The organism is Actinoplanes siamensis, from assembly GCF_016862395.1.
GTDB lineage: Bacteria > Actinomycetota > Actinomycetes > Mycobacteriales > Micromonosporaceae > Actinoplanes > Actinoplanes siamensis.
In genome coordinates this window covers 1-40,992 of sequence record NZ_BOMW01000078.1, presented here as the reverse complement: position 1 = coordinate 40,992, position 40,992 = coordinate 1, and the positions used below count along the sequence as shown (strand labels likewise).

42 protein-coding genes are annotated in these 40,992 nt (G+C 70.3%); 13 read left to right on the top strand and 29 right to left on the bottom strand.

The window, feature by feature from the left end; translation table 11 throughout:
- The first annotated feature begins 302 nt into the window (after positions 1-302).
- Positions 303-917, top strand: coding sequence for a hypothetical protein (locus Asi03nite_RS33680; protein WP_203684559.1), 615 nt, complete (start codon positions 303-305; stop codon positions 915-917).
- Here the strand turns inward: Asi03nite_RS33680 and Asi03nite_RS33675 are convergent.
- The 8 genes from Asi03nite_RS33675 to Asi03nite_RS33640 all read right to left on the bottom strand — a co-directional run bounded on the left by Asi03nite_RS33675 (position 914) and on the right by Asi03nite_RS33640 (position 9,076).
- Positions 914-2,239, bottom strand: a complete 1,326-nt coding sequence (locus Asi03nite_RS33675) for an LLM class flavin-dependent oxidoreductase (protein ID WP_203684558.1) — start codon at positions 2,237-2,239, stop codon at positions 914-916. The genes Asi03nite_RS33680 and Asi03nite_RS33675 overlap by 4 nt on opposite strands.
- On the bottom strand, positions 2,239-3,135 hold the full coding sequence (locus Asi03nite_RS33670; RefSeq protein ID WP_203684557.1) for a TauD/TfdA dioxygenase family protein: 897 nt from the start codon (positions 3,133-3,135) through the stop codon (positions 2,239-2,241). Before Asi03nite_RS33670 ends, Asi03nite_RS33675 begins: the two co-directional genes overlap by 1 nt.
- A gap of 13 nt (positions 3,136-3,148) precedes the next feature.
- A complete protein-coding gene (locus Asi03nite_RS33665) occupies positions 3,149-3,946 on the bottom strand; it encodes an ABC transporter permease (protein WP_239103110.1) in 798 nt (265 codons plus the stop codon).
- The gene (locus Asi03nite_RS33660; protein WP_203684555.1) at positions 3,939-4,721 is read right to left on the bottom strand and encodes an ABC transporter ATP-binding protein; all 783 of its coding nucleotides are present in this window, start codon (positions 4,719-4,721) and stop codon (positions 3,939-3,941) included. Before Asi03nite_RS33660 ends, Asi03nite_RS33665 begins: the two co-directional genes overlap by 8 nt.
- Entirely contained in the window at positions 4,718-5,743 is a 1,026-nt protein-coding gene (locus Asi03nite_RS33655; RefSeq protein ID WP_203684554.1) for an ABC transporter substrate-binding protein, read from the bottom strand. The genes Asi03nite_RS33660 and Asi03nite_RS33655 overlap by 4 nt, the downstream gene beginning before the upstream one ends.
- Before the next feature lie 217 nt (positions 5,744-5,960).
- The gene (locus tag Asi03nite_RS33650) at positions 5,961-6,986 is read right to left on the bottom strand and encodes a sporulation protein (protein WP_203684553.1); all 1,026 of its coding nucleotides are present in this window, start codon (positions 6,984-6,986) and stop codon (positions 5,961-5,963) included.
- Between the two features lie 212 nt (positions 6,987-7,198).
- The gene (locus Asi03nite_RS33645) at positions 7,199-8,188 is read right to left on the bottom strand and encodes a malate dehydrogenase (protein ID WP_203684552.1); all 990 of its coding nucleotides are present in this window, start codon (positions 8,186-8,188) and stop codon (positions 7,199-7,201) included.
- Between the two features lie 102 nt (positions 8,189-8,290).
- Complete coding sequence (locus Asi03nite_RS33640) at positions 8,291-9,076, bottom strand: SAM-dependent methyltransferase (protein WP_203684551.1); 786 nt, start codon at positions 9,074-9,076, stop codon at positions 8,291-8,293.
- Between the two features lie 115 nt (positions 9,077-9,191).
- On the opposite strand from Asi03nite_RS33640, the gene Asi03nite_RS33635 reads away from it, so the two are divergent.
- Together Asi03nite_RS33635 and Asi03nite_RS33630 are read left to right on the top strand one after the other, a co-directional pair.
- A complete protein-coding gene (locus tag Asi03nite_RS33635; RefSeq protein WP_203684550.1) occupies positions 9,192-9,653 on the top strand; it encodes a hypothetical protein in 462 nt (153 codons plus the stop codon).
- A gap of 45 nt (positions 9,654-9,698) precedes the next feature.
- A complete protein-coding gene (locus Asi03nite_RS33630) occupies positions 9,699-10,292 on the top strand; it encodes an excalibur calcium-binding domain-containing protein (protein ID WP_203684549.1) in 594 nt (197 codons plus the stop codon).
- On the opposite strand, the gene Asi03nite_RS33625 is transcribed toward Asi03nite_RS33630, so the two are convergent.
- On the bottom strand, positions 10,256-12,175 hold the full coding sequence (locus tag Asi03nite_RS33625) for a glycoside hydrolase family 15 protein (RefSeq protein ID WP_239103109.1): 1,920 nt from the start codon (positions 12,173-12,175) through the stop codon (positions 10,256-10,258). The genes Asi03nite_RS33630 and Asi03nite_RS33625 overlap by 37 nt on opposite strands.
- 68 nt (positions 12,176-12,243) lie before the next feature.
- Positions 12,244-14,550, bottom strand: coding sequence for a PAS domain S-box protein (locus Asi03nite_RS33620; protein ID WP_203684547.1), 2,307 nt, complete (start codon positions 14,548-14,550; stop codon positions 12,244-12,246).
- A gap of 81 nt (positions 14,551-14,631) precedes the next feature.
- Here Asi03nite_RS33620 and Asi03nite_RS33615 point away from each other — a divergent pair, with 81 nt between their 5' ends.
- A complete protein-coding gene (locus Asi03nite_RS33615; protein WP_239103108.1) occupies positions 14,632-15,414 on the top strand; it encodes an SAM-dependent methyltransferase in 783 nt (260 codons plus the stop codon).
- A gap of 180 nt (positions 15,415-15,594) precedes the next feature.
- Here the strand turns inward: Asi03nite_RS33615 and Asi03nite_RS33610 are convergent, their stop codons facing one another.
- Genes Asi03nite_RS33610 through Asi03nite_RS33600 form a run of 3 tightly spaced genes read right to left on the bottom strand, consistent with a single transcriptional unit; the run spans position 15,595 to position 17,226 of the window.
- Positions 15,595-15,858 (bottom strand): hypothetical protein, encoded by a 264-nt coding sequence (locus Asi03nite_RS33610; protein ID WP_239103107.1) that lies wholly within the window; start codon positions 15,856-15,858, stop codon positions 15,595-15,597.
- A 7-nt stretch (positions 15,859-15,865) separates the two neighbouring features.
- Positions 15,866-16,567: a helix-turn-helix domain-containing protein gene (locus tag Asi03nite_RS38230; protein ID WP_275409514.1), complete on the bottom strand. Its 702-nt coding sequence runs from the start codon at positions 16,565-16,567 to the stop codon at positions 15,866-15,868.
- 56 nt (positions 16,568-16,623) lie between these two features.
- The gene (locus Asi03nite_RS33600) at positions 16,624-17,226 is read right to left on the bottom strand and encodes a hemerythrin domain-containing protein (protein ID WP_203684545.1); all 603 of its coding nucleotides are present in this window, start codon (positions 17,224-17,226) and stop codon (positions 16,624-16,626) included.
- A gap of 151 nt (positions 17,227-17,377) precedes the next feature.
- Here Asi03nite_RS33600 and Asi03nite_RS33595 point away from each other — a divergent pair, with 151 nt between their 5' ends.
- Complete coding sequence (locus tag Asi03nite_RS33595; RefSeq protein WP_203684544.1) at positions 17,378-17,692, top strand: DUF3817 domain-containing protein; 315 nt, start codon at positions 17,378-17,380, stop codon at positions 17,690-17,692.
- A 121-nt stretch (positions 17,693-17,813) separates the two neighbouring features.
- Here the strand turns inward: Asi03nite_RS33595 and Asi03nite_RS33590 are convergent, their stop codons facing one another.
- Positions 17,814-18,371, bottom strand: a complete 558-nt coding sequence (locus tag Asi03nite_RS33590) for a DUF2087 domain-containing protein (RefSeq protein ID WP_203684543.1) — start codon at positions 18,369-18,371, stop codon at positions 17,814-17,816.
- A gap of 231 nt (positions 18,372-18,602) precedes the next feature.
- On the opposite strand from Asi03nite_RS33590, the gene Asi03nite_RS33585 reads away from it, so the two are divergent.
- Positions 18,603-19,643: a lytic polysaccharide monooxygenase auxiliary activity family 9 protein gene (locus Asi03nite_RS33585; protein ID WP_307834051.1), complete on the top strand. Its 1,041-nt coding sequence runs from the start codon at positions 18,603-18,605 to the stop codon at positions 19,641-19,643.
- A 358-nt stretch (positions 19,644-20,001) separates the two neighbouring features.
- Entirely contained in the window at positions 20,002-20,694 is a 693-nt protein-coding gene (locus Asi03nite_RS33580; protein WP_203684561.1) for a DUF3159 domain-containing protein, read from the top strand.
- A 59-nt stretch (positions 20,695-20,753) separates the two neighbouring features.
- On the opposite strand, the gene Asi03nite_RS33575 is transcribed toward Asi03nite_RS33580, so the two are convergent.
- The 5 genes from Asi03nite_RS33575 to pcaH all read right to left on the bottom strand — a co-directional run bounded on the left by Asi03nite_RS33575 (position 20,754) and on the right by pcaH (position 24,955).
- On the bottom strand, positions 20,754-20,987 hold the full coding sequence (locus Asi03nite_RS33575) for a hypothetical protein (protein WP_203684541.1): 234 nt from the start codon (positions 20,985-20,987) through the stop codon (positions 20,754-20,756).
- A gap of 218 nt (positions 20,988-21,205) precedes the next feature.
- A complete protein-coding gene (gene pcaDC, locus Asi03nite_RS39110; RefSeq protein WP_203684540.1) occupies positions 21,206-22,342 on the bottom strand; it encodes a bifunctional 3-oxoadipate enol-lactonase/4-carboxymuconolactone decarboxylase PcaDC in 1,137 nt (378 codons plus the stop codon).
- A 39-nt stretch (positions 22,343-22,381) separates the two neighbouring features.
- Entirely contained in the window at positions 22,382-23,590 is a 1,209-nt protein-coding gene (locus Asi03nite_RS33565; RefSeq protein WP_203684539.1) for a lyase family protein, read from the bottom strand.
- Between the two features lie 67 nt (positions 23,591-23,657).
- Positions 23,658-24,221, bottom strand: a complete 564-nt coding sequence (pcaG, locus tag Asi03nite_RS33560) for a protocatechuate 3,4-dioxygenase subunit alpha (protein ID WP_203684538.1) — start codon at positions 24,219-24,221, stop codon at positions 23,658-23,660.
- Positions 24,218-24,955: a protocatechuate 3,4-dioxygenase subunit beta gene (pcaH, locus tag Asi03nite_RS33555; RefSeq protein WP_203684537.1), complete on the bottom strand. Its 738-nt coding sequence runs from the start codon at positions 24,953-24,955 to the stop codon at positions 24,218-24,220. The genes pcaG and pcaH overlap by 4 nt, the downstream gene beginning before the upstream one ends.
- A 135-nt stretch (positions 24,956-25,090) precedes the next feature.
- On the opposite strand from pcaH, the gene Asi03nite_RS33550 reads away from it, so the two are divergent.
- Positions 25,091-26,260, top strand: coding sequence for a 4-hydroxybenzoate 3-monooxygenase (locus Asi03nite_RS33550; protein ID WP_203684536.1), 1,170 nt, complete (start codon positions 25,091-25,093; stop codon positions 26,258-26,260).
- Between the two features lie 127 nt (positions 26,261-26,387).
- Here the strand turns inward: Asi03nite_RS33550 and Asi03nite_RS33545 are convergent, their stop codons facing one another.
- Entirely contained in the window at positions 26,388-27,707 is a 1,320-nt protein-coding gene (locus Asi03nite_RS33545) for a TIGR04013 family B12-binding domain/radical SAM domain-containing protein (protein ID WP_203684535.1), read from the bottom strand.
- A 90-nt stretch (positions 27,708-27,797) separates the two neighbouring features.
- Between Asi03nite_RS33545 and Asi03nite_RS33540 the strand changes: the two genes are divergently transcribed.
- Both Asi03nite_RS33540 and Asi03nite_RS33535 read left to right on the top strand, forming a co-directional pair.
- Positions 27,798-28,169 carry a type II toxin-antitoxin system RelE/ParE family toxin gene (locus Asi03nite_RS33540; RefSeq protein WP_203684534.1) on the top strand — a complete coding sequence of 124 codons (372 nt, stop codon included), beginning with the start codon at positions 27,798-27,800 and terminating at the stop codon, positions 28,167-28,169.
- Positions 28,166-28,498 (top strand): helix-turn-helix domain-containing protein, encoded by a 333-nt coding sequence (locus Asi03nite_RS33535; RefSeq protein ID WP_203684533.1) that lies wholly within the window; start codon positions 28,166-28,168, stop codon positions 28,496-28,498. Before Asi03nite_RS33540 ends, Asi03nite_RS33535 begins: the two co-directional genes overlap by 4 nt.
- Before the next feature lie 266 nt (positions 28,499-28,764).
- Here Asi03nite_RS33535 and Asi03nite_RS33530 read toward each other — a convergent pair whose 3' ends face one another.
- The 4 genes from Asi03nite_RS33530 to Asi03nite_RS33515 all read right to left on the bottom strand — a co-directional run bounded on the left by Asi03nite_RS33530 (position 28,765) and on the right by Asi03nite_RS33515 (position 30,749).
- Positions 28,765-28,947, bottom strand: coding sequence for a hypothetical protein (locus Asi03nite_RS33530; protein ID WP_203684532.1), 183 nt, complete (start codon positions 28,945-28,947; stop codon positions 28,765-28,767).
- A gap of 78 nt (positions 28,948-29,025) precedes the next feature.
- On the bottom strand, positions 29,026-29,934 hold the full coding sequence (locus Asi03nite_RS33525) for a JmjC domain-containing protein (protein WP_203684531.1): 909 nt from the start codon (positions 29,932-29,934) through the stop codon (positions 29,026-29,028).
- A 25-nt stretch (positions 29,935-29,959) separates the two neighbouring features.
- A complete protein-coding gene (locus Asi03nite_RS33520) occupies positions 29,960-30,433 on the bottom strand; it encodes a hypothetical protein (RefSeq protein WP_203684530.1) in 474 nt (157 codons plus the stop codon).
- A gap of 76 nt (positions 30,434-30,509) precedes the next feature.
- A complete protein-coding gene (locus Asi03nite_RS33515; protein ID WP_203684529.1) occupies positions 30,510-30,749 on the bottom strand; it encodes a DUF397 domain-containing protein in 240 nt (79 codons plus the stop codon).
- 708 nt (positions 30,750-31,457) lie between these two features.
- Between Asi03nite_RS33515 and Asi03nite_RS33510 the strand changes: the two genes are divergently transcribed.
- The 3 genes from Asi03nite_RS33510 (at position 31,458) to Asi03nite_RS33500 (ending at position 34,704) form a co-directional block, all read left to right on the top strand.
- Positions 31,458-32,024: an NUDIX hydrolase gene (locus Asi03nite_RS33510; RefSeq protein ID WP_373872203.1), complete on the top strand. Its 567-nt coding sequence runs from the start codon at positions 31,458-31,460 to the stop codon at positions 32,022-32,024.
- Between the two features lie 346 nt (positions 32,025-32,370).
- Positions 32,371-33,510 (top strand): hypothetical protein, encoded by a 1,140-nt coding sequence (locus Asi03nite_RS33505; RefSeq protein ID WP_203684527.1) that lies wholly within the window; start codon positions 32,371-32,373, stop codon positions 33,508-33,510.
- A gap of 231 nt (positions 33,511-33,741) precedes the next feature.
- The gene (locus tag Asi03nite_RS33500; RefSeq protein WP_203684526.1) at positions 33,742-34,704 is read left to right on the top strand and encodes a hypothetical protein; all 963 of its coding nucleotides are present in this window, start codon (positions 33,742-33,744) and stop codon (positions 34,702-34,704) included.
- 21 nt (positions 34,705-34,725) lie between these two features.
- On the opposite strand, the gene Asi03nite_RS33495 is transcribed toward Asi03nite_RS33500, so the two are convergent.
- From Asi03nite_RS33495 to Asi03nite_RS33475, 5 genes are all read right to left on the bottom strand, one after another.
- The gene (locus Asi03nite_RS33495) at positions 34,726-34,986 is read right to left on the bottom strand and encodes a Txe/YoeB family addiction module toxin (protein ID WP_203684525.1); all 261 of its coding nucleotides are present in this window, start codon (positions 34,984-34,986) and stop codon (positions 34,726-34,728) included.
- A complete protein-coding gene (locus tag Asi03nite_RS33490; RefSeq protein WP_203684524.1) occupies positions 34,983-35,240 on the bottom strand; it encodes a type II toxin-antitoxin system Phd/YefM family antitoxin in 258 nt (85 codons plus the stop codon). The genes Asi03nite_RS33495 and Asi03nite_RS33490 overlap by 4 nt, the downstream gene beginning before the upstream one ends.
- Before the next feature lie 307 nt (positions 35,241-35,547).
- Positions 35,548-36,594 carry a LacI family DNA-binding transcriptional regulator gene (locus Asi03nite_RS33485; RefSeq protein ID WP_203684523.1) on the bottom strand — a complete coding sequence of 349 codons (1,047 nt, stop codon included), beginning with the start codon at positions 36,592-36,594 and terminating at the stop codon, positions 35,548-35,550.
- Between the two features lie 117 nt (positions 36,595-36,711).
- Positions 36,712-39,054 carry an alpha/beta hydrolase-fold protein gene (locus Asi03nite_RS33480; protein ID WP_203684522.1) on the bottom strand — a complete coding sequence of 781 codons (2,343 nt, stop codon included), beginning with the start codon at positions 39,052-39,054 and terminating at the stop codon, positions 36,712-36,714.
- Positions 39,055-39,685: 631 nt separating this feature from the next.
- A complete protein-coding gene (locus tag Asi03nite_RS33475) occupies positions 39,686-40,705 on the bottom strand; it encodes an aldo/keto reductase (protein WP_239103105.1) in 1,020 nt (339 codons plus the stop codon).
- Between the last annotated feature and the right edge of the window lie 287 nt (positions 40,706-40,992).

Below are 40,992 nucleotides of genomic sequence, written 5' to 3'. Positions count from 1 at the left end.
AAAACATTACAGCCCCACCGCCGCAACGCCAAATCGGGGTGGGCGCGACGACCATCACACCGAAATATCGTTTGAAATCCTCAGATTCCATGCGCTCCGACCGACGGCGGCCGGAGTACCCCGGCTGGGGACCACCCGCATGCCGGCTGCCCACCAGCACTTCCGATCCGGCGACAGCAGCGGGCGAGCAGGCGGAACCACGCGGATCCCGGCTCACCGTCACCACCACCGACTCCGGCGGCAACGGCAGGCGGCCAGGACGGGGGCCGCGCGACGTGCGGCGCTGGCGTATAACGAGCAGCATGCGCACTGACGACCTGGCCGAGATGTTGCGGGAGGTGCCCGGCACCGAGGTGACCGCCGCACCCGGGCTCGTCACGGTGCACCTCCCCGCGATCGGGGACACCGTCCGCATCCCGTTCCGCAACGTCCTGGACGCCGACTGGGTGCACGTCCCCACCGGGGCGCCCGCGGTCCAGGTCGACATCAAGGTCGGGCGCGAGTCCCTGCCGCTCATCGTGACAGTCGACGACGTGGTGTTCACCCCGGCGTACGCCCATGATCTGATCGATCCGGAGGACGAGCTGCTGGTCCCGGCGATGCCCGGCCTGATCGCGTATTCCGAGATGCACCGGGACGTCCGCGCCCTGGGCAAGGCGTTCGACGACCCGGGGTTCCAGCTGGCGCCCGAGGTGCTGGCCGCCACCCTGACCGCGCACCGGTGCTTCCTGGCCGGGGCGGTGCGGGTCGGGATGTGGCCGGTGCGGGTGGCGGCCTGGTGGGAGTACACCTCGGCGCGCTCGGCGGAGCAGGTCACGACGGCCCGGTTCCGCCCGGACCCGGAGTGGGACGAATTGATGGCGGGCGTCCAGGAGGCCCGCCAGCAGTCCGCCGGCAACCCGGTGCGGGCGGTCTAGACGAGGACGGCGTTCCGGTTGGCCGGCCGCGGCAGCCCGTAGTGCTCCCGCAGGGTCCGTCCGGCGTACTCGGTCCGGAACAGCCCGCGGCCCTGCAGAATCGGCACCACCTGGTCGACGAAGTCGGTGAGCGACGACGGCAGCACCGGCGGCATGATGTTGAATCCGTCGGCCGCCCCGGCCTCGAACCACTCCTGAATCGCGTCGGCCACCTGTCCGGCGGTCCCGGCGAAGGTGAGGTGACCGCGCCCGCCGCCGAGCCGCGCGATGATCTCGCGGACCGTCAGGTTCTCCCGGCGTCCGAGGTTGACCACCAGCGTCCGCCGGCTCCTGGCGCCCTCGAGCACATCCTCGGCGGGCAGGTCGGCGGGCAGCGGCCGGTCCAGCAGGAGATCGTCGACGGACACCCCGAGGAGCCCGGCCAGCTGCGGCAGGGCGTACTCCGGCTTGATCAGCGCGTCCAGCTCGGCGGCCTTCGCCCGGGCCTCGGCGGGTGAGGACCCGATCACCGGCACGATCCCGGGCAGGATCTTGAGGTGTTCCGGGTCCCGGCCGTACGCGGCGGTGCGCCGTTTCAGGTCGGCGTAGAACTCCTGCGCGTCGGCGAGCGTCTGGTGGGCCGTGAACACCGCCTCCGCGTACCGGGCGGCGAAGTCCCTGCCGTTCTCCGAGGATCCGGCCTGCACCAGGACCGGGTGTCCCTGAGCCGACCGCGGGACGTTGAGCGCCCCGGCGACCTTGTAGAAGCGCCCCTCGTGCGCCGGTGGATAGATCTTGGAGTCGTCGCCCCACACCCCGTTCTCCTTGTCGGCGAGCACGGCGTCGTCGCCCCAGGAGTCCCAGAGCTTGAGCGACACGTCGACGAACTCGGCGGCGCGCTCGTACCGCTCCTTGTGGGCCGGCAGGTGGTCGAGGTTGAAGTTGCGCGCCGCGTCCAGGCCGGCCGTGGTGACGATGTTCCAGCCGGCCCGCCCGCCGCTGACGATGTCCAGCGACGCGAAGCGCCGGGCCAGGTTGTACGGCTCGTTGTAGGTGGTGGACGCGGTGGCGATCAGGCCGATGCGCGTGGTGGCGCCGGCCAGCGCGGTGAGCAGCACGGTCGGTTCGAGCGCGCCGGACGGCCGGCGCCCGACCTGGTCCCAGAGCACCGGGCCGTCGGCGAGGAATACCGAGTCGAGCTTGCCGCGCTCGGCGATCCGGGCCAGGTTCTTGAAGTGCTCGACATCGAGATCGGCGTACGGGTCGGTCTCCGGCAGCCGCCACGCGGCCTCGTGGTGACCGACACTCATCAGGAAGGCGTTCAGGTGCAGCAGGCGGGACATCACTGCACCTGCGGCGTGTAGTGGGTGGCCTCGTCGCCTTCGAGGATGTAGCTCTTGGCGCCGTCGGTGCCGACCGGCACGTCCCCGGCCACGGTCACCCGGTGCAGCTTGCGGGGCAGGTCGCCGTAGTCGTCGGCGGCGTAGTGCTGGGTGCTCCGGTTGTCCCACACGACGAGGTCGCCGACCTGCCATTTGTGGCGCAGGGTGTTCTCCGGCCGGGTCACGTAGTGCTGCAGCAGCCGCAGGATGTCCCGGGACTCGGTGCGCGACAGTCCGATCAGGCCGGTGACGAAGTTGCCGATGAACAGGTTGGGGACGCCGGAGTCCGGGTTGATCCGGACCACCGGGTGCGCGGTGCGGTAACGGGTGGAGACGAACACCTTGTGGTACTCGTCGACCTCGGCGGAGCGGAACTGCGGGTGCTCGGCGTAGTCGTACTCGTTGGAGTGCTCGGCCCACAGCCGGTCGGCCAGCACGCGCAGGTGTTCGGGCAGGTCGGCGTAGGCGGCGGCGGTGTTGGAGAAGAGCGTGTCGCCGCCGTACGGCGGGATGACCAGGCTCCGCAGCGTGGTGGCCTTGGGCGGGGCGACCACGAAGGTGACGTCGGTGTGCCAGGCGTTCGCCCGGGCGCCCTCGCCGCCGGCCACCTCGAGCACGTTGGCCTGGCCGTCGACGGACGGGACGGTCGGGTGCGCGAGGGTCAGCGCGCCGAAGATCGACGCGAAGCGCTGGTGCTGCTCGTCGTCGAGATGCTGGCCGCGGAAGACCAGCACCTTGTGCTGGACGAGCGCTTCGTGGAGGTCGCGGGCGTCCGCCTCGCCGACCGGGGCGGTCAGGTCGACGCCTGTCACGAACGCTCCGATGCGGCCGCCGATGCGCTGGATCTCGATGCCCATGGGAATTCCCCTTCTAGTTGGTGCGCCAGGTCGAGAAACGGCGCTCGGTGAGGATCAGAAGCTGATTGACGATCAGGCCGATGCCGGAGATCGTGATGATTCCGGCGTACATCTCGGGCACCGCGAAGTTGTACTGCGCGTAATTGATGAGATAGCCGAGGCCGGCTTTCGCGCCGACCATCTCGGCGGCGATCAGGATCAGGATGGAGTACGCCCCGGCCAGGCGGATCCCGGTGAAGATGGTGGGCACCGCGGCCGGCAGCACGACCTTCTGGAACAGGCGCAACGGGTTCAGTCCGAGCGAGCGGGCCGCTTTGATCAGCAGCGGATCGACGGTGCGGACCCCGCTCACCGTGTTGAGCAGAATGGGCCACGCGCAGGCGTAGAGAATAATCGCGATCTTGGAGGTTTCGCCGAGTCCCAGGATCAGCACGAAGACCGGCAGGATCGCGAGTGCGGCGGTGTTACGGAAGACTTCGAGCAATGGGGTGAGCAGATCGGCGATCGGCTGGTACCAGCCGATCAGCAGGCCCAGCGGGATCGAGACGACGATCGCGAGAGCGAAGCCGGCGAGCGAGCGGGACAGGCTGGCCCGGGTGTGTTCGAGCAGTTCGCCCGACTTGACCAGGTCCCACCAGGCGGCCAGGACCTCGGAAAGCGGTGGCAGGAAGGTCGCGTCGACCACCCCGAGCCGGGGCAGGAACTCCCAGGCGGCGGCCAGCAGCAGGATTCCTGCCGACTTGGTGATCGCCGAGCGGAAGAAGCGGCCGATCCGGACCGCCGGCACGACCGGCAGCGAGACGCTAACCACGGGAGGCCTCCAGCTCCTGGCTGCGAGCGCGGCTGACCTCGTCGCGCAGCAGTGTCCAGATCTCATGCCGGTAGTGCGCGAACCGCGGGTCGGAGCGCAGGTCGTCGGTAGCGGAGCGGCTGTCGATCGGAACCTCGACGACCTGCTTGATCCGGCCCGGCCGCGACGTCATGACTGCCACTCGTTGTCCGAGATAGACCGCTTCCTCGATGCCGTGGGTAATGAAGACGACGGTCTTGCCGGTCATCTCCTGGATCCGCAGCAGCTCGTCCTGCAGGCCGTCCCGGGTCTGCGCGTCGAGCGCCGCGAAGGGCTCGTCCATGAGCAGCACGTCGGGGTCGAAGGCGAGGCTGCGGGCGATCGCGACGCGCTGCTTCATGCCGCCGGAGAGCTCGTGCGGGTACCTGTCGTGGAAGCCGGCCAGGCCGACCAGGTCGAGGTACTCGCGGGCCCGCCCGGCGCGTTCCTTCCTCGGTACGTGCTTGGCTTCGAGACCGAATTCGACATTGCCCTGCGCGGTGCGCCACGGCAGCAGCGCGTACTGCTGGAAGACCACGCCCCGGTCCAGGCCGGGTCCGGTGACCGGGGCGCCGTCGATCAGGATCCGGCCGCCGGTCGGCTCGGCGAGGCCGCCGAGCAGGTCGAGCAGGGTGGACTTGCCGCAGCCGCTGGGGCCGACGATGACCAGGAACTCGCCGCGCCCGATCTCCAGGTCGACGTTCTGCAGGGCGGTGACGCCGCGGAACTTCTTGGTGACGCTCTCGAAGCGGATCACGCGGCACCGCCGTTGGCGTACGCGTTGTACTTGTTGCTGAAGATGTCGCCGGCCCTGACGTCCTTCTTGAGCTCGCCGGCCCGGCGCAGCCAGTCGATCCAGGTCTGGAACTCCTGCTCGGCGATCACGCCGCCCCGGCCGGCCACGCCGAAGCTCTTGAAGTACCGCAGCGCCGAGTTGTCCTCGCTGCGGCCACGCTTCCTCACGATCTCCTGGAACCGTGCGATGACCTGGTCGCGGGGCGTGGTCCGGGACCATTCGATGGCCTTGCCGACGCCGGAGACGAAGGTCTTCACGGTGTCCGGGTTCTTCTTCAGGAAGTCGTCGCGGAAGATGTAGCTGCCCGCGGTGAATGTGCCGAGCAGGTCGAAGTCGGTGAACAGCGGGTGGATGCCGCCGCGTTCCAGGGCCTTGTCGCGCAGGGTGCCGCCGAGCGCGCCGGCCTCGATCTGGCGCTGGCGCACCGACTGCTCGGTGTTGACCGGCGGCACCACGATCAGTTCGACCTGCTTGATCTGGGCGTCGGTGAGGTGGTTCCGGGCCAGGTAGGTCTTGATCACCGCTTCGTGGTGCGCGCCCAACGTGTTCACGCCGACCTTCTTGCCGATCAGGTCGCGGGCGGTCCTCACCGGGCTGCCGTCGAGCACGTAGTAACCGGTCCAGGTGTCCTTGTCGACGCCGTAGTAACCGATCACCGCGGTGATCGGCGCACCGTTCGCGGCGAGCTTCACGATGGCGCCGTTGAATGCGCCGCCGAAGTCGACGTCGCCGGTGGTGGCGGCCTGGATGTCCTGCGGGCCGCTGATCGTGTTGCCGATCCACTTGAGCGTCACGTCGCCCAGGTAACCGAGGTCGGCGGCGAGTTCGGGTGGCGTCACGGCGCCGACGTTGCCCTGATATCGAAGTTCCTTGACCTGTTTTCCGGACGCGGCGGCCTCGCCGTCACCGCATGCGCAGAGTCCGGTGGCGGTCAGGAAAGCGCCGCCCAGCAGGCCGGCTATCGCGTTTCGGCGGGTGGTCATGATGGCTCCTCGAAGCTTTTCGGGCGGCATGCACCGGACGGCCGCCGATGACAGCCGTCGTAGGGAAGAAGGTGTTGCCAGCAACGTAAACGCCCGGCGACGCGGCGTCAGCCTCTTTGTGACCCAGAGCACATATATTTCCCATAGGCTAAGTGGGATATACGGCAAAGAAAAGGGCGGGAGCGCCGCTGCGCTCCCGCCCCCTGGCTGTGGACGATCAGTCCTCGTCGCCGAAGTCCTCGAAGACCTCCTCGACGGCCTCACCGACCACGTAGCCGGCCGCCAGACCGCCGACCGCGCCGAGCACCGCGCCGCCCATGCCGCCGCCGTGGCCGCCGTGCCGGTAGTGGCCGTGGTGACCGTGGTGGCCGTAGCCGCCGCCGTGCCCGTAACCGGGCGGCGGAGGCGGCGGGTAGCCCGGCGCGCCGTAGGCGCCATGGCCGGGAGCGCCGTAACCCGGACGGGACCTGTGCTGGTCGACCGCCTGACGGACCCAGCCGTCGACGACCGTGCGCCAGTCGGTGGTCTCCGCGTCCTGGTGCGAGACCGTGTACCGCCCGTAGGTGTCCTGGCCGCTGTGGAACAGCCCGCCGCGCTTGTCGAACTCCAGCACCACCTCGACCGCGTGCGGGCTGGTCACGAACGTCAGCTCGACCTCGTTCACCGCGTGCGCGTACTGCGCGGCGGGCCAGTACTCGATCTCCTGGTAGAACGGCAGCGTCTGGTGGACCCCGTAGATCTGCCCGTGCTCCAGGTCGGCCGACTTGAAGCGGAAGCCGAGCTCGCCGAACGCGTCCAGGATCTTCTGCTGGATCGGCAGCGGGTGCACGTAGACCGGGTCGAGGTCGCCCTTGTCCACCGCCCGGGCGATCGACACCTCGGTGCGCACGCCCATCACCATGCCGCGCAGCGGCTGCCCGTACGCCGTGGTGATCGGGGTCTCCCAGGGCATGTCGATCCGGAACGGGATGGACATCTGCTGGCCCGCCTGCAGCCGGGTCGGGCCAGCCACGGTCAGGCGGTAGAAATCGCCGGTGGCCGAGTAGTCACCGCCGCCCCCCTCCACCTCCATCCGGGTGACCAGGGAGAGGGTGATGTGCTCGATGTGCGCTTCCTGCGTGCCGCCGGTCAGGTTGACCTGCCCGGTCAGGGGCGCACCCGGATAGGTGCTCGGGTTGGCCAGCACGGTGTCGACGCTCGGCCCACCCACTCCCATGGCGCCCAGCAACTTCTTGAAGACCACGATGCCTCTCCTGGTAGGTCGGCTGACCCTTGGAAAATTAACAAGGCCGGCTGTACGAAGGCTGAGAGCTCCTCCACCAGCCGATCTTGCATAGCAGCGTACGGCGGGCGTGCAACCTGGTGGGCCAACGTCACCCGGACGGGACCATGCCACAAGTCGGGGGCGGATCGTCCCGTACGAGACGATCCGCCCCCGATCTTGCAAGCGACGGGTCAGGAGATGAGGCCCAGGCTCTGCACGGCCGCCCGCTCCTCCTGCAGCTCGGCCACCGACGCGTCGATGCGGCCGCGGGAGAACTCGCTGATCTCCAGACCCTGGACGATCTCCCACTTGCCGTCCCTGGCGGTGACCGGGAACGAGGAGATCAGGCCGGCCGGAACGCCGTAGGAGCCGTCGGAGACGATCGCGGCGGAGGTCCAGTCGCCCTCGGCCGTGCCGTTGACCCAGGTGTGCACGTGGTCGATCGCGGCCGACGCGGCGGAGGCGGCCGACGACGCGCCGCGCACCTCGATGATCTCGGCGCCGCGCTTGGCGACCCGCGGGATGAACTCGTCGGCGAGCCAGGCCTGGTCGACCAGGTCCACGACCTGCCGGCCGGCGGCCTCGGCGTGGAAGACGTCCGGGTACTGCGTGGCGGAGTGGTTGCCCCAGATCGTCACCTTGCGCAGCTCGGCGACCGGCACGTCCAGCTTCTTGGACAGCTGGGCCAGCGCGCGGTTGTGGTCGAGCCGGGTCATCGCGGTGAACCGGTCGGCCGGCACGTCGGGGGCGTGCTGCTGGGCGATCAGGGCGTTGGTGTTGGCCGGGTTGCCGACGACCAGGACGCGCACGTCGGAGGCGGCGCCCGCGTTGATCGCGGCGCCCTGCGGGCCGAAGATGCCACCGTTGGCCTCGAGCAGGTCGCCACGCTCCATGCCCTTGGTCCGCGGGCGGGCGCCGACCAGCAGCGCCACGTTGACACCGTCGAACGCGGCCTTCGGGTCGTCGAACACGTCGACGCCGGCGAGCAGCGGGAACGCGCAGTCGTCGAGCTCGAGCGCGGTGCCCTGGGCAGCCTTGGTGGCGGCCGGGATCTCCAGCAGGCGCAGGCGGACCGGCACGTCGGCGCCGAGCAGCTGGCCGGAGGCGATGCGGAACAGCAGCGCGTAGCCGATCTGGCCGGCTGCGCCCGTCACGGTGACGGTGACCGGTGTCTTAGTCATGAGTTTGTCTCCCGAGGTTGAGGCATTTCGGCACCCGAACCGGACTCTATCCCCCGCGTTACGGGACGATGACGCGGATGCCCATGCATGTGACCGCACGCGTTACTTGCGGCCTACCGCGCCGTAGGAGGAGACCTCGACGGGTTTGGGGCGATCCACCCGGTCCGGGCGCCAGTCACACACCGCGGTGATACCCGGCTCGACGAGTTCCAGACCCTCGAAGAAGCGGGCGAACCCGGCCCGGTCCCGCGGCCACAGCTCGGCCGGCCCGGTGTCCTGCGCGGCCAGGATCCGCGCGGAGATCTCCGGCGGCACGAAGTCGCGCGTCCCGCAGGTGGCCACCAGGTAGCTGCCCGCCGCGGCGGCGTCGAGCAGGGTGCGGACCGCGGACCGGGCCTGCCCGTCGTCGGCGATGAAGTGCAGCACGTTGATCAACAGGAAGGCGACCGGCCGGGACAGGTCGATCACGGTGGTCAGCTCGGCCGCCCGCAGGATCTTCTCCGGCTCGCGCAGATCGGCGTCGACGTAGGTGGTGGAGCCGCCGATCATCAGCGCCCGGGCGTGCGCCAGCACCATGGGATCGTTGTCGACATACGCCACCTTGGCGTCCGGGGCGATCCCCTGGGCCACCTCGTGCGTGTTGTCCGGCGCGGGCAGGCCGGTGCCGATGTCCACGAACTGGCGGATCCCGGCCTCGCCGGTCAGGTACCGGATCGCCCGCTTGTGGAACGCGCGGCCCTCGCGGGCGGCCGTCCAGACGGCCGGGTACACCGCGGCGATCCGGTCGCCGGAGTCCCTGTCGACCTGGAAGTGGTCCTTGCCGCCGAGCCAGTAGTTCCAACGGCGTGCCGGTGACACGATGTGCGGGTCCACCTGGTCGCTCGTCATGCCCCATGCTAACCCGGTAGCGACGCCCGCCGATCTCCATTGTGGACACCGAGAGCTTTCCCGGCCGGGCTGCCGGGCATATCCTGCATCGGCGGACTTCGAGGAAAGGTGCAGCGTGGCCATCCTGGCGCCGCCCCATCGGCCCTTCTCCCCCGGCTTCCCGCCGCTCGGCCCGGCGCGCGGGGACGGCGGCGCCACCATCGCGGTCACCCTGCGGTACGCGCCGATCGCCTTCCTGCTCCGGCTCTTCACCCCGGTGCTGGAGGTCGACGGCCGCGCCGTGCCGGCCGCCTGGGGCCGGGTGACCACGCCGGTCGCCCTCGGCGAGCACCACGTCCACGTCTACGTGCCGTATCTCTTCCCGTCCCGCATCGGCGCCGCCGACACCACGGTGGTCGCCCTCCCCGGGCGGGTCGCCGAGCTGGAGTACCGGGCTCCGCTGCTGGCGTTCCTGCGCGGGGCGCTCGGGCCGCCGCCGCAGCGGTACCCGGGGCTGGCCCTCACCGTGGCCCTGCTGACGGTGGCCGCCACGCTCGGCGCCTGCAGCTGCCTCGCGCTGCTCGGCCCGGGTGTCTGACCCGGCGGCATTGACGTCCCGATCACCGGGCACCAGGCTCTCCCCGTGACGTTGCCACCGCCGCAGGATCCGTGGGCCGACCCCGCCGAACCGCCACCACCGCCGTCCCCCGCCCGGCCGACGACCCCCGTCGCCCGCCGGTGGACCTGGCCCGCGGCGACGCTCGGCGTGGCCGCGACGCTGATCGCCGGACTCGGCGCGGTAGCGCTCCTCGCGCCCGGCGAGGACGAGCCGGGACCGGCCGCGGCGTCCGCGCCGGTGGTGGCCTCGGCGCCCGCCCCGGCCGGGACCACCGGGGCGACGGCGGCCACGACGGCGCCCACCGGACCGGCCGCCACCTCGGCCCGGGCCACCACCGGCGCCGCGGACCCCTACGCCGACTGCGCCGGCGCCGGCCAGATCCGGCCGGGCCAGGCCGGGTACCGCGAGGACCTGGACCATGACGAGGACGGGATCGCCTGCGAGGCGGACGACCGGGCCGCCGACGAGGACGCCACCGAGGACCACAGCGACCCCGACCCGCGGTTCTCCACCTGCGCCGAGGCGAAGGCCGAGGGGTTCGGGCCGTACACCGGCGGCGTCGACCCGGAGTACGACTGGTATCAGGATCGCGACGACGACGGCGAGGTGTGCGAATAGCGTCCGGCCACGGCCGCCGGCCGTTCCAGCACGCGCCCGGCGGCCAGGTTCGCGGCGAGCCGCAGGTACTGGGCGTGCGTCCAGGCCAGCGGTGTCGCCGAGGTGCTCGGGGTACCCAGCGGCCGGTTCGGCGGGTACTGGTCCCACACCTGCTCGGGCAGCATCCGGCTGGGGCTCGAGGCGCTCGCCAGGATCCGCAGCTGCGCCCGGGCCCCGGCGCGGTCGCCGGCCGCCAGCAGGTACTCGCCGCGCTCGCCGTTGAGCAGCGGCCACGCCCGGCCCCGGGTGATCAGCGAATCCGCCGGCAGCGGGTAGTCCCACTCGCTGCCGTCGGCCTTCTCGCCGTAGCCGTCGAACGACGCCCGGTGCCAGAACGGCCCGGCGCCCAGCTGCGCGTCGATCACCGGCAGCGACCCTCGTACATCCGGATCGGAGGCCGGCAGCACCCCGAGCCGGACCAGCTCCAGGAAGCCCGGGTCGACGACCCGGCGCTGGTCGACGCCGGACGGCCCGCTGTCGCCGATGTCGTAGGCGGTCCCGGCATCCGGTTCGCCGTCCTTGGTGAGCCGCAGGAAATACCGCCCCGGCGAGTACGGCCCGGTGCTGGTCACCGTCCACTGCTTGACCCGGGCCCGCCAGGAGTCGGCGATCCGCAGATAGCGGTCGGCCGCCGGGAGGTCCCCGTTGGCGCGGGCGATCGAGGCCGCGCAGACCAGCCCGGCGATCTGAGCCGCGATGGTGGCCGGTGAGTACCCGGACTGGTTCTCCCACCGGTCCTGCGGGCTCCACGGCGCCCGGTTGCCGTCCTGCTCGAAGCCGGCCAGGAAGTCCGCGGCCTTGCGCACGTGCCCCCAGGTCGCCGCGTCGGTGCGGCCCAGCTGGTAGGCCAGCACGACGGGCAGCGCCACCTCGTCGAGCTGCAGCCCGCCCCAGACCGGGGTGCCGTCGACCCGCGAGTTCTGCGGGAACGAGCCGTCCGCCCGCTGCTGCACGGTGAACAGGTAGTCCAGGGCCCGGGTGGCTCCGGCCCGGTCACCGGCGGCGAGCAGTCCGGTGGCGATCTGATAAAGATCACGAGACCAGACCAGGTGGTACGGACCGGACGGGTCGTCCCGCCCGAACGCCCACGGCGACCCCGGTGCGGCGACGTAGGCACCCCGGTGCGTCTTGTCCTCCAGCGCGGCCAGCACCATCGCGGACACCCGCCAGAGCGTCCGGTCGGCGACCGCCGGTGGTTCCCGCAACCCGCCGAGGTAACCGCGCCAGCCGGCGGCGTACTCCCGGGCAGCCGTGCCGAAGCCGCGGCGCAGCGAGGCCAGCCCGGTGTCGCGAGCCCGGCCGGCCGTGGAGCCGAAGCCGAGCGCGAGCGTGGTGTGCCGGCCCCTGATCAACCCGGTCCGCGCGTCGAACCCGGGCGATCCGACGAGCGCCGCGTCCCCGTCGAGGACGGCGCGGAGCCGGTAACCGGGCGGGGCGGTGAAGCCCACGTCCACGAGGACGGTGTCGCGGCGGGGATCCGTGGCGTACGACAGGGCGAGCCGCCACCGGCCGGCCGACCCGGACAACCGCTGCCGGAAGCTCAGGCCGCGGTCCTCGGCCAGCGCGGTGGCGACGGAGGCGGCGGTCTCGTCCCCCGCGGGTCCGGCCACGACGAAGCTCAGCGACCGGACCCGCGGCGTGTTCAGGTCGGGATGGAAGATCTCGCCGAGACCGCCGGCGCGTTGCACTGTCGCCCAGACCTTGCTCGCGACGCCGGCCGACGTGACCAGACCGGTCTTGTCCGCGGGCAGGAGCTGCCGGGCGGTCCCCACCGAGGTGACCGGCCCGGCCTTTTCCGCGGGAAGGGACTGCCGGGCGGTTCCGGGCTCGGGAACCGCCGGCACGACAACGAGGATGGCCGCCGCCAAGGTGCGACCCGTTCGCCGGTACGCCATATCGACGAACTTAACAGTCACGGCTTGGCCTGCAACTCGTCGTGCAGGGCGCGCAACAGCTCGGCGCTGGTGAACGGCTTCTCCAGCAGATGCACGTCGACGGCCAGCGTGCCGTGATTGGTCAGCACCGGCTGCGCGTACCCGGACATGAACAGCACCTTCGTCCGCGGGTACCGGGTGGTCACCGTGTCGGCCAGGTCCTTGCCCAGCATGCCCGGCATGATGACGTCGGTGAGCAGCACGTCCACGTGGTTCTCGGCGGCCAGCCGCAGCGCCTCCTCGCCCCCGTTCGCGGCCAGCACCGTGTAGCCCCCGCGCCGCAGGATCCGGGAGGTCACCTCGCGCAGCGCCTCCTCGTCCTCGACCACCAGCACGGTCGCCCCGTGCCCGACCAGCCGCGAGTCGGCCTCCTCGGTGGCGACCTCCTGCGCCTGCACGTCGGTGACCGGCAGCAGGATCGTGAAGGTGGTGCCGATGCCCGGCTCGGAGTAGATCTGCACGGTCCCGCCGGCCTGCGTGATGATGCCGTACACGGTGGCCAGGCCGAGCCCGGTGCCCTGGCCGCTGGGCTTGGTGGTGAAGAACGGCTCGAACGCCTTGTCGATCACCTCCTTCGGCATGCCGGTGCCGGTGTCCGAGATGCGCAGCCGCAGGTAGCGGCCGGGGCTGAGCTCGGCGCGCACACCCGGGTACTCGTCGTCGACGCGCACCTCGGCGGTGTCGATGGTCAGCCGGCCACCGGTGGGCATCGCGTCCCGGGCGTTCACCGCGAGATTGACCAGGACCTGCTCCAGCTGTCCCGGGTCGGCCATCACGGCGGGGAGGCCGGCGGTGGTCCGTACCGTCAGATCGATGTGCTCCCCCAGCGACCGCTCGAGCATCTGATGGACCTCGGTGACCACCGCGTTGAGGTCCAGCGGCCGCGGCCGGATCACCTCCCGGCGGGCGAAGGCCAGCAGCTGGTGGGTGAGGTCGCTGCCGCGCCGGGCGGCCCGGGCGATCTGCTCGGCGTCGGCCGCCGGTGGGCTGCCGGCCGCGTCCTCGATGATGAACGCCGCGTAGTTGAGGATCACCGCGAGCAGGTTGTTGAAGTCGTGGGCGATGCCGCCGGCCAGCTGCCCGAGGCTCTCCAGGCGCTGTGCCTGCTGCATCCGGGCCTCCAGCTTCTGCCGGTCGGCCTCCTGGCGCAGCCGGCGCCGCTCGGCCTCGGCGGCCAGCCGGTCGGTGATGTCCCGGACCGCCGCCACGGTGATCACGCCGGTGTCCGTGTGCAGCGCGCTGACCGCGATGTCGACCGGCAGCTCGGCGCCGTCGCTGCGGATCGCCCGGCGCTTGGCCCAGCGCTGCTCGCCGTCCTGGGCGCGCTCGGCGTCCGGCGGGGTGGGGTCGCCGCCCGTGTTCAGCACCGCGGAGACCGGCGGCAGGCCGTCCGGCAGCAGACGGTCCACGCCCATGTGGATCAGATCGTGCCGGAGGTGCCCGAACAGCCGCTCGGCCTTCGCGTTGACCAGCACTACGTGGCCGGACTCGGCGACGCCGAGCAGCGCGTCCGGGGCGGCGTCGAGAATCGCCTGGACCCGGGCCTCGGTGCGCTCGCGCTCGCTGATGTCCCGGGCGGCGCTGGTGGTGCCGACCAGCACGCCGTTCTCGTCGAGCAGCGGCGAGATCAGCATGGCGACCGCGACGGGCGTGCCGGAGGCGGTGAGCCGGACTGATCGATAACGGTCCACCCGGCCGCCCATCCGGACCAGTTCGCGGATCTGCTCCTCGTCGGCCCGCCGGTCCGGCGGGATGATCTCGTCGATCGACGCGCCGATCATCTCGTCGGCCTTGAAGCCGTAGAGCAGTTCGGCGCCCGGATTCCAGGACAGCACCCGGTTGCGCAGGTCGATGGTGACGATCGCGTCGTGCGAGGACTGGACGACCGAGGCGAGCAGGGCGCGGTTGACAGCTGCCTGGCGTTGCGTGGTGTCGTCGCGCAGGACCGCTGTCACGTAGGTCTCGCCGGTCCCGGTGGTGACACCGGACAGGGAGACCTCCACCGGGAAGATCGAGCCGTCCCGGCGCAGGCCGCGCAACGGCAGGCGGCGCAGCGGCGGATGCTCCGAACCGAGGTAGTCGGCCCGCTGGGCCGGGTGCCGCGGGCGGGCGTCCTCCGGCACCAGGTCGTCGACGTGGACGCCGGCCAGCCGGCCGGGCGGGTAGCCGAACATGTCGTGCGCGCGGCGGTTGGCGATGGTGATGACGCCGTCCGAGCCGCTGACGATGATGGCGTCCGGGGCGGCGTCGATGAGGAGCCCCGGCAACTCTCTACGTGACTCCACGCCCGTACCCCCCCCTCAGCAAATTACCAATTCTCCGAAATTTCGGGCATGGGAACGTGGGATCCGGGCATCCTCGGAAGGGTGCGCATCGATCCGAACCGGCCCAGCCCCGCCCGCGTCTACGACGCCTTCCTCGGCGGCACGCACAACTTCGCGGTGGACCGGTCGGTGGCTTCCCGGATCGTGGAGCTGGTGCCGGAGATGGGCGCGCTGGCCCGCGCCAACCGGGCGTTCCTGCGCCGGGTGGTGCGCTGGGCGGTGGCGCGCGGGGTACGGCAGTTCATCGACCTGGGCTCGGGCATCCCGGCCGAGGGCAACGTGCACGAGGTCGCGCTGGCCGCCGACCCGGCGGTACGGGTGGCGTACGTGGACGTCGACCCGACCGCTGTGCTCTACGCCCGGCACCTGCTCACCGACGAGCCGCACACCGTGGTGGTGCAGGGCGACCTGCGCGATGCGCGGTCGGTGCTCAACGACCCGGATCTGCTCACGCTGATCGATCTCGGACGCCCGGTCGGGATTCTGATGTTCGCGGTGCTGCACTTCATCCCGGACGGGCCGGTGCTCGACGCGCTGCTGCGGGACTATCGGGAGGCCGTCGCGCCGGGCAGCGTGATGGCGGTGTCGCATGCCAGCGGCGGTCTGCACCCGGACGCCATGGCCCGGGTGGCCGATCTCTACAGCCGGACCGGGACGCCGTTCGTACCGCGGGACCAGGCGCGGCTCGCGGCGCTGTTCGACGGGTGGGAGCTGGTGGAGCCGGGGGTGGTGCACGGGGCGGACTGGCATCCGGAACCGGCCGACGAGCCGCTCGACGTTGCCGCCGCGTCGCTCATGCTGGCCGGGGTCGGCCTGCGGCCGTGACTTTCCGGTTCTCGCCGCTTACGGCCGAGGCGCTCACTTCCCGCTCACGGGCGGTCTCTCCGCGGTCCCGGGCCGTCTCCGCACCCCCTGGGCCGTTCCTACATCCCGGGCCGTTCCTACACCCTGGGCCGTTCCTACAACCCTTGCGCCGCCCTTGCCGCGGGCCGCTTGCCGTTACCCTCAGCTCTCGTACAAGCCCAGCCGGCGGCGGCCGCCGGTGAAGTCGTTGTCGGCGGGCCGGTCGAAGCCGTCGCAGGAGTCCTCCGGCTCCACGTCCAGCAGATCGAGCAGGTCGGGACCGGCGTGGCCGGTGTCCACCGAGCCCCCGATCAGGCCGAGCAGAGCGGCGCAGTTGCGCCCGTACCCCTGAACCATCCGGTCCACCCGGGTCGGGTGACCGCAGCGGCGGCACGGCCGCATCCGCTCCACCGGACGGTCACCCACCAGTTCATTATCGTCCGGACTCCGCCTCGGCGCCCGGAACATTCACGCCGAGTCCGTACTCGGCCCCGTCTTTCCGGGCCCGAGCCTGCTCGCCGGGCAGTTCCCCGGCCTGAGCAGCCACGCCCGGCCCGGCCCCGGTCCCCGCAGCCCCGTTCGGGCCAGCCTCGTTCTCCGCGGCCCCGTTCGGGCCGGGCGCGGCCCCGGCCTCACCGTCCACGCCGAATCCGGCTTCGGCGGCTATCTCCGCGATCCGGGCCAGCGCGCCCTCCGGGTCGTCGTGCGGTCGGCTGGCCAGTTCTCCCACTTGGCGAAGCAGCTCCGGAAGGTGCCCGCCGTCCAGTTGCCGGACTCTCTCCACGATCCGCAGCAGCGCGGTGAGCTCGGCGATCGTGTCCCGGAGGCTGTCCGGATCGAGGGTACCGATCATCACCGGCTGCCGGCCGGGGCCGGGATCGGCCTCGCCGGGTGGCCGGAGCACGCCGATCCGGAAGCCGATGGCGACGGCATGCGCCTGGTCACGGGCACCGAGCTGCTGGTACAGCGTCTTCAGCCGAGACTTGACGGTGTTGGGCGAGATGTACAGGCGGGCGGCCATCTCGCGCGCCGTCTCGCCAGCGGCAAGAGACTCGATGGTCTCCTGTAGGTGTGGTGCCAGCACCGGCCGTTGCGCAACGGCCCCGGTGTGGCTTCGATGCGTTTGCAGCGACATGCCCGAGAATGTAGATCTTGCCATGGAGCATGTGATCCACATCCCCCTGACCGTTTTCACCCGTCGGCGACCGCCTTGGCCAGCTCGTCCTTCGACATCTTCGACCGTCCGGGAATGTGCTGCTCCTTCGCCTTCTCGTACAGTTCCCGCCGGGTCTCCCCGCCGTTCTCGTCCTGCGCTCCTCCGTTCCTGCCGCGCCCGCCGGCCCCGGCCGGGTGCAGCTCCTCCGGCAGCGACCCGGTCGTCTGCTCGACGAATCGCCGCCCCATCTCCTCGCGCTCGTCGTCACTGAGCCGGTCGGCCAGGATCGGCAGCAGATCCCGCTCTTCCTGCTGTACGTGATGCCGCAGCTCACCGGTGATCGCCGCGAGCGTCCCGTCGTACCCCGGGTCGTCCGGGCTCCCGTCCAGCAGGTCCGTCAGCATCTCCTCGATCTGGTGGTGCTCCTCGACCCCGTCGCGCACCTCCTCGCCGTTCTCGGCCGCCTTGTCACGGATGGTGGGATAGACGAAGTCCTCTTCCGCCTCCGAGTGCGGCAGCAGCATCTGCGCCACTTCCCGGAGCAGTGCCGCCTTGTCCGCGTCATCCTCCTCCGCCTGGACGAGCAACTCCTCGACCTGGCGATGCTGCTCCTTGATGATCTCCACGATGTCCGGCACGGATCCTCCTAGCTCGAAGTCGCCGGAGCCGGATGCACCGGCGTGAGCCCGGGATACCCGGGTTTGCCGGAGAAATCCCCTGGCTGCCAGGAAACACTCAACTTCACGGCCGTAACCTCCGAGCTCTATCGATCTTGGAAAGGGGTTACCGGTGGAAGCGTTCCGGGTGTTCCGCGTGACCGCGGTCGCCGAGGCCTTCTCGTGGACCGGCCTGCTGGTGGGCATGTACCTCAAGCACGTCTCGCACACCACGGAGGCCGGCGTCTGGCTGTTCGGCCGAATCCACGGCGCCCTCTTCGTCGCCTATCTGGTCGCCACCCTCTGGGTCGCCCGAGCGGAACGCTGGTCCCTCTGGCGCACCGCCTTCGCCCTGCTGGCCTCCATTCCGCCGCTCACCACCCTGATCTTCGAACGCTGGGTCTCCAAGCGCCGCTCGACACCCGACCCGGAGCCGGCCGCCGCGTGACCCGGCCGGGCGCGCCGGGTCACCCGGCCGCCTCCGCCCTCGATCCCCGCCGCTTGCCGGGCCGACGGGTATTACGGAAGCTTCACTTCCCGGCACCCACCATCGACCCGGCTTTACGCGGTCAGGCGGCGTAGGAACGACCGGCGCCGTACGAGGTGCCGGCACGGTCGCGTGCCAGCCAGCCGGTGTCCACCAGCATCCGGCGGGCGGCGGCCACGTCGTCGGTGACCTCGGCGAGGCGCTTGTTGACCTGGTCCTCGGTGAGCACGCCCTCGACTGCCAGGAAACGCGCGAGAAGTTCCGCGGCCTGCTGGTAGCGGTCGCTCGTCGTGGGCGGCAGGGCGGTCAGCCGGCCGTACGCGAAGAAGCTCTTGAGCCGCGGATACTCCTTGAGCAGCGGGGCGATCGGGAGGGTGGCGGTGAGCGCCTGGGCGGCCTCGCGCAGCGCCTGCGGCTTGGCGCGGTAGTAGCCGTCGCCGCTGCCGTCGGCCAGCCCGAGCGCGGCCAGCCGGCCGAGCGCCTCGCCCGCCTCGGGCCTGGTCATGTCCATCAGCAGCGACATCTCGGCGATCGAGAACCCTTCCGTGCCACGGTTCGCCAGCGCGGCGAAGGCGCGCAGCCGGGCGGGGTGGGACAGCTGCGTGAGGAGTTCGGCGGCGCGGGCTGCTTCTGCGGACATCCCCACAACCTAGGACCGGATCACGAACACGACACCCGATTTTCCCGTACGCATTGACTTAACTCGATCAATTGGGCACGCTGTCGCCACAGCACTGCCGCGGCGAAGTCACGTGGCACCCGGGAGCCGGGCAGCTCCCGCCGTCCTCACCGCCAGGCCGCCGTCACGCACGCGCGGCCCTGAGCTCAGGAGTGCTGAGTTCGCATGCAGAACGTCGTACACAAAAGGCTTTTGATCTCCGCAATCGTGGCGGCCCTGGCCGCCGCCCTCGCCGTCCTCGTCGCGCCCGGTTCCCCGGCCTCGGCGCACGGCAACGTCCTCAACCCGGCGTCGCGCAACTACGGCTGCTTCGAGCGCTGGGGCGACAAGTTCCAGGCGCCCGAGATGGCCACCCAGGACCCGATGTGTTACCAGGCCTGGCAGGCCGATCCGCAGGCGATGTGGAACTGGAACGGGCTGTTCCGCGAGGGGGTGGCCGGCAACCACCAGGCCGCCATCCCGGACGGGCAGCTGTGCAGCGCCGGCAAGACGCAGAACGGCCGGTACGCGGCGATGGACGCGATCGGCGACTGGAAGGCCACCAACCTGGCCAACTCGTTCACGCTGGGCCTGTTCGACGGGGCGCGGCACGGCGCCGACTACATCCGGGTGTACGTGTCCAAGCCGTCCTACAACCCGGTCACGCAGGCGCTGAAGTGGTCCGACCTGGACCTGGTCAAGGAGGTGCCGAACACGCCCGCGGCGCAGTGGACCCGGCAGCTGAGCAACGGCGTGCAGATGGACATCCCGGTCAGCGTGAGCGGGCGGTCCGGGCGGGCCGTCGTCTACACCATCTGGCAGGCCAGCCACCTGGACCAGTCGTACTACTTCTGCAGCGACGTGAACTTCGGCGGTGTCACCCCGCCCACGTCGTCACCCACCCCGGCGCCACCGTCGTCGCCCGCCACCTCCCCGTCGGCCTCCACCTCGCCGGCCACCGGGGCGTGCCGCGCGACGGTCGCCGTGTCGTCGCAGTGGTCCGGGGCCTACCAGGCGAACGTGACGGTCACCGCGGGCAGCGCGCCGGTCAAGGGCTGGGCGGTGACGCTGCGGTACGGCGCGGCCCAGACGCTCCAGCAGTCGTGGGGCGCCACGGTCCTGACCAGCGGTAACGAGATCCAGGCGTCGAACGCGGCGTACAACGGGGCGCTGTCCGCGGGCGGGTCCACCAGTTTCGGCTTCATCGCGGCCGGGACACCCAGCACACCGGCGGTGACCTGTTCCGCGGTCTGAGCACTCGCCGAGAGGCGCAACAGTTGCTACAGTCCGTCTAATTGGGAGCGCTCCCAGCGCTCCTGGGACGCCGTCCCCTTCATAGACCGAACGGAGGCGCAGCCAATCCCCGCGTGACACCACGCAGTGCTGCCGAACCACGAGCCGGGAACGAGGCCGCCCCACCTCCCGTCCCGGCTCATCCCGCGGGCCCGCCGGCCATCCCCTTCCACGCCGGCGGGTCCGCCACCTCCACCGTGCCGATCCGCCCCGCGTGGGCCGGCCGGCCCACGCGCGTCCGGTCACACCTCGGCGGGCCGGTGGCTCCGCGCGCCCGCGACGGGTTAGGCTGCCCTAACTAAGATACGGGCGGGTGGAGATGGCGCAGCCGGAATCGCTGTCGGAATTGCTCAACGGGCGGCGTGCCGCCATCGACGCGTCCTGGCCGGCCGTCGGCTTCCTGGCCGGCTGGCTGCTGTTCCACTCGGTCGGGGCCGGTACGGCCGGCGCGCTGATCTGCGCCCTGGGCGTCGTCGGCTGGCGCCTGCGCCGCGGCGACAAGCCCCGCGCGGTCCTGATCGGCCTGCTCGGCGTGTGCGTCGCGGCGCTGATCGCCCTGCGCACCGGCAAGGCGGAGAACTTCTTCCTGCTCCAGCTCCTCAGCAACGGCGCGAGCGTCCTGGTCTGGGCGATCAGCATCGTCATCCGCCGGCCGCTGCTCGGCCTGATCGTCGGCGCGGTCCTCGGCCAGCGGACCCGCTGGCGCCGCGACCCGGACCTGCTCAGGGCCTACTCCCGGGCCAGCTGGGTGTGGGTCCTGCAGTACGTCGTCCGGGTCGCCGTGTTCCTGCCGCTCTACGCCGCGGAGCAGACCGGCGCCCTGGCCGCCGCCCGGATCGTCCTGAGCTGGCCGCTGGTGGCCGCCTGCCTCGCGGCCAGCTGGTGGGTCATCCGGCGCACGCTGCCGGCCGGCCATCCCGGCCTGCGGCACCCCCGCACCGGCGAGCCCACCGGCCCGGCCACCCCCGCCGACGGTCCCACCCACCCGGCCACCACCGACCGGCCGGCCTGACCGGAAGAGCCGGGCTCGACAGCACCAGGGGCGAAGGACGCCGCCGCCAAGCGCCACGGTCAGCCGCCCGGGCGCCAGGCGGCGAGGAGATCCTCCGGCCCGTAGACGGCCCGCAGCCCAGCCGCCTGAACCCCGCTCCTGCTGATCGCCACCAGCGGCACCGGCTCATCGGTCACCGCCGCGCGATGCCGTTGCAGGGCCAGCAGATCGCGCTCGTCGAACGGCGACCGCTCCAGCCATTTGATCGACCCCAGGAAGAACAGCTCCCGCGCGACCGGCGCCCGCGGGCACACCGGCGCGGTCGACGAACGCCTCGACCAGGCTCGACTTGCCGATCCGGCGGCGGCCCCGGATGAGCAGGCATTGAGCGGGCTTGGCGTCGCGGGCGGTGGACCGGACCTCGCTCAGCAGGCCGTCGAGAACCTTCAGTTCCCGCTCACGGCCAACGAAAGCCACCATGCCGCAACCCCACTTACTATCGCTGGCGATACTAACTTTGCAGATACTAACTTCAGCGATACAAACTTTCGTGCGCGGCCAGGTCGTCGAGGACCTGCTGGGCGATGCGGAAGGCCGCGTTCGCCGCCGGGACGCCGCAGTAGACCGCGCTCTGCAGCAGCACCTCCTTGATCTCGTCCACCGACAAGCCGTTCGTGCGGGCCGCCCGCACGTGCAGGGCCAGCTCCTCGTGATGGCCGAGAGCGATCAGCGCGGTCAACGTGATCATCGAGCGGCTGCGGCGGTCCAGGCCGGGGCGGGTCCAGATATCGCCCCAGGCGTAGCGGGTGATCAGGTCCTGGAAGTCGCGGGTGAACGAAGTGGTCGCGGCGGTGGCCCGGTCGACATGGGCCGGGCCGAGCACCTCGCGGCGGACCGCGAGGCCGGCCGCCCGGGACTCGTCGAAGTGCTGGTCCAGCAGGAACGCGACGACCTCGGGGGCCTCGGCCGGGGCCAGATGCGCGATCTCGTCGAGCACCACCAGCCGGCCGTTGAGCACGCTGTCCGCGATCAGCCGCAGGCCCTCGGGCGGCGTCGGCCTGTCCTGGCCGCCGGCCACCGCGAGCACCGGCGTGGCGATCTCGGCGAGCCGATCCCGTACGTCGAAATCGGCAAGCGCCTCGCAGCAGCGCGCATAGCTCTCGTCGTCCGTCGCGCGCAGCGCGTCGAGCAGCGGCTCCCGGCCGGGCGCCGGGAAGCCGGCGCCGAACCAGCGCTCGGCCGACCCGGGCACCACCGCCTCGGTGCCCTCCGCCCGGACCAGCGCGGCCCGCTCGGCCCACATCGCCGCGTCGCCGATCTTCGCGCCGGTGCAGAGCAGCGCCGCGGCGGTGACCCGCTCCGGCGCGTCGAGCATCAGCTGCAGGCCGATCGCTCCGCCGATCGAGTCGCCGGCGTACCTGAAGCTTTCGCCCGGCCGCAGCCGGTCGGCGAGCGCCAGTACCCCGCCCGCCAGGCCGGCGATCGTGCACGGACCGTCCGCCGGCGCGCTGCGCCCGTGGCCGGGCAGGTCGAAGCCGACCACGTGGTACCGGCCGGACAGCCGGGACGCGCACCGCGCCCACAGGCTCTCGGCCGAGGTGCCGACGGACGTTCCGAGCAGCAGCAGCGGGCGGCCCGGGGCGTCGGTGAAGACGGTCGCGGTGAGCACGAGAAAAATCCTTTCCACTACCGATTGCGGGGTACGGCGTCAGCGCGGTTCCGCCTCGGCACGGGCCAGCACCGCGTCGATGATCTCCTCGGTGGCCCCGGGGTAGGGCCGGTCCGGCGCGCCGCCCGGGTCGATCGACTGCTGCTCGGCGTCGATCCCGGGGCGCGCCTCATGAAGGGTGGCCAGCATCTTCCCGGCGTCCACGCGCAGCCCGGCGAGCAGCTCCGCGGTCTGCGCCCCGGCCACCACGGTACGGCGTGCCAGCGTCCGCAGGGTCGCCCACTCCACGTGCCAGCCGCCGTCCGGGCGCTCGTCGACCGCGGCGGCCGCGCCCGCGTGCACCAGCGCGGCGAGCGGCGGACCGGCGAGCGCGGCGCGCTTGATCAGGACGGCGTGGACCGGGTTCTGCTTGTTCGGCATGGCGGACGAGCCGCCCTTGCCCCGGGCCGCGCCCTCGATCAGCTCGTGCACCTCGGGCCGGGCGCCGACCAGCACGTCGTTGGCGATCTTCCCCCACGCGTCGGTGCAGGTCACGAACGCGTCGGCGATCCGGGTCAGCGGCGCCCGGCTGGTGTGCCAGGGTTCGCGCGGCGGCAGGCCGAGGTGCCGGGCGGTGGCCGCGACCAACTCGCGGGCGCGGCCCGGGTCCCCGGTGAGCGCGGCCGGCGCGGCCAGGCTGCCGGCCGCGCCGCCGACCTGGACCGGCAGCCGCGCGGCGGCCGCCAGCTGGTCCCGCGCGTCCAGCACGCCGGTCAGCCAGCCGGCCGCCTTCAGGCCGAAGGTGATCGGGATGGCGTGCTGGGTGAGCGTGCGCCCGGCCATCCGGGTCTCGCGGTGCTCGTCGGTGAGCCGGCTGAGCAGGCCGATCTGGGTGACCAGGTCGGCGCGGATCCGGTCGCCGGCCTCGCGCAGGCACAGCACGATCGCCGTGTCGACGACGTCCTGGCTGGTCAGGCCCTTGTGCAGCCAGCCGGCGGCGGCCGTGTGGCGGCCGCGCAGCCGGGCCCGCAGCAGCGTGAGCAGCGGGATCAGCGGGTTGCCGCCGGACTCCGCGCCGGCCGCCAGCGCCGGCAGGTCCTCCGGGCTGACCAGCGCGCCCAGGTCGTCCGGCACGGTGAGGCCGGCGACCCCGAGCTCGGCGAGCGCGGTGAGCCAGGCGTGCTCGACACGGATCATGGCCGCCACCACCGCCGCGTCCGTGAACAGATCCCCGGCGCGGTGATCCCCGGGCCACAGCAGGTCGCTCACCGCGTACCCCCGGTCGTGTCGTGGCAGCCGCCGGAAAGCCGGCGGCGCACCGCCGGGCCCGGACCGCTCATGTCCAGGCGTCCCGCAGGCGCGGGTAGGCCAGGAACACCGTCTCGTCCGCGCCCTGCAGCCGGATGTCGAAGACCAGGCCGTGGCCGGCGCGCCGGGTGATCAGGGTGGCCCGTCGGTCCGGCTCCAGCGCGGCGAGCAGCGGGTCCGCCGCGAGCGCTTCCGCGTCGTCCGGGAGATAGGCCCGGGTGAAGAGGCGGTCCAGGAGACCACGGGCGAGAACGGTCACGGCGAAGAAGCCCGGACGCCCTTCCACGGTGCTCCCGGGCTCCAGCGTGGCGAACGAGTAGAGGCCGTCCGGGTCGGTGGCGGCCCGGCCCCAGCCGGTGAACGTCCAGCCGTCGCGCCGCAGCGAGCCGGGCCGGCGCACGATGTGGCCCCGCGGGTCGGCCTGCCAGATCTCGATCACCGCGTCCGGCACCGGCGCGCCGGCGCCGTCGGTGACCCGCCCGTGCAGTCGCACCGCCCGCGGATGGGCCGGCGGCACCAGCTCGTTCATCTGCGGACAGGCCAGGCCGAGGTGGAAGAAGGGGCCCACGGTCTGGCCCGGAACCGCGCTCATGAAGGATCCCCGGTGTCGAGCGGAGTGCGGTGGGTCCCGGTGAGCACGACGTCCCAGCGGTATCCGGTGTTCCACTCCGGAGTGGTCAGGTCGTGGTCGTATTGCGCGACCAGCAGCTCCCGCGCCTTCGGATCGGTGATCGACTGGTAGATCGGGTCGTAGCGGAAGAGCGGGTCGCCGGGGAAGTACATCTGGGTCACCAGGCGCTGGGTGAACTCGGTTCCGAAGACCGAGAAGTGGATGTGCGCGGGGCGCCACGCGTTGAGGTGGTTGCGCCACGGGTACGGGCCCGGCTTGATCGTCTGGAACCGGTAGGTCCCGTCCGGCCCGGTGAGGCAACGGCCGACCCCGGTGAAGTTCGGGTCGTGCGGCGCCGGGTGCTGGTCGCGCTGGTGGCGGTAGCGCCCGGCGGCGTTCGCCTGCCACACCTCGACCAGCTGGCCGGCCACCGGGCGGCCGTCGCCGTCGAGCACCCGGCCGGTCACCACGATCCGCTCGCCGAGCGGGGTGCCGGCGTGCTGGATGGTGAGGTCGGCCTCGTCGTCGGCGACGTCCCGGTGGCCGAAGGCGGGCGCCCACAGCTCGACCGACTCCGGGTCGACCAGGTGAAGTGGCTGCTTGGGGTGGCGTAGGACACTGCTGCGGTACGGAGCGTAGTCGATCCTCGGCTGCGGTCCGCCCGGCTGCTGCGCCGCCGCCTCGATCTCCTGGTCGATCTCGGCCTGGGTGTTCACCTCTGGGACGCTAGCGGTCCGGCACGCCGCTGGCCACACCCGCCGGCCCGGCGCCGGGCCGCGCGGCGTGCCGCGGCTGGGGTCCGGCGCGAACGGGCCCTTGCCGCGGGGCCGTCCGCCACGGAAGGTGGGGGCATGCGTACCCAGGTCGCCATCGTCGGCGCGGGCCCGGCCGGCCTGCTGCTCTCCCATCTGCTCGCCCGGGGCGGCGTCGACTCCGTGGTCCTGGAGACCCGCTCGGAGCAGTACGTGGCCGCCCGGATCCGGGCCGGCATCCTGGAACACTCCAGCGTGGAGCTGCTGGAGTCGGCGGGGCTGGGGGCGCGGCTGCGCGCCGAGGGCGACGAGCACCGCGGGATTCATCTGCAATGGCCGCGGGAGCGGCATCACCTGGACTTCGTCGAGCTCACCGGGCGCAGCGTCTGGGTCTACGGGCAGACCGAGGTGCAGAAGGACCTGGTCGCCGCGCGGCGGGCGGGTGGTCAGGAGATCATCTATGAGGTCTCGGACGTCGCCCTGCACGACGTGGACTCCGACCGGCCCTCGGTGACCTACGCGGACCGGTCCGGCGCCGTCCAACGGCTGGACGCCGACGTCATCGCCGGCTGCGACGGCTCCTTCGGGCCGTCCAGAGCGGCGGTGCCGGCGGCGCGGACGTTCGAGCGGGTCTACCCGTACTCCTGGCTCGGCATTCTCGCCGACGTAGCGCCGTCGACCGACGAGCTGATCTACGCCTGGCACCCGGACGGCTTCGCCCTGCACTCCATGCGCTCGGCCACGGTCAGCCGCCTCTACCTGCAGGTTCCCAACGGCACCGACCCGGCCTCCTGGTCCGACGACCGGATCTGGGACGCGCTGGCCACCCGCCTGGGCCACGGCCAGAACGGCTGGAAGCTCACCCCCGGCCCGATCACCGACAAGAGCGTGCTGCCGATGCGCAGCCGCGTACAAACCCCGATGCGACACGGCAACCTCTTCCTGGCCGGCGACGCCGCGCACATCGTCCCGCCGACCGGCGCGAAGGGCCTGAACCTGGCGATCGCCGACGTGGCGCTGCTCAGCCGGGCCCTGATCGCCCGGATCAGGGAGAACGACCCGCGGCTCGCCGACACGTACTCCGAGACCGCGCAGCGGCGGGTCTGGCGGTGCACGCACTTCTCCTGGTGGATGACGACGATGCTGCACACCTCCGGCGACCCGTTCGACGCCGAGCTGCAGCTCTCCCAGCTGCGCTGGGTGGCGTCGAGCCGGGCCGGGGCGACCGGCCTGGCGGAGAACTACGCCGGCCTGCCGATCTTCATCTAGCCCGCGCGACGTCCTGGCCGCCCGCGCCGCCGGCGCGCTGGCCGCCTCCCCTGACGTTCGCGGTCCGGTCACGGTTGCATCCGGCCCTGGGCCGCAAACGATGCAGGGGTACGCCGTGGTCAGGCCCTCAGCAGCTGCCGCCGCCCGGGATGGTCGGGAGGATGGTGCGGCTGCGGCCCGGTCGCGGGTAGGCCTCGGCCGCCGCGGCGAGCCGGGCGGCGTGGTCTCGCTGCTTCTGCCAGTGGCCGTAGAGCGCACCGCGCCGCGACAACCGGTCCACCTCGCGGCTGGTCGCCGGGTCCACGTCGCCGGGCGGCGCGTCCCGCCACGGGGTGCCGGGCAGTGGCATGAACGTGTGCGCGTGGATGCGCGCGCCCAGATCGGCCAGCTCCCGGGCGAGATCGAGGGAGTCGTTCACGTCGTCCTGGTTCTCCCCCGGCATCCCGAAGATCATGTCGACGTTGATCCGGAAGCCCTCCTCGATCCCGAGCCGCGCGGCGCGTTTCACCTCCTCCACCCCGTGCCCCCGCTTGGCCGCGTCCAGCACCCGGTCGGAACCGGACTGCGCGCCCACGATGATGTTGTTGTTGTCGCAGTACTTCCGTACCAGCCGCAGGGTGTCCCGGGTGACGTGCTCGGGCCGGATCTCGCTGGGGAACGACCCGAAGAACACCCGCCCGTTCGGCCCGATCCCCTCCCGGCAGGTGGCCAGCAACTCCTCGACGGCGGCGAGGTTCGGCTCCTCGGTCTGGCTGCCGTAGCTCAGCGCGGTCGGCGTGATGAACCGGACGTCCCGTAGCCCGCGCGCTCGCATCTGGTCGACGTGCCAGCGCACGTTCTCGACGCTCCGGTGGCGGAACTTCGCGGAGAACATGAACGGCGTCTGGCAGAACCGGCACGCGTAGACGCAGCCCCTCGTGATCTCCAGGGCGTTGAACCTGTCCCACTTGAGGGCGAAGCCGGGGAAGTCGTCGAGGGGCCGCTGCTTCGCCTTCCCGGTCCTGATCAGCTTGCCGGCCGCGTCACGATAGGCCAGCCCGGTGATGCCGGCCGGGTCACCCTTCGCGTCCACCAGGCTCAACAGAGTGGACTCGCCCTCGCCGATCGCCGCCATGTCCCACCCGGCGTCCAGCGTCTGCACCGGCTCGGCGGTGGCGTGCACTCCCCCGGCCAGATGCGTGACGTTCGGACCGTCGGCCAGTGCCCGGATCTGCTTCAGCTCCTCGGCCAGCGCCGCCGCGTCCGGCGAGTAGAACGACCAGAGCACCAGCACCCGGGTGGCACCGGCCTCCCGGATGTGCCGGGCCGCCTCCTCGGCGCTCTCCCCGAACCGGACCTCGAACCGGGTCGCGGTCTCGTGCTCACCGAGCGCGCCGAGCAGCGCGTGGAAGCCGTAGGTCACCGCCTTGCGGTAACGCAGCACCAGAACCAAGTCCAGACCAGCCATGCGGCGATTTTGCCAGCACCTGCCGGTGCGACCGTCGCCGCACCGAGATTACGTGGCGACGGAAAATAAGTTTTCCTTATACTCGAAGCCATGTGGGAGGTAGTGCTCCATCCCGAGGTCGAAGCATGGTTTCTCGATCTGTGCCGCACCGACTCGGAGACCGCGGATCTCATCTCCGAGGCAATCGACGTGCTTGTCGCCCAGGGGCCGGCTCTGGGCCGTCCGTTGGTCGACCGGTTGAGGGGCAGCGACTTCCACAACATGAAGGAATTGCGTCCGGGCTCCACAGGGACTACCGAGGTTAGGATGATCTTCGCGTTCGATCCGGCACGCGAAGCGGTGTTCCTCGTCGCCCGCGACAAGTCGGGCCGATGGCAAGCCTGGTACCGCGAGGCGATCCCACTGGCCGACGCCCGGTTCGCCGAGCATCTGGCGGCGCTGAAAGAGGAGGAGCAGTCATGACTGAGGAAGCCAACTGGCGCGAGGTCAAGGCCAAGGCCCGCGCCATCGACCCGACCTGGGACAGCAACGACCGAGTGGCCCGGCGTCAGCGCATGCGCGAGCAGATGCTCGCCGCTGTCAGCGGCTCCCAGCTAGCCGAGATCCGCCAACAACTCGGCATGACTCAAGCGCAGCTCGCTGAGGCCGCCGGTCTCTCACAGGCGCGCATCAGCCAGATTGAGAATGGTGACGCGGTGCGGCTGGACACTCTGCGCGCCTACGTCATCGGACTGGGCGGACACCTCGACATCGTCGCCCGAATTGGCAACATTCAGCTCAACGTGGCCTAGGAAACAGCGACTCTCCCTCGCCGCTACGTGGCCCCAACTGCTACTGCGCGACGGCGACCAACGCCATCCAGGCCTGATCTCTGCGATTCGCAACCGCACTACGCCCACATCTCCACAATGAGGGCTATCCGGAAGCGAGCATTACCACCGTCTCGCCGGCGCCTGATCCGATGGGATGCGGCCGAGTAATCTGCCCAGCCACAGCCCGGGTTTCTGCCGTTGCAAGCAGGTTGCGATCTGCCCCGACTTCGTCAGATCGCGAAAGCTCAGCGACGTGCCCTGGCAAGCACCTCCTCCGCGCTCAGGGCGCTCGGCGGGTGGTGACTCGAACTCATCGGCACCGAGATCTTGCGGAACGCGGCGCTCTCGTCGGACAGGTAGAAGGCCCCCGGCTTCAGGCCTGACACATCGATGGGCTCGCTGAAGCGGCCTTGAGCCAACTGACGCACCGCAGCTATCTGCGCCGGGGCCTTGATCAGTCCCGAACCACGGGGAAGTCCCGCCGAGCCGGGCGGTCTGGTTGGTCGTCAGTTGTAGTCGGGTTCGAGTTCGCTTCGTGCGGTGTCGAGCAGTTCGGCGCCGAACGACTCGGTGTCGACCTTGCCGAGCCAGTCGACGAGGATGCTCCGAGCCCGATCGATCTGCGCGGCGAGCGCGGTTTCGCTGACGATGTCGGCCGGGGCGATCACGCGTCGCAGCGGGGTCGACTCGATAGCTGCCTTGGCCAGCTTCTCGCCGATCCAGAAGCCGGTGCGTTCGCGAATGACGAAGGTCAGGTGGACGCTGTCGTCGGTCTGGTCGAGGGCGTGGGGGTTGTGGACCCAGCCGCGCGGGAGCACCAGGATCTGGCCCGGTTCGAGCTCGATCTCCAGGTCCGGGCCATCCGCCTTGAGCTGCTCGACCAGTTCGGCCAGCGGCTGGGTGTTGGACGCCTGGTAACCGCGATGGGGTTCTTCGACGACCGGCCGCCAGATCTGCCAAGTCTTGACGCCTGCGACTTGGTAGACGATGCCGATGTTCTGGTCCCAGTGGTAGTCGAGGCCCTGGGCGCCGGCGGGCGTGATGAACGCGGTGACGTAGCAACCGAAGCCGGTCTCTTGCTGGATGGCTCGGCACATGGCGTGCAGCGGCGGGTACCAGCGGTCCAGGTTGCGGATCTGGAAGCTGTAGCCGCGCTCGCGCCACATCGCGATCCGTGCGGGGTCGAGCTTGCCTGCGGTCGCGTACGCGCGGGGGTGGCGGGCGGCACCGTCCTTGACGACGTTGATCTCGTCGGCGGGCGCGCAGCCGGTGTCGAGGTAGGTGTTGAGCAGTTTCGCGTTGACGATGGCCGGCAGGTGGCTGCCTTCAGGCAGGTCGTGGACTGCGGGTTCGGTCGGCCAACTGGTCATCATGTCCTGGTACGTCTCTTGATCGAACAGCATCCTGAGGGACACGGCGTCCTCCGCGGGCTGGGAGTGGTCAGGGTCGGGGCGGGAGCGGGCACGGGATGTCGGGCAGGTGGGTGTGCGGGCAGCAGATGGCCGCGTAGGCGACGACTCCGCCGTTCGGGTTGGTGTAGTACTGCCAGTAGGCGTCCACACCGTTGATCAGCCCGTCACGGGAGGTCGCTCTACGCGCGTCCAGTCCGACATCGCCGGCCAGTGGCGGGGCACCGTTTGCGGCGGGGAATCCGACGTCGCCGTCCATGGGCGGGTGACTTTTGTAGGTGGCGGCCATCCAGTCGATGGCTTCGTCTACGTCGGTCCAGGTGAGGTCTGCGGAGGCGGCGCTGCGGCGTAACAGGTAGTGACCGAGGCGCATCGGTGGCAGTGACGACCGGAGGAATTCCTGGGTCGCGGGTGTGCCGGGTGCACCGGGCCGGCGCAGCGATTCGTCCTTCAGGTCCTTGCTCGATCCGGTCCAGAGGTAGCCGTGCCAGTGCCCGAGGGTCATCCCGCTTCCTCAATCTGTTGTCAGCTGCGGTGGGCCGCCGGAGGGCGGCCCACCCGGTGTGAACTGGGCTTGCGGATCAGGCGTTGTCGCCCTGGCCGGTGATGGCGGTGACGAAGTCGGTCATCTCCGCCGCGCTGAAGCGCAGGGTCGGGCTGGCCGCGCCGAGCTTGGTGTCGCGGATGGCGTAGGCGCCGGGCTCGCCGGGGATGTCCGCGAACGAGACGCAGGACTCCAGGCTGCCGCCGATGTTGCCGCCGCACGGCGTGCGGAACGCCGTTTCCGGGACCTCGACCAGGTACAGGTCGTCGGTGTCCATGGCATGCTCTCCTTTGCGTGTGCGCCACGAGGTCCGTCCTCGCGGGTGGTGCATTCGCCCCGGTCTGGTCGTCGTCTTTCGCAGGAAAAGGCGACCGGACCGGGCGTCTGAAAGGCCGAAAAGTCGATCGCCGTTCGCGCGGCGCCGCTGAGCCGGGGTGAGTGCTCCGGCTCGCCCAACCTGGTTGTAGGACTGCGTCGGCAGCGCCGACCAACTCGGTGCCCTCGGCGTGGGCGGCGGGGCGGTCGCCGCGGGCAGGTCGGCGGTGGTCATCGCGCCGCAGTGCGGGCACCACCGGCTCTTGACCTTGAAGCTGATCAGGCCCGCGAGGAACCCCACCAGGAGCGCGCTCGTCGCCGCTATCGTTACCACTGGGGTCCACCTCCGCGAACGCGGTGGTTCGTGGTCGTCGCCGTGTCTGCCTTCCGTGATGTCGAGGGCACGCCGACCAGCGACGTACTGTCACGGTGATCCCGCCGGCCCGCAGGTTCGTTGTAGTGCGGCCGGGACCGCGTGCCCGGTCTCGATTCCAGGGGTGGCGGCCGGCGTGATGCGGTGGCCGCCGCGGGCTTCGCTGTTGTTCACCAGGTGTTTCGGTCACAGCGTGGCGGTCCGGCGACCCGGAAATAAAGGCGACAGGCGTCAGCCGCTGTCAGCCGACGCGGCAGGTGTCGGAGTACAACTCGGAAGGCGTACGGCTACTGTGCGCTGATGAGCGTTGAGCCGAAGCGGGCGAGTGAATGGACCATCCACGGCGAGCGCGTCGTCGATGACACCCGCCGGGCGGTGCTGAGCATCGCGGACGTGGAGCTACCCGACGGCGTCCGCTTCGAGCAGTACGTCCTGCGGATCCCGGCCGCCGCGATGGTCATCGTGCTCGACGACGACGAACGGGTGCTGATGATGTGGCGGCACCGGTTCATCGTCGACCGCTGGGTCTGGGAACTGCCCGGCGGCTACCTCGACCCGGCCGAAGACTCCATGACCTGCGCCGCCCGCGAAGTCGAGGAAGAGACCGGCTGGCGGCCACGCAGCATCGAGAAGCTGATCAGCTTCCAGCCGATGGTCGGCACCATCGACCAGGAGAACATCGTCTACCTCGCCCGCGGCGCCGACTTCACCGGCGCGGCCCCGGACATCAACGAAGCCGAACGCCTCGCCTGGATCCCCCTCGACGAGATCCAGCAGCACATCCACAACGGCACCATCGTCGGTGCCGGCTCCGTCTCCGGGCTGCTCGCCCTGCTGCTGCGCAAGGCGACCGGAAAGCTTTAGGCGCTCGTCAGAACCGGTCGTACCGTGCAGCAGAGATCATTTCGGTGAACATGTCTGATTCGGCACGACTACTTGCCACGTGAGCTGGTCAAACGGCCTGGCAATGGGGAGCCGGGAACGACCATGGCGTGGTTCGCATGGTGCAACGTCCGGCCCACTTCATGCATGACCTGCGTGTTCAGCAGGTCAAATGTGGCATTGCGCGAACCGCGGGTCGCTCGGGCGTTGCCCCGGGCCGGATGTGGTAGATGGGTACATGCCCAAGAGTCGTGGTCGTCCCGCGGGACGAGGCAAGCCGAGGCGTCCGCAGCGCCCGGTGCGTGAGTTGCGGTTGTCGGACCGGTTGATGCGTGACGCGGTGACGATCGTGTCCGAGGACAGTGTTCTCGAAGTTGAGCGGTGGGCTAGTGGGTGGCTCGGCGCGGCGTGGTCGACCGCGGGGCTCGGCGAGCGTGAGCCGGAGAAGATGTTCCATCTGGAGGTGGTGGGCCGGGCGTCGACCCGGCCGTCGCCGCACGGGCTGGCCGCAGTAGCGGCGCTGCGCCGTGTCGCGGCTCCTGGTGAGTGGTCGATGCTGGACGGCACGCTGGACATCTTGTCGGAGAGTCAGCCAGTACCGCAGTGGTTGGAGGCGGCTGCCTTCGAGCCGGTTCGGGCGTGGCGGGCGGTGGATGTCTGGGACGGCGAGCACGTGCTGTTCGTCGAGTTCGCCGGGCAGACTCCGCACACGTTGATGGCGCAGATCTCCCTCGCCGGTGGTGTGCTGGTGGACAAACTGGCGGTGCTGCAGCCCGGGGCTGCGGAGACCTGGGACCGGCTGCGTGAGCCCGGTGAGGTGCCGATGCCGGCCGTCGAGTGCCCGGTCGAAACCGTGCTGGCGGAGCTTGCGGACGCGCTGCGGAGCACGGACATGACCTGGCCACGTCACGATGACGAGGACTTCCTCGACTTGCGGGCGCTGGCCTGGTCACGATGCCTTCCGTACCTGCCGGACTTCCGTGACTGGCAGCCGATGGGCGATGAGGAACGGCAACGACTGCTGGACGGGTTCACGCCGGTCGACGACACGGTCGCCAGGTCGCTGGCCGACCTGTTCCTGGACTACGGCGACGGCTACATGACCAGCGGTCCGCTGTGCTGGAGCCCGGGGCAGGTCGGGTTGTTCCTGGCCGACTGGCTGCCGCGCAAGGCGGCGCTGGGCGCTGAGCAGCGTGCCGCGCTGCCGGAGGTGTTGCGGCGCTGGATCCGGTACGCCCTGGAACGTCGTGCGGTCGACTCCGAGTGGATCAGTCCGGTGGTCGAGGCAGTCGACACGTTCCTTCCCGCGTTCGAGGAGGCGTTCGACGACACGGCGGCGTGGGGTCCGGCCAAGCAGATCGCCGCGGAGCTGACCGCGCGCGGTATCGATCCCTCCGACTCGGAAGCCGTCGGTGACGCGATGCGGGGACTCAACGCCGAACGCCTCGCTCGACATCTGACCGACTGATCACCCGAACGAGGCACCCCGTGCCGGTCTGACTCCGGCAGCTCATAGGTTGGTGGCATGTCGATATCTGATGCCGCGCTGCTGCGACGGGCTGGTGACCTCAAGGCCGAGCTGGTGGCGTTTTCTCAAAAGCCCCGCTACGACCGGGCGGCGTCGAGTTTTCTGGCCCAGTACGGCAACGGCCTGGAAGACGTCGATGAGCAGCGGTGGATGCTGCTTTGGGACTGTTTCGTGCTGGAGCACCGGCTGGCTAACGGCCGGACGGTGGTGGAGCAGTTCGTGGAGGCCCGGCCGGACCTTCCGGAGGTCGAACGAGAGATGCTGCTCGGCTGGCGCGATGTGGTGCAGGGCCCGTTCGAGGTGCAGCGGACGGACGGGCCCGCGCTCCTGGTGGCTAGTCTGGTCGACGACTTGACCTATCGGGTCCGATCGAACATGGGCCCGGCCGTGTTCAAACAGATGCCGCGCCGCTCGTTCATCATCGCCCGGCTGGTCGCGGTTGGTGACGAGTGGATGCTGAGCGGGCCGGTACAGATTCTGCGCGCGAGGGAGCGGGACACCGCCTATCAGCTCGCGCTGGACATGTCTTTGCGTACGCCGGAAGCGGTGTTCCGGAATCCGGAGAAGCTGGCCCAGGCGTGGGAGCGCCAGCGTGTCGACCGGGCACGGTTCGTCGATTGCTTTGGCACCGACCTGCTGGTGGTCCCGGGGGAACAGGCTCAGGAGCGGCTCGACGGCTACTACACGTACTGCCGTGACGCGGTTCTCGGGCCGGACCCGGGGGACGCTCCTCCGGCGGTGTCGATGTCGTTGCCGCCGGATCTGACCGATGCGGAGACGGTGGCGCTGATCTACGACGAGACGGACGGGCTTGGTTTCTACGCGGAGTTCGGCCTCGTGGAGGAAGCGTTCGCGAAACCTGAGCTGCTGCGACGCCGCCGGTGGCGCGAGCAGACACTGTCCTATCTCGAGGACGACAGCGTGGAGCCGATGGTTCTGCGCCGGCTGGCTGCGAGGGATCCCGAGACGGCGAGTGTCGTGTTCCGGCGGCTGCTGAAACGGCCACGGTTCGACTGGATCCGGGACGGTGACGCGCTGATGCGCGAGTTCAAGCCGGGCTATTTCGATCGGCCGCCGCGCCCGCGGGTGAGCCCGCTCAGTGAGCGATTGGCAGAGTTCGCCAAACGCCGCTGAGCAGTAATGAGAGGGCCGGAGTCACTCGTAGTGGTACCGGCAGGAGATGATGGTGATCTCGTGGGGCTCGACGGCGTACACCATGCGGTGCTCGTCGTCGATGCGCCGTGACCGGAGGCCGGCGAGGTTGTTTCGGAGGATCTCCGGTTTGCCGATGCCGGGGCCGTCGGGGTCGCGTTTGATGTCGGCGATCAGTGCGTTGATGCGCTTGAGCGTCTTGCGGTCCTGGGTCTGCCGGTACAGGTAGTCGTCCCAGCCGTGGTCGGTCCAGCTGAGCTTCACTCCTCGGGCCCGAAATCACGTTCGGTGGCCCGGCCGGCTCGCCATTGCTCGACGCTCTCAGTGAGGCGCTTGGCGTTGGCGGGGGATCGGAGCAGGTAGTTGGTTTCCATGATCGAGTCCCAGTCCTCCTTGCTCACCAGGACGGCGTTGCCCCGCTTGGAGACGATCTCTATCGGGGTGTGATCCTCGTTGACTCGTTCGATGAGCGGAAAGAGGGATTTGCGTGCCTCGCTGGCACTGATTGCTGAAGTCACGACGCCTCCAAGGTTGTACCGGATACGGTACCACTCTGGTGGTGGCGGTGCGCCGCTCCTGACACCCGTTCGGGGCCGCCGACGGCGGCCCCGAATGTGATTACCTGCTACGTGAACTGGTCAAACGTCCCGATAGCGGACCACCAGGGATGGCGATGGGGTGGTTCGCATGGTGCAACGTCCGGTCCACCGGGTTCGAGCCCCACAAGAACCGCGTTTTCCCAGTTCACGGCCGAGGTGTGCCAGTCACAGCAGTACGCCGACGCGCGTCGTCGTAGCAATTGCGCACCGGTGTGACGGAACGGCCTCAGCGCAGCGTCGACTGCCTTTGGATCAGTTCGAAGTCGACGACTATCCTGCGGGGCGCCGGCTGTTCCTCTCGCGGCACACCGTCGAGCTGGAGCTGGATCCGCTCTTCCAACAGGGCGACTGCCTGGTGTGCGATCACGTCGCGCCCGGGGTCGATGGTGCTCAGCGGAGGTCGGGAGTAGTTCGCTTCGTCGATGTTGTCGAAGCCGATCAGCAGGACGTCCTCGGGAACCCGTAGACCGCGGTCCTGAACGGCGGCGAGCGCACCCAGCGCGAGTGTGTCGGCGAACGCCACAACCGCATCGGGCTTGACGCCGCTGTCAAGTATGCGAGCGATCGTCGTGGCGCCGGTGGAGTGGAAGTAGTCGGGTACGCCGATGATCGCGCGTGGGTCGACGTCGAACCCTCGTGACCGGAGGGCGCCCCGGAAGCCCTGGAACCGCAGCGTTCCGCTGCTCGGTGATGGGTCGTCCTTGACTCCCAGGGGAACTACCGTGGTCGCACCCCGGCCCAGGACGTGCTCGGTCGCCGCACGTGCTCCCTCGACGTTGCTCATCGTGACGTGGTCGACGTTGGCATCGAACACGCGCTCGCCCAGGAGCACGAGGGGAAAGTCGACGTCGAACCGCGCGAGGTCCTTCTGGCCCAGCGCGAGTGGGGAGTACAGCACGCCGTCGAAGCGCGACCGGTAACTGCCGTCCAGCACCCGCAGCTCGCGGTCACGCTCGGCGCTGGTCTGCTCGATGAAGACGGTCAGACCTCGCCTGGACGCCTCTCGCATGACGGCGTCGGCAAGTTCGGCGAAGTACACGACGCGCAGCGACGGCAGCACCAAAGCGATCGCCCCGGTCCGGCCTCGGCTCAGGTTCCGGGCGGACACATTCACGTGGTAGCCCAACTCACGGATCGCGTCGTCCACCCGCTTGCGGGTTTCCGGACGCACGTACTGATAGCCGTTGAGGATGTTGGACACCGTCTTGATCGACACCCCGGCGAGCCGGGCGACGTCGCGCATCGTCGCCAACCCGTTGGCCTTGCGCGCCACAGCCCCTCCCGCCGCTCGTCGATTCGTCGGCCAGCGTATAAGACGGCGCCATTCCCGACCTCAGTACGCAGCGGCCGGCCCGCCCGTTCCGGGGCGTGCCGGCCGCGTGACGCGAGGTCAGGTGATGGTCAGGGCGATGGCGTGAACGGGGCCGCGGACCGGATCGATCTGCAACTCGTAGGTACCCGGGGCGAGCCCGGTGGTGTCCCAGTCGAAGATGTACTGGTGTCCTGCGGCGCTGTAGCGTGCGGTGTTGTCCGCCCGCTTCTGGACAGGTGTGGCCGGAACGCGGAGGCCGGCCACGCCGTCGGTCTTCTTCACGAGGTAGAGGCGCGGCCGCGCGTCGGTGACCGCCTTCCCTTCTGCGTTGGCCAGGCTGAACTTGACCGGCACGGGATGTCCGGCTTTGACGATGTCGGACCCGTCGCCGGCCAGCGGTGGCCGCACCCCGCCGAACCGGTACTCAGGCACGAAAAGCCGCGGCACGAAGTCGATCAGGTTCGCCATCCAGATGTCGAAGCCATGCGGTCCGACCCAGGTGCCGGCGTACTCGTATTTGATGCCCTGGGAGGTCAGCCACTGCATCGTGCTCTGGGTGAGCGAGTACGTGAAGTCGACGTCACCGGAGTACAGCCTTGCGAGCTTGGTGCTTTTGTTGACCGCCTGGACGTCGACGCTGGGGTTGGAGAGCAGGCCCCCCGAGAAGGCACCGATGTAGGCGAATTCGCCCGGGTGGCTGAGCCACGTGCCGAGGCTGTTGATGGCTCCCCACGACAGACCGGCGAGCGCCCGCTCATCTGAATCAGTCGAGATGTTGTACTTCGCCGCCGCGGTTGGCATCACGTGCTGGCTGAGGTCGGTCCAGAAGTCGACACCGTTCTGGTCGGGCATGACCACGACCATCGGCGCCATTGCCCCGTTGAGGTAGTTGTTGTCGAGAATCTGCTTGGCCCGCCCGGTCTCGAGCCAGCTGCCGTAGTTCTGGCCCCCGCCGTGGTACAGGTACAGCACCGGGTAGGAGGCTTCGCGGTCAGCATCGTAGCCTGGCGGTGTCCAGACGTACGCGTAGCGCTCTGCACCCTGGCCTCCGTCGTAGCTCATCAGCGAGACCGTGCCGCCCTTGCCTTCGGGGACGTCGGCGAGCATCGCGTCGGTCTTGCCCGGCACGAAGAGCTGCGACTCCGTCACATGGGTGTTGACGGTGTCGGCGGGGTCCTTCTTGTCGACGCCGTCGACCACGTACCGGTAGTAGTAATAGCCGTCGAGCGGTCCCACCGAGATGCGCCAGCGGCCGTCGGGCTGCTTGGTCATCGGGACCCGGAACCACTGGCCGTTCGGGGCGAAGTTACCCCAGACCGTGACGTCCTTGGCGTCGGCCCACTGGGTGCCGGTCTCGAACGTGACGACGCCGTACGGGTCGATGTGCGGGGTCGTGATCGACCCGGGCGCAGGGGGCTGGTACGGCTGGGTCAGCGGGCGGTGTCCCTTGCCGGGACCGGGGCCGGCGCTCTTCTGCTCGAAGACCCGAGCGGCGAAGTCTCGCAGGTTCTCCCGCCACGCGTCCCAGCCGGCGTCGTCGGGGTTGACACCGTCGAACTCGACCTTCACCCCGGACCTCTTCAGGTTCACCAGCAGGTCGTAGGTGTCGTTGTAGGACGGATCGAGCGTGTTTCCGACGTACGCCCGGAGCAGCTTGGTGCCCTTGTTGATCGCCTTGGCCTCCGCCTTGGTGATCGAACCGTCGGCGGAGCCGGAGAAGGAGCCGACGTAGGCGAATCTGCCGGGATCGCTACGGAGGATGCTGATCGCCTGCCCGGCGCCGGCCAGCGCCTGATCCTGGGGCCGGGACGAGATGTTGTAGCCGGCCCGCGCTGCCGGGACGACGGCGTCGAGCAGCTCGGCGCGGGAGTCGGCGTCAGCCATCACGACCACCATCGGCTTGGCGTGCCTGCCCGCGACCAGGTTGTCGAGGATCTGCTTCGCCCGGCCGAGTTCCAGCCACTCACGAGCGGTCTGCCCCTCGCCGCTCAGCAGGTACAGCACCGGGTACGCCTTGCGCCGGGCGGCGTTGTAGCCGGGCGGCGTCCACACCACGGCGGTGCGGCTCTCCTTCGCCTTCGCGCTCGTGTAGGACAGTTCCTTCACCGTCCCGCCCGCGGCGACGTCGTCCATCCACCCGACCGACTCACCCGGCACGAAGAAGGTGTTCCAGTTCGGCTTCGACGTCACCGCCACCGGGCTGCCCGGCTGGCGGAAGGACACCTTCGACCTGTCCGGCATGGTCGCGGTGTACTGGTAGTAGTACAGCCCGGGCTCGAGTGGACCGACGTTCGCGGCGTAGTCCGAGCCACTCGGGTCGAGCGCGAGCGCCGACCACGTGCCGCTCGGGCCGATGTTCGCCTCCAGCTCGAGCGTTGCCGGCGTTCCGCCGACGATGCTGCTGACCTGCGACTGCGGCACCTTGAAATAGTGATAGACGTCGTCGTTCGAATGCCATGTGTCGGCCCCGGCAGCAGCCGGGGCCGCCGCGGCAGCCGCCGGGGCGGCCGCGGCGACTGACACCACCAAAGCCGCGGCTGCGACAAGGCTGGTCATTCGGGAGCCACTGCTGCGTGACATCGCGTTGCTGCTCCTCTCAGAGCGTCAAGGCCTCCCGCATATAGAAGGCCCGCGCCTCACCATCGAGATCGGCCACCGAGACCTTCCCGACAGCCGCGACAGTCAACATTCACATCAATCAATAGACTTCCTACACCGGTGTAGAACGAATGGCAAGAGACCTCTTCATGCCTCATGACCTCCGTGGAGGACCCTGCACTCGACACCGCTCGGACTTCTCCGACGCCAGAAGAGGTCACCGACGAAAGCCGACATGACGGGCAGCCGCTTCAAGGCAGTTCACGTCTGTGACCTGCGATTTCATGCCGTTCGACGCAGGTGGCGCGCCTGACTGTGGAGCACCTCTGCGTCAATACGATCCACGCCAAGTCCGCTGAACTACCGGAACGGCGCTTCAGCAGGTCAGCGGCTTTTCCATGGGGAACGTTGACGCCCGTTCGACGCCGTTGACGTCCGTTGCTGGCCCCACCTGTCAGATCCTGCGGTCGCGCTGGGCGATGCCTTGCGGACCGTACGGGTATTCGCCAACCACGGGGGTGCTGGCCTCCGCGAGCAGCTCGGTCTCCTTCTCCGGCAGGTGCAGGCCCGCGGCGCCGAGATTGTCCTCGAGCTGCTCGACGGTACGAGCACCGAGGATCACCGAGGTGACGGCCGGCCGGTCAGCGAGCCAGGAGAGCGACACCTGCGACATCGACACGCCGTGCGCCTCGGCGACCTGCCGGACCGCGTCGAGGATGCGCCAGGTGCGGGTGTCGGAGTTGCGCGGGCCGTACGCCTCCATGCCGCGGCCCGGGTCCTCGCCGAGGCGGCTGGCGCCGGTCGGCATGCTGTCGCGCTGATACTTGCCGGTGAGCCAGCCGCCGCCCAGCGGCGACCAGGGCAGGATGCCGATGTTCTCGTTGCGACACACGTCGACGAGCTCGAACTCGATCTCCCGTACCAGCAGGTTGTACTGCGGCTGCAGGGTGACGATCGGGGCCAGCCCGCGGAGCTGGGTGATCGTCGCCGCCTTCTGCAGCTGCCAGCCGAGGAAGTTACTGACCCCCACGTACCTGATCTTGCCGGCGCGTACGGCGCCGTCGAAGAACGCCAGTGTCTCCTCGATCGGGGTCAGCGGGTCCCAGGCGTGCGCCTGGTAGAGGTCGATGGTCTCGACGCCGAGGCGGCGCAGGCTCGCGTCGAGCGCACGGGACAGGTGCACGCGGGTCAGTCCGGCCGAGTTCGGGTCGTCACCCATGGGGAAGCGGCCCTTGGTGGCGATGACGAGCCGGTCGCGGGTGCCGGGCCGGGCAGCGAGCCAGCGGCCGATGACCTCCTCAGACACGCCGCGTGAGTACACGTCGGCGGTGTCGATGAAGTTGCCGCCGGCCTCGACGAAGCGGTCCAGCTGTGCGTGTGACACCTCCTCACTGCTTTCGTTGCCGAACGTCATCGTGCCTAGGCAAAGGGTCGAGACGATCGTGCCGGTGCCGCCAAGAGTGCGATATTCCATCAGCTGCTCCTTACGTCGAGGTAACCCGTTATCCCCCCACCGACGCAGGTTAAGCAAGGCAGGACGAGACGGTTGTCGACACTGGCGGGTGCGGGGAAGCAGATTCGGGAATCGGCCGGCGCTACATCTCACCGGCGCGGTGAAATGTAGCGTACGGCGCCGCGGCACACCGGCCGTTCTCACGATCACGGCCATGGGCGGATGCATGTAGTAGTTCAGGTTGCTACGGGCAGGCGTAGACGCAGCCCCTCGTGATCTCCAGGGCGTTGAACCTGTCCCACTTGAGC

Excerpts from the sequence above, each read along its gene's own strand:
- Asi03nite_RS33680 (WP_203684559.1), top strand. The coding sequence starts at position 303 with ATGCGCACTGACGACCTGGCCGAGATGTTGCGGGAGGTGCCCGGCACC.
- Asi03nite_RS33675 (WP_203684558.1), bottom strand. The coding sequence starts at position 2,239 with ATGTCCCGCCTGCTGCACCTGAACGCCTTCCTGATGAGTGTCGGTCAC.
- Asi03nite_RS33670 (WP_203684557.1), bottom strand. The coding sequence starts at position 3,135 with ATGGGCATCGAGATCCAGCGCATCGGCGGCCGCATCGGAGCGTTCGTG.
- Asi03nite_RS33655 (WP_203684554.1), bottom strand. The coding sequence starts at position 5,743 with ATGACCACCCGCCGAAACGCGATAGCCGGCCTGCTGGGCGGCGCTTTC.
- Asi03nite_RS33645 (WP_203684552.1), bottom strand. The coding sequence starts at position 8,188 with ATGACTAAGACACCGGTCACCGTCACCGTGACGGGCGCAGCCGGCCAG.
- Asi03nite_RS33640 (WP_203684551.1), bottom strand. The coding sequence starts at position 9,076 with ATGACGAGCGACCAGGTGGACCCGCACATCGTGTCACCGGCACGCCGT.
- Asi03nite_RS38230 (WP_275409514.1), bottom strand. The coding sequence starts at position 16,567 with ATGTCGCTGCAAACGCATCGAAGCCACACCGGGGCCGTTGCGCAACGG.
- Asi03nite_RS33590 (WP_203684543.1), bottom strand. The coding sequence starts at position 18,371 with ATGTCCGCAGAAGCAGCCCGCGCCGCCGAACTCCTCACGCAGCTGTCC.
- Asi03nite_RS33580 (WP_203684561.1), top strand. The coding sequence starts at position 20,002 with ATGGCGCAGCCGGAATCGCTGTCGGAATTGCTCAACGGGCGGCGTGCC.
- pcaG (WP_203684538.1), bottom strand. The coding sequence starts at position 24,221 with ATGAGCGCGGTTCCGGGCCAGACCGTGGGCCCCTTCTTCCACCTCGGC.
- Asi03nite_RS33550 (WP_203684536.1), top strand. The coding sequence starts at position 25,091 with ATGCGTACCCAGGTCGCCATCGTCGGCGCGGGCCCGGCCGGCCTGCTG.
- Asi03nite_RS33545 (WP_203684535.1), bottom strand. The coding sequence starts at position 27,707 with ATGGCTGGTCTGGACTTGGTTCTGGTGCTGCGTTACCGCAAGGCGGTG.
- Asi03nite_RS33540 (WP_203684534.1), top strand. The coding sequence starts at position 27,798 with ATGTGGGAGGTAGTGCTCCATCCCGAGGTCGAAGCATGGTTTCTCGAT.
- Asi03nite_RS33535 (WP_203684533.1), top strand. The coding sequence starts at position 28,166 with ATGACTGAGGAAGCCAACTGGCGCGAGGTCAAGGCCAAGGCCCGCGCC.
- Asi03nite_RS33520 (WP_203684530.1), bottom strand. The coding sequence starts at position 30,433 with ATGACCCTCGGGCACTGGCACGGCTACCTCTGGACCGGATCGAGCAAG.
- Asi03nite_RS33515 (WP_203684529.1), bottom strand. The coding sequence starts at position 30,749 with ATGGACACCGACGACCTGTACCTGGTCGAGGTCCCGGAAACGGCGTTC.
- Asi03nite_RS33505 (WP_203684527.1), top strand. The coding sequence starts at position 32,371 with ATGCGTGACGCGGTGACGATCGTGTCCGAGGACAGTGTTCTCGAAGTT.
- Asi03nite_RS33475 (WP_239103105.1), bottom strand. The coding sequence starts at position 40,705 with ATGGAATATCGCACTCTTGGCGGCACCGGCACGATCGTCTCGACCCTT.